The sequence below is a fragment of the Saccharothrix sp. ALI-22-I genome (genome assembly GCF_001984175.1).
GTDB lineage: Bacteria > Actinomycetota > Actinomycetes > Mycobacteriales > Pseudonocardiaceae > Actinosynnema.
Window position 1 is genome coordinate 229927 of record NZ_MTQP01000064.1, and the last position, 57400, is coordinate 287326.

At 70.5% G+C, this 57400-nt stretch carries 53 protein-coding genes, 1 tRNA gene and 1 pseudogene (2 of these 55 running past the window's edge); 24 read left to right on the plus strand and 31 right to left on the minus strand.

From position 1 onward, the window contains the following. Window positions 1-879: the 5' end (the start) of a thioredoxin domain-containing protein gene (locus ALI22I_RS26085; protein WP_077008161.1), read on the minus strand. It extends 1092 nt beyond the left edge of the window; 879 of the gene's 1971 nt are visible here — the first part of the coding sequence; it begins with the start codon at window positions 877-879; its stop codon lies off the left edge, out of view. A 68-nt stretch (window positions 880-947) separates the two neighbouring features. On the opposite strand from ALI22I_RS26085, the pseudogene ALI22I_RS26090 reads away from it, so the two are divergent. Together ALI22I_RS26090 and ALI22I_RS26095 are read left to right on the plus strand one after the other, a co-directional pair. Further along, a pseudogene (locus ALI22I_RS26090) lies at window positions 948-1670 on the plus strand (metallophosphoesterase); the annotation flags it as partial. 20 nt (window positions 1671-1690) lie between these two features. Further along, window positions 1691-5551: a serine protease gene (locus ALI22I_RS26095; protein WP_179118364.1), complete on the plus strand. Its 3861-nt coding sequence runs from the start codon at window positions 1691-1693 to the stop codon at window positions 5549-5551. Here the strand turns inward: ALI22I_RS26095 and ALI22I_RS26100 are convergent. Then, the gene (locus ALI22I_RS26100) at window positions 5548-5817 is read right to left on the minus strand and encodes a hypothetical protein (protein ID WP_443216967.1); all 270 of its coding nucleotides are present in this window, start codon (window positions 5815-5817) and stop codon (window positions 5548-5550) included. The two genes, ALI22I_RS26095 and ALI22I_RS26100, sit on opposite strands and share 4 nt — an antisense overlap. A 14-nt stretch (window positions 5818-5831) precedes the next feature. Beyond that, the gene (gene mca, locus ALI22I_RS26105) at window positions 5832-6713 is read right to left on the minus strand and encodes a mycothiol conjugate amidase Mca (RefSeq protein ID WP_077008164.1); all 882 of its coding nucleotides are present in this window, start codon (window positions 6711-6713) and stop codon (window positions 5832-5834) included. 110 nt (window positions 6714-6823) lie between these two features. Between mca and ALI22I_RS26110 the strand changes: the two genes are divergently transcribed. Both ALI22I_RS26110 and greA read left to right on the plus strand, forming a co-directional pair. Continuing rightward, on the plus strand, window positions 6824-7234 hold the full coding sequence (locus ALI22I_RS26110; protein ID WP_077008165.1) for a DUF4307 domain-containing protein: 411 nt from the start codon (window positions 6824-6826) through the stop codon (window positions 7232-7234). Window positions 7235-7419: 185 nt separating this feature from the next. Continuing rightward, window positions 7420-7914 (plus strand): transcription elongation factor GreA, encoded by a 495-nt coding sequence (gene greA / locus ALI22I_RS26115; RefSeq protein WP_077008166.1) that lies wholly within the window; start codon window positions 7420-7422, stop codon window positions 7912-7914. Between the two features lie 187 nt (window positions 7915-8101). Here greA and ALI22I_RS26120 read toward each other — a convergent pair whose 3' ends face one another. Next, window positions 8102-8596 (minus strand): Lrp/AsnC family transcriptional regulator, encoded by a 495-nt coding sequence (locus ALI22I_RS26120; protein WP_077008167.1) that lies wholly within the window; start codon window positions 8594-8596, stop codon window positions 8102-8104. A gap of 75 nt (window positions 8597-8671) precedes the next feature. On the opposite strand from ALI22I_RS26120, the gene hppD reads away from it, so the two are divergent. The 3 genes from hppD to ALI22I_RS26135 all read left to right on the plus strand — a co-directional run bounded on the left by hppD (window position 8672) and on the right by ALI22I_RS26135 (window position 10535). Then, entirely contained in the window at window positions 8672-9853 is a 1182-nt protein-coding gene (gene hppD / locus ALI22I_RS26125; RefSeq protein ID WP_077008168.1) for a 4-hydroxyphenylpyruvate dioxygenase, read from the plus strand. A 141-nt stretch (window positions 9854-9994) separates the two neighbouring features. Continuing rightward, complete coding sequence (locus ALI22I_RS26130; protein ID WP_077008169.1) at window positions 9995-10225, plus strand: hypothetical protein; 231 nt, start codon at window positions 9995-9997, stop codon at window positions 10223-10225. 37 nt (window positions 10226-10262) lie between these two features. Next, window positions 10263-10535 carry a DUF2277 domain-containing protein gene (locus tag ALI22I_RS26135; protein ID WP_077008170.1) on the plus strand — a complete coding sequence of 91 codons (273 nt, stop codon included), beginning with the start codon at window positions 10263-10265 and terminating at the stop codon, window positions 10533-10535. Between the two features lie 284 nt (window positions 10536-10819). Here ALI22I_RS26135 and ALI22I_RS26140 read toward each other — a convergent pair whose 3' ends face one another. The 3 genes from ALI22I_RS26140 to ALI22I_RS26150 form a co-directional block, all read right to left on the minus strand. Then, complete coding sequence (locus ALI22I_RS26140) at window positions 10820-11971, minus strand: cystathionine gamma-synthase (RefSeq protein ID WP_077008171.1); 1152 nt, start codon at window positions 11969-11971, stop codon at window positions 10820-10822. Window positions 11972-12058: 87 nt separating this feature from the next. After that, window positions 12059-13162, minus strand: coding sequence for an RDD family protein (locus ALI22I_RS26145; RefSeq protein ID WP_077008172.1), 1104 nt, complete (start codon window positions 13160-13162; stop codon window positions 12059-12061). Window positions 13163-13268: 106 nt separating this feature from the next. Further along, a complete protein-coding gene (locus tag ALI22I_RS26150) occupies window positions 13269-14639 on the minus strand; it encodes a cystathionine beta-synthase (protein WP_077008173.1) in 1371 nt (456 codons plus the stop codon). Window positions 14640-14754: 115 nt separating this feature from the next. Between ALI22I_RS26150 and ALI22I_RS26155 the strand changes: the two genes are divergently transcribed. The 3 genes from ALI22I_RS26155 to ALI22I_RS26165 all read left to right on the plus strand — a co-directional run bounded on the left by ALI22I_RS26155 (window position 14755) and on the right by ALI22I_RS26165 (window position 17125). Next, window positions 14755-15573: an SGNH/GDSL hydrolase family protein gene (locus ALI22I_RS26155; RefSeq protein ID WP_077008322.1), complete on the plus strand. Its 819-nt coding sequence runs from the start codon at window positions 14755-14757 to the stop codon at window positions 15571-15573. Between the two features lie 56 nt (window positions 15574-15629). Next, entirely contained in the window at window positions 15630-16850 is a 1221-nt protein-coding gene (locus ALI22I_RS26160) for an acetyl-CoA C-acetyltransferase (protein ID WP_077008174.1), read from the plus strand. Window positions 16851-16912: 62 nt separating this feature from the next. Further along, the gene (locus tag ALI22I_RS26165) at window positions 16913-17125 is read left to right on the plus strand and encodes a hypothetical protein (protein WP_077008175.1); all 213 of its coding nucleotides are present in this window, start codon (window positions 16913-16915) and stop codon (window positions 17123-17125) included. Window positions 17126-17299: 174 nt separating this feature from the next. On the opposite strand, the gene ALI22I_RS26170 is transcribed toward ALI22I_RS26165, so the two are convergent. Beyond that, window positions 17300-18100 carry a Bax inhibitor-1/YccA family protein gene (locus ALI22I_RS26170; protein WP_077008176.1) on the minus strand — a complete coding sequence of 267 codons (801 nt, stop codon included), beginning with the start codon at window positions 18098-18100 and terminating at the stop codon, window positions 17300-17302. Between the two features lie 233 nt (window positions 18101-18333). Between ALI22I_RS26170 and ALI22I_RS26175 the strand changes: the two genes are divergently transcribed. The 11 genes from ALI22I_RS26175 to ALI22I_RS26225 all read left to right on the plus strand — a co-directional run bounded on the left by ALI22I_RS26175 (window position 18334) and on the right by ALI22I_RS26225 (window position 28659). Next, on the plus strand, window positions 18334-19785 hold the full coding sequence (locus tag ALI22I_RS26175) for an MSCRAMM family protein (protein WP_077008177.1): 1452 nt from the start codon (window positions 18334-18336) through the stop codon (window positions 19783-19785). Between the two features lie 7 nt (window positions 19786-19792). Further along, the gene (locus ALI22I_RS26180; protein WP_238598574.1) at window positions 19793-20500 is read left to right on the plus strand and encodes a class F sortase; all 708 of its coding nucleotides are present in this window, start codon (window positions 19793-19795) and stop codon (window positions 20498-20500) included. Between the two features lie 76 nt (window positions 20501-20576). Next, window positions 20577-21731, plus strand: coding sequence for a polysaccharide deacetylase (locus ALI22I_RS26185; RefSeq protein WP_077008178.1), 1155 nt, complete (start codon window positions 20577-20579; stop codon window positions 21729-21731). A gap of 119 nt (window positions 21732-21850) precedes the next feature. After that, window positions 21851-21946: a pyrroloquinoline quinone precursor peptide PqqA gene (gene pqqA, locus ALI22I_RS26190; RefSeq protein ID WP_077008179.1), complete on the plus strand. Its 96-nt coding sequence runs from the start codon at window positions 21851-21853 to the stop codon at window positions 21944-21946. Between the two features lie 80 nt (window positions 21947-22026). After that, on the plus strand, window positions 22027-22716 hold the full coding sequence (pqqC, locus tag ALI22I_RS26195) for a pyrroloquinoline-quinone synthase PqqC (RefSeq protein ID WP_077008180.1): 690 nt from the start codon (window positions 22027-22029) through the stop codon (window positions 22714-22716). Then, window positions 22713-22982: a pyrroloquinoline quinone biosynthesis peptide chaperone PqqD gene (gene pqqD, locus ALI22I_RS26200; protein WP_077008181.1), complete on the plus strand. Its 270-nt coding sequence runs from the start codon at window positions 22713-22715 to the stop codon at window positions 22980-22982. The genes pqqC and pqqD overlap by 4 nt, the downstream gene beginning before the upstream one ends. After that, on the plus strand, window positions 22975-24030 hold the full coding sequence (pqqE, locus tag ALI22I_RS26205) for a pyrroloquinoline quinone biosynthesis protein PqqE (RefSeq protein WP_077008182.1): 1056 nt from the start codon (window positions 22975-22977) through the stop codon (window positions 24028-24030). Before pqqD ends, pqqE begins: the two co-directional genes overlap by 8 nt. Then, window positions 24027-24902: a pyrroloquinoline quinone biosynthesis protein PqqB gene (gene pqqB / locus ALI22I_RS26210; protein WP_077008183.1), complete on the plus strand. Its 876-nt coding sequence runs from the start codon at window positions 24027-24029 to the stop codon at window positions 24900-24902. The genes pqqE and pqqB overlap by 4 nt, the downstream gene beginning before the upstream one ends. Window positions 24903-25090: 188 nt before the next feature. After that, window positions 25091-26371 (plus strand): sensor histidine kinase, encoded by a 1281-nt coding sequence (locus ALI22I_RS26215; RefSeq protein WP_077008184.1) that lies wholly within the window; start codon window positions 25091-25093, stop codon window positions 26369-26371. Then, window positions 26323-26970, plus strand: a complete 648-nt coding sequence (locus tag ALI22I_RS26220) for a LuxR C-terminal-related transcriptional regulator (protein ID WP_077008185.1) — start codon at window positions 26323-26325, stop codon at window positions 26968-26970. Before ALI22I_RS26215 ends, ALI22I_RS26220 begins: the two co-directional genes overlap by 49 nt. 54 nt (window positions 26971-27024) lie before the next feature. Beyond that, the gene (locus ALI22I_RS26225) at window positions 27025-28659 is read left to right on the plus strand and encodes a DUF885 domain-containing protein (protein ID WP_077008186.1); all 1635 of its coding nucleotides are present in this window, start codon (window positions 27025-27027) and stop codon (window positions 28657-28659) included. Window positions 28660-28767: 108 nt separating this feature from the next. Here ALI22I_RS26225 and ALI22I_RS26230 read toward each other — a convergent pair. From ALI22I_RS26230 to ALI22I_RS26275, 11 genes are all read right to left on the minus strand, one after another. Next, window positions 28768-28841 (minus strand) — tRNA-Leu (locus tag ALI22I_RS26230). An 87-nt stretch (window positions 28842-28928) separates the two neighbouring features. Further along, complete coding sequence (locus ALI22I_RS26235; RefSeq protein ID WP_077008187.1) at window positions 28929-29999, minus strand: SagB/ThcOx family dehydrogenase; 1071 nt, start codon at window positions 29997-29999, stop codon at window positions 28929-28931. Beyond that, entirely contained in the window at window positions 29980-31098 is a 1119-nt protein-coding gene (locus ALI22I_RS26240) for an ATP-grasp domain-containing protein (RefSeq protein WP_077008188.1), read from the minus strand. The genes ALI22I_RS26235 and ALI22I_RS26240 overlap by 20 nt, the downstream gene beginning before the upstream one ends. A gap of 3 nt (window positions 31099-31101) precedes the next feature. Further along, window positions 31102-31224, minus strand: a complete 123-nt coding sequence (locus ALI22I_RS54810; RefSeq protein ID WP_267935188.1) for a hypothetical protein — start codon at window positions 31222-31224, stop codon at window positions 31102-31104. Window positions 31225-31418: 194 nt separating this feature from the next. Beyond that, entirely contained in the window at window positions 31419-32744 is a 1326-nt protein-coding gene (locus tag ALI22I_RS26245; RefSeq protein ID WP_077008189.1) for an NAD(P)/FAD-dependent oxidoreductase, read from the minus strand. A 170-nt stretch (window positions 32745-32914) separates the two neighbouring features. Further along, the gene (locus ALI22I_RS51190) at window positions 32915-33421 is read right to left on the minus strand and encodes a hypothetical protein (RefSeq protein ID WP_179118365.1); all 507 of its coding nucleotides are present in this window, start codon (window positions 33419-33421) and stop codon (window positions 32915-32917) included. 226 nt (window positions 33422-33647) lie between these two features. Then, a complete protein-coding gene (locus ALI22I_RS26255; protein ID WP_077008191.1) occupies window positions 33648-35051 on the minus strand; it encodes a DUF58 domain-containing protein in 1404 nt (467 codons plus the stop codon). A gap of 30 nt (window positions 35052-35081) precedes the next feature. After that, window positions 35082-36068: an AAA family ATPase gene (locus ALI22I_RS26260; RefSeq protein ID WP_083752014.1), complete on the minus strand. Its 987-nt coding sequence runs from the start codon at window positions 36066-36068 to the stop codon at window positions 35082-35084. Further along, the gene (locus ALI22I_RS26265) at window positions 36065-36532 is read right to left on the minus strand and encodes a hypothetical protein (RefSeq protein ID WP_077008192.1); all 468 of its coding nucleotides are present in this window, start codon (window positions 36530-36532) and stop codon (window positions 36065-36067) included. The genes ALI22I_RS26260 and ALI22I_RS26265 overlap by 4 nt, the downstream gene beginning before the upstream one ends. After that, on the minus strand, window positions 36529-37191 hold the full coding sequence (locus ALI22I_RS26270; protein WP_083752015.1) for a DUF4129 domain-containing protein: 663 nt from the start codon (window positions 37189-37191) through the stop codon (window positions 36529-36531). The genes ALI22I_RS26265 and ALI22I_RS26270 overlap by 4 nt, the downstream gene beginning before the upstream one ends. A gap of 168 nt (window positions 37192-37359) precedes the next feature. Then, window positions 37360-38076 carry a uracil-DNA glycosylase gene (locus tag ALI22I_RS26275; RefSeq protein ID WP_077008194.1) on the minus strand — a complete coding sequence of 239 codons (717 nt, stop codon included), beginning with the start codon at window positions 38074-38076 and terminating at the stop codon, window positions 37360-37362. 30 nt (window positions 38077-38106) lie between these two features. On the opposite strand from ALI22I_RS26275, the gene ALI22I_RS26280 reads away from it, so the two are divergent. Beyond that, window positions 38107-39594, plus strand: a complete 1488-nt coding sequence (locus ALI22I_RS26280; protein WP_077008195.1) for a S10 family peptidase — start codon at window positions 38107-38109, stop codon at window positions 39592-39594. Between the two features lie 490 nt (window positions 39595-40084). On the opposite strand, the gene ALI22I_RS26285 is transcribed toward ALI22I_RS26280, so the two are convergent. The 10 genes from ALI22I_RS26285 to eno form a co-directional block, all read right to left on the minus strand. Further along, window positions 40085-41089, minus strand: coding sequence for an ABC transporter ATP-binding protein (locus ALI22I_RS26285; protein ID WP_443216964.1), 1005 nt, complete (start codon window positions 41087-41089; stop codon window positions 40085-40087). Then, window positions 41073-42056 (minus strand): ABC transporter ATP-binding protein, encoded by a 984-nt coding sequence (locus ALI22I_RS26290; RefSeq protein ID WP_077008197.1) that lies wholly within the window; start codon window positions 42054-42056, stop codon window positions 41073-41075. The genes ALI22I_RS26285 and ALI22I_RS26290 overlap by 17 nt, the downstream gene beginning before the upstream one ends. A gap of 20 nt (window positions 42057-42076) precedes the next feature. Then, a complete protein-coding gene (locus tag ALI22I_RS26295; protein WP_077008198.1) occupies window positions 42077-42976 on the minus strand; it encodes an ABC transporter permease in 900 nt (299 codons plus the stop codon). Beyond that, window positions 42969-43892 carry an ABC transporter permease gene (locus ALI22I_RS26300; RefSeq protein ID WP_077008199.1) on the minus strand — a complete coding sequence of 308 codons (924 nt, stop codon included), beginning with the start codon at window positions 43890-43892 and terminating at the stop codon, window positions 42969-42971. The genes ALI22I_RS26295 and ALI22I_RS26300 overlap by 8 nt, the downstream gene beginning before the upstream one ends. 65 nt (window positions 43893-43957) lie before the next feature. Further along, window positions 43958-45589, minus strand: coding sequence for a peptide ABC transporter substrate-binding protein (locus tag ALI22I_RS26305; RefSeq protein ID WP_077008200.1), 1632 nt, complete (start codon window positions 45587-45589; stop codon window positions 43958-43960). 160 nt (window positions 45590-45749) lie between these two features. Beyond that, on the minus strand, window positions 45750-46700 hold the full coding sequence (locus ALI22I_RS26310) for a Ppx/GppA phosphatase family protein (RefSeq protein ID WP_077008201.1): 951 nt from the start codon (window positions 46698-46700) through the stop codon (window positions 45750-45752). A gap of 250 nt (window positions 46701-46950) precedes the next feature. Next, window positions 46951-48309, minus strand: a complete 1359-nt coding sequence (locus tag ALI22I_RS26315; RefSeq protein ID WP_077008202.1) for a lytic transglycosylase domain-containing protein — start codon at window positions 48307-48309, stop codon at window positions 46951-46953. 158 nt (window positions 48310-48467) lie between these two features. Then, the gene (locus ALI22I_RS26320) at window positions 48468-48965 is read right to left on the minus strand and encodes a DUF501 domain-containing protein (RefSeq protein WP_077008325.1); all 498 of its coding nucleotides are present in this window, start codon (window positions 48963-48965) and stop codon (window positions 48468-48470) included. Continuing rightward, window positions 48962-49633, minus strand: a complete 672-nt coding sequence (locus ALI22I_RS53925) for an FtsB family cell division protein (protein WP_083752016.1) — start codon at window positions 49631-49633, stop codon at window positions 48962-48964. The genes ALI22I_RS26320 and ALI22I_RS53925 overlap by 4 nt, the downstream gene beginning before the upstream one ends. After that, window positions 49633-50919: a phosphopyruvate hydratase gene (gene eno, locus ALI22I_RS26330; RefSeq protein ID WP_077008203.1), complete on the minus strand. Its 1287-nt coding sequence runs from the start codon at window positions 50917-50919 to the stop codon at window positions 49633-49635. Before eno ends, ALI22I_RS53925 begins: the two co-directional genes overlap by 1 nt. A gap of 109 nt (window positions 50920-51028) precedes the next feature. Here eno and ALI22I_RS26335 point away from each other — a divergent pair, with 109 nt between their 5' ends. Next, window positions 51029-51742, plus strand: coding sequence for an alpha/beta fold hydrolase (locus ALI22I_RS26335; RefSeq protein ID WP_077008204.1), 714 nt, complete (start codon window positions 51029-51031; stop codon window positions 51740-51742). A 68-nt stretch (window positions 51743-51810) separates the two neighbouring features. Further along, window positions 51811-52188, plus strand: a complete 378-nt coding sequence (locus ALI22I_RS26340) for a tetratricopeptide repeat protein (RefSeq protein ID WP_077008205.1) — start codon at window positions 51811-51813, stop codon at window positions 52186-52188. Between the two features lie 333 nt (window positions 52189-52521). Here ALI22I_RS26340 and ALI22I_RS51200 read toward each other — a convergent pair whose 3' ends face one another. Then, entirely contained in the window at window positions 52522-53376 is an 855-nt protein-coding gene (locus tag ALI22I_RS51200) for a lytic transglycosylase domain-containing protein (RefSeq protein ID WP_077008327.1), read from the minus strand. A 1009-nt stretch (window positions 53377-54385) separates the two neighbouring features. Next, window positions 54386-57400, minus strand: the 3' portion of a protein-coding gene (locus tag ALI22I_RS26355; protein ID WP_077008207.1) for a S41 family peptidase. The gene runs 162 nt beyond the window's last position; 3015 of the gene's 3177 nt are visible here — the last part of the coding sequence; the start codon falls outside the window, past its right edge; its stop codon occupies window positions 54386-54388.

Genomic DNA, 57400 nt, shown 5'->3' on the forward strand with positions numbered 1-57400 from the left:
CTCCCGCACCACCGCCCGGTACCGCGGGTTGTCGTCACGGCGGCTCAGGTGCGTGTAGGCGCGCAGCAGCAAGGCGTTGTCGTACAACATCTTCTCGAAGTGCGGCACCACCCACGCCGCGTCCACGCTGTACCGCGCGAACCCGCCCGCCAGCTGGTCGTACAGCCCGCCGTCCGCCATAGCGCTGCACGTCGCCCGCGCCATCGAGAACGCCTCGACCGACCCGGTCCGCTCGTAGTGCCGCAGCAGGAACTCCAGCACCATCGACGGCGGGAACTTCGGCGCGCCACCGAACCCGGCGTTGGTCCGGTCGAAGTGCCCCAGCAACGACACCACCGCACCCGCCAGCACGTCGGCGTCCACAGTGGACTGAGGAAGCGGCTTGAACGCCAGCTGCGACACGATCCCCGCCGCCGACTCGCGCACCTCGTCGCCCTGCTCACGCCAAGCGTGCGTGATGGCCTCCAGCACCTGCCCGAACGACGGCATGCCCGGCCGCGGCGACGGCGGGTAGTACGTGCCCGCGTAGAACGGCTCGCCGTCGGGCGTGAGGAAGCACGTCATCGGCCACCCGCCGTGCCCGCTGAGCGCCTGCGTGACCGCCATGTAGACCGCGTCCACGTCCGGCCGTTCCTCGCGATCGACCTTGATGTTGACGAAGTGCTCGTTCATGTACGCCGCGGTGGCCTCGTCCTCGAACGACTCGTGCGCCATCACGTGACACCAGTGGCACGCCGCGTAACCGATCGACAGCAGGACCGGCACGCCCCGTTCACGGGCCTCCTCGAACGCCTTCGGCGACCACGGCCACCAGTGCACCGGGTTGTCGGCGTGCTGGAGCAGGTACGGGCTGGTCGAGGACGCGAGCCGGTTCGTCATGGCTCCACAGTAATTCCCGGACAATCACCGGACCGGTCGATCAGACTGTGCCAATGGTTCCCCCGAACGAGCCCCTTCCCCACGACCTGCGCCACGAGACGGGCCCGTTCGACGTGATCGGCGACGTGCACGGGTGCCAGGTGGAACTGGTCCACCTGCTCCGCGAACTGGGCTATTCCAGCGAAGGCGTCCACCCGGAGGGCCGCAAGGTGGCGTTCCTGGGCGATTTGGTGGACCGCGGCCCGGACACGCCGGGCGTGCTGCGACTCGCGATGGCCATGGTGGCGGCGGGCAACGCGGTCTCGGTGCGCGGGAACCACGAGGAGAAGCTGGTGCGGGCGTTGAAGGGCCACAACGTCACGATCGGCCACGGACTGGCGCAGTCGTTGGACCAACTGGCCCGCGAGACGGCGGCGTTCCGCGCCGAGGTGCTGGCGTTCTGCGACTCCCTGGTGCCGCACTACGTCCTGGACGGCGGCAAGCTCGTCATCGCCCACGCCGGCCTCCCCGAGCGCTTCCACGGGCGTGAGTCGGCACGGATGCGGTCGTTGGCGTTGTGGGGTGTCAGCACGGGCGAGTACGACTCCCGGGGGTTCCCGGTGCGCCACCCGTGGGCGGAGGACTACCGGGGTGCGGCGATGGTCCTCTATGGACACACGCCGATCGAGGAACCGGAGTGGGTGAACGGAACCCTGTGCCTGGACACGGGCTGCGTGTTCGGCGGCAGGCTCACCGCCCTGCGCTACCCGGAACGCGAGATCGTGTCCGTCCCGGCCCGCCGCGTCTGGTACCGGCAGTAGGCTCACGGACTGTGCGCGCGAGCTACCGGGAGCGCCCGCCCTGGTTAGCGCGGGTGGGTGACGTCGGCGCGGGCGTGCTCATCGCACCGGACCTGGTGCTGACGTGCTCACACGTCGTGCCCCACGATTCGGTGGACGTCACCCTCGTGCACGTGGGTTCCACGGTCGCCGCGTCCGTCGAATTCAGGGATGACGACGGCGACCTGGCCGTTCTGCGCCTGGCCACCCCGGTTTCCGCCGTCTGCGCGCCGCTGCGCGCGCCGACCGCGTTGAGCGACCACACGTACCTGGTGCAGGGCTTCGCGGGCGGCAACCACACCGAGTCGCGCGGCAGGCTCGGCGGACGGGTCGGCCCGGGCTGGGTGCAGCTGGAACACACCTCCGGCCACCGCATCGACCGGGGCTTCTCCGGCGCGCCGGTGTGGGACGACACGCTGCAAGCCGTGGTGGGCATCGTCGTGACCGCTCACAAGGCCGTGGGTGGCGGCAACCTCATCCCGGTCGAGGAGATCGTCCGCTTATGGCCCTCCGCCGCCTTGTACACGGGCTGGCGGGTCGACCTGGACGACGCCTTCGACACCCACTGGCTGCCCCGTGCGCGCGGCGTCGAGCCACACGAGCCCACCGACGTCTGGCACTTCGTCGGCAGGCACCGCGCGTTGACCGAACTGGCCTTCTACCTGCAAGGACCGGCGGACGGGCGGGTGCGGGCGGTGGTCGGGAGTCCCGGCAGCGGCAAGAGCGCCGTGATCGCGCGGACCGTCGTACTGGCCGACCGCGCGGGCCGCCCACTCGTGCCCACGAACAGCCTCCCGCCCGAGGTCGCTCTCCCACCGGTCGGCAGCGTGACCGTCGCCGTCCACGCCCGCGGCAAGACGTTGATGGACGTAGTGCGCGCCATCGCCGATGGCGCCGACGTCGAAGCGGCCGACCAGACCGAGCTGCTGCAACGCTGCGGGCCCATCTCGGTCGTGGTCGACGCGCTGGACGAGGCGGCGGGCGACGCACCGATGGCCATCGCCACCATGCTCAACCGCCTGGCCACGCACTCGGAGCGGCACGTCGTGGTCGGCACGCGAGTAGGCGCACGCGGGTCCTCCTCGAACGCCCTGCTGACCAGGCTCGGCAACCCGGTGGTGCTGGACCTCGACTCCGAGGGCTACCTCGACCACCAGGACGTGATCACCTACGCCGAACACCGGGTGGACGACCCGGCTCGGGCGGCGGCCATCGCGCGGCACGCGGGTGGCAACTTCCTGATCGCCCAGCTGGCGTGTCTGACCGACTCGGAAAGGCTGCCGACCAGCGTCGGCGCGGCCGTGGACGACTACCTGACCGTTCGGTTCGACCGGCCCCGGGTGGTCCGCGACCTGCTCCTACCGCTCGCCTACGCCGAGGGCTCGGGCCTGCCGGAAGGACCGCTGTGGCTGGCTCTGGCGAACACCCTCGGCGCCACCGACTACACGGCGCACGACCTGCGTGAAGTGCTGACGTCGGCGGCCAGTTACCTGGTCGAGCGGAGCGGTGGGACGTTCCGGCTGTTCCACCAGGCGTTGGACGACACGTTCCGCGCCGAACGACCGGGCCTGGACCAGGTGGTCTACGAGACCCTGCGCGGGCAGGTCACCGGGTGGGAGGACGCGCCGGAGTACGTCCGCGCGCACCTGACGCAGCACGCCGTCACGGCGGGCCGGCTGGACGACCTGGTCGAAGACCTCGACTTCATGCTGACCGCGGACCCTGAACGGGTGGTGCCGCACCTCGCGCACGTCACCTCGGAACGGGCCGTCGCGGTCCGCCGCACCTACCGCCGCGCGCTGCACAGCTTCGAGGACGGCGACCGGGCCCACCGCGCCGCGTGTTTCGCGTTGAAGGCGAGGCAGAGCGGCTTCGGTGGTCTGGCCGACGAGGTCACCGGCCCGGTGGCGTGGCACGCGGCGGTTCTGGCACAGCGCCCCGAGGACGGTTACCAGGTGCTCGCCCGCATCCCGCAGCACACGCGGGTGGGTATGTGGTTGGACCGGCGGGGCAACCCGGCGGTCCTCATCAGCGGGGTCGGCAGTGCGGTACTGCTCCGGTACCAGGACTACCGGCTGGTCGAAGTGGACCGGTTGGCCGACGCGAGCGTCCCCTACTTCACGGTGATCGCGCCGGAGATCCTGCCCGACGGGCGGGAGGTGGCGTTGAGCTCGACCTTGGACGGCGCCCTCGCGCGGTGGTCGTTCACCGATCGGCTGCGCCTCACCGGGATGACCTCGCTCGACGAAGTGCAGTACGTATCGGACGTGGACACGACCACCACCCCGGACGGCAGGCTGCTCGCCGGCGTCGCCGACGGCTCCTCGGTGTGGGTGGTCGACTTCACCGACGACGTCCCTGTCGTGCTGCACCGGGTGCGGTTCGAGGGCCTCTCCCCCAGCCGGGCGTGCGCGATCACCGCCGAGGGCGATGTCGTCCACCTGGCTTGCGCCGGCGCCTTCGGGGTGTGGTTCGCGGACGTGACCGCGAACGGCGTCGTCCGGAACGCGGCGGTCCACCTGACCAAGGAGGTCTCCACCATCATCCGCTTCGCCGCCACGGCAAGCGGGCCGGTGTTGCTGGTCGGGTTCACGAACCGGCCGCCGGGTCTGGTGGAGCGGGTCGACGGTGTCCCGTTCCCCGTGGCCGCGGTGGGCACGACGACCACATCGCCCCCCAACACCGCGACGAAGCCGGGCCTCGCCACGGGTGTCCTGGCGGACGGGCGGACGATCGCCGTGACCTTCGGCGTGTTCGGCGGGGGCGAACTGTACGAGGTGGGGGCCGAGGTCGTCCCGCTCGGCGGACCCCTGGCCGTGAGCCGGGCCATCGACGGCTCACTCGCGATCGGTGACGGACCGTCCGGCGTCCCGGTCGTGCTCACGCGCACCAAGGACCGCGTCCAGATGTGGGACGTCGACCGGCCGGCACCCCCGGCCGACGTGCCGCCGGACATCCCGGACAACGCGCACAACCCCAGGTTCCTGCGAGGTGACGGCACCGAGGTCGTCGCGGTGCACTGGCGCAACGACGAGGTGCGGGTCACGACGGTGACCGACCACGTCATGCCGCCCGTCGAGGTCGCGGTCCGGGGTGACATCCGCGCCGTCGCCCACGCCGACAACCGGCCGGTCATCACGCTGCACCGGGCTGCCGGGACGATCGAGGTGTGGGCGCACACGCCGCGCGGGCTCCGCCGGTCACGACCGGCGATCACGCCGGCCAAGCTTCGCCGACCCGGTTCGCACGAGGCCGTGGACGACACGGGGTCGGCGGTGGTCGTGTGGGACAGCGACGACGAGCTGACGTGGTGGACGTGGGACGGCGGCGGGTGGCGCCCCACCACCGACCGCATCGACCGGGACCCTCACCAGTCGCAGCGGCCTCGGCTCTACCGGCTGCGCGACGAACCGCGACTGCTCGTCACCGGCTCGGCCGCGTTCATCGCCCGTCCCGGCGAGCGCTTGGCGAACCTCGGCGGTGACTGCGGCACCGAGGCCGCGATCGGGTACGACGCCGCCGAACCGGTCGCGGCACTGCGCACCGACGACCGGATCAGCCTGCTGTCACTGGCGGCCGACCGCTTCACGGCGTGGTCACGGCCGTGGAGCCACGGGTTCGCCGGGAACGGCTGGTTCCACGTCGACCTCGCGTTCCCGGCCGCCGGTCGGGCGCTCGTCGCCGCGGGGAGCCTCGAAGGCCGGGTGCGCGTCTGGGCGTGCCATCGCGGCGGCACGGCCCGTGAGCTGGCGTCGATCGACCTGGAGACCGGGCTCGAAGGCCTCATCTGGACCAGGGACCACAAGCTGGTCGTGTGGTACGTGGACGGCGTGCTGAAACTGGACTTCGGCTAGTCCTTCTTGCCGTCGTCGTCCCCGGTCGTGGGTTCGGTGGCTGTCGGCTTGTCGAAGGACGCGGGCACCTTCTTCAGGTGTTTGTTCATCGACCTGACCAGGAAGAACACCGCGATGAAGAACAGCACCAGGATCAGCAGGCCCAACGGGGAGGACTTGCCGAAGTCCTCCTGCTGGCCGCCCGGGTCCTTGTCCGGGGACGGCACCGAGGGCTGTTGGGCCAGCACGATCGCCGTGGTCTGCTCCCACGGGATCGGGCCGGACAGCTGGTCTGGCGCAGTCACGCGGTCACCCTCTCCCGGACGCCCGCGAACAGGTCGTCCTCGGGCACGGTGCTGTCGACCAGCGACCGGGCCAACTCGTACTCCTCCGTCGGCCACATCTTGCGCTGCATCTCCAGCGGCACGGCGAACCAGCGGCTCTCGGGGTCGATCTGGGTGGCGTGGGCCTTCAGGGCCTCGTCGCGCACCTCGAAGTAGTCGGCGCACTCGACGCGGGTGGTGACGCGCTCGATGACGTCCGGCTTGTCGGTGCTCCAGCCCGCCAGCCACTCGGCGTACGGGGACTCCTGGCCCTCGGCGATCAGGGCTTCGTGGAAGGCCATCAGCTTCGCGCGGGAGAAGCCGTGCGAGTAGTACAGCTTCAGCGGCTGCCACGGCTCGCCCAGCTCGGGGTAGCGCTCCGGGTCGCCCGCCGCGTCGAACGCGGCGACGGAGACCTCGTGGCAGCGGATGTGGTCGGGGTGCGGGTAGCCGCCGTTCTCGTCGTAGGTGACGATCACGTGCGGGCGGAACTCGCGGATCACCTCGACCAGCGGCGGCGTGGACTCCTCCAGCGGGACGAGGGCGAAGCAGCCCTCCGGCAGCGGCGGCAGCGGGTCGCCCTCGGGCAGGCCCGAGTCGACGAAACCGAGCCAGCGGTGCTGCACGCCCAGGATCTCGGCGGCGCGGGCCATCTCGGCGCGCCGGATCTCGGCCATGTTGTCGAGCACCTCGGGGCGGTCCATGGCGGGGTTCAGGATGCTGCCCGCCTCGCCGCCCGTGCAGGTCACGACCATCACTTCGTGGCCCTCGGCCACGTAACGGGCCATCGTCGCGGCACCCTTGCTCGACTCGTCGTCGGGGTGCGCGTGCACCGCCATCAGGCGCAGCTTCTCAACCATGACGGTGGTGCTCCTCCTTGGCCCTGCCGAATGAGGCGTCTCCAGCCCCTGCGACACTCAACGCGGTAGTCGGTGGTCATTGTTCCCCACGGGCAGGAGGGCGTTGGCAAGTGGCACTGCCCGAGGGTCGGTACGGCAAACCCCGCAGGCCGCTGCCCCGGTGGGCCCGCTGGTCACTCCCCGTGATCGCGGTGCTGATCGGCAGTGTCATCGCGTGGGTCGGCTACCGCAACCTCGGCACCCAGCCCGTCGAGGCCAAGCAGACCGCGTTCGAGGTGCTGGACGACAGCTCCGTCGAAATCACGTTCGAAGTGGTCAGGCAGACACCGGAACAGGCTGTCGTGTGCATCGTGCGCGCGCGTTCCCAGGACGGCGACGAGGCGGGTCGGCGTGAGGTCCTGGTCGAGCCCGGCGCCGACACGGTGCGCGCCACGACGGTGCTGAAGACGTCCAAACCTCCGGTCACCGGAGAGGTCTTCGGCTGCTCCTACCAGGTTCCGGCTTACCTGTCCACGAGGTAGCGGCCAAGCGGGTGATCTGCAGGTTTAGTGGCGGATCCGGGAACAAAACACCGTCGCTGAGCGTTGTACGCGTGTTACTCTGGCCTCTCAGCACGGCCCCGACGCGGGCCGTGTTTTTCCGTTCCGGGCTGGTGTGCCCGGGAACTGCCAGCCCACGCCGTGGGCCGGAGCAAGACAAGGAGTTGGTGACCGTGAGCGACACTGAGGTGACCTGGCTGACCCAGGAGGCCTACGACCGGCTCAAGGGAGAGCTGGACGAGATGATCGAGAATCGCCCGGTCATTGCTGCGGAGATCAACGCGCGTCGCGAAGAGGGTGACCTCCGCGAGAACGGCGGGTACCACGCGGCCCGCGAGGAGCAGGGCAAGCAGGAGGCCCGCATCCGCCAGCTGCAGGAACTGCTGAGGGTCGCCAAGGTCGGCGAGGCACCCACGGTCACGGGCGTCGCGGCGCCCGGCATGGTGCTCACCGTTCGTTACGACGGTGACGACGAGACCGAAGAGTTCCTGCTGGCGACCCGTGAGGAGGGCGCGCACGGCGCGCTGGAGGTCTACTCCCCCTCGTCCCCGCTGGGCAAGGCGTTGCTCGGCGCCAAGGAGGGCGAGACACGCCAGTACGAACTGCCCAACGGCAACACGATGAAGGTCACCCTCATCAAGGCCGTGCCGTACGCCGGCTGACCCCAAGACATCAGCAGGGCGGCCACCAAACGGGTGGCCGCCCTTCTGCTGTCCCCCACCCCACCCCCGCGAGAGTCGAACACTCAGGCCGCGCGTGTCCAACGTTCAGAACACGCGTGTCCAACGTTCAGAACGCGTATGTCCAACGTTCAGGACCCCCGAATTCAACGCTCAGAACACGCGTGCGTCAGACGATGTGCTCCAGCAGCGGGCGCACGCGTGGCGGGACGGGGGTCGAGAGCGCGATCGACGTGGACAGGCGCTGCACGCCCGGCACGTCCACGATCGAGTCGATCACCCGCTGCAAGTCGGCGTTCGACCGGGCCACCACCCGCACGAACAGGTCACCCGGTCCGGTGGTCGCATGGACCTCGCACACCTCGTTGATGGCGGCCAACCCGTCGGACACCTCGTGCCGTCGTCCCTGCGCGATCTCCAGCACGGCGAACGCGGTCAACCCGTAGCCCATCGCGGCCAGGTCGAGCGCCGGCGGGAAGCCGGTCAGCACACCGCGCGCCACCAGCCGGTCCAGCCGGGCCTGCACCGTGCCGCGCGCCACGCCGAGCCGCCGTGAGCACTCCAGCACGCCCAGCCGGGGCTCGTCGGTGAGCAGCAACAACAGCCGTGCGTCCAAGGCGTCCACAGGCTGGTCAGAGTGTTCAGTTTGTGGATCTGAGGGCATGTACCACTGTACAAAATGATCAGCGAAAGAAGCGACTGTTGCTCACCCTGACCAGGCGTGCACATCCTGTGAGGTATGACGCAGCAGCTTGACGACGTGAGCTACGACCAGCTCCGCCAACTCGTGGGCCTGGTCGACTACGACGGGACGCGCGACCCGTTCCCCGTCCGCTCGATGGACGCCGTGGTCTTCGTGGTCGGCAACGCGACCCAGACCGCGTGGTTCTACCAAGTCGCGTTCGGGATGCGGCTCGTCGCGTACTCCGGGCCGGAGACCGGGCAGCGGGACCACAAGTCCTTCGTGCTCAAGTCCGGCTCGGCGCGGTTCGTGATCAACGGCGGCGTCCGGCCGGACAGCCCGCTGCTCGACCACCACCGCAAGCACGGCGACGGCGTGGTGGACCTCGCGCTGGAGGTCGTCGACGTGGACCGGTGCGTCGAGCACGCACGTGCCCAGGGCGCGACCGTCCTCGAAGAGCCGCACGACCTGAGCGACGAGCACGGCACCGTCCGGATCGCCGCCATCGCGACCTACGGCGAGACCCGCCACACCCTGGTCGACCGGTCCCGCTACACCGGCCCCTACCTGCCCGGATACGTGGTCAGGGAGAGCACGGTGGTGCGGCCCGAAGGCGCGCCGAAGCGGTTGTTCCAGGCGGTCGACCACTGCGTGGGCAACGTCGAGCTCGGCCGGATGGACCACTGGGTCGAGTTCTACAACCGGGTCATGGGCTTCGTGAACATGGCCGAGTTCATCGGCGACGACATCGCCACCGACTACTCGGCCCTGATGAGCAAGGTCGTCTCCAACGGCAACCACCGGGTGAAGTTCCCGCTCAACGAGCCCGCCGTGGCCAAGCGCAAGTCGCAGATCGACGAGTACCTGGAGTTCTACGAGGGCGCCGGCGTACAGCACATCGCTCTGGCGACCAACGACATCGTGACCACGTTGACCGCGATGCGTGCGGCCGGGGTCGAGTTCCTGGAGACGCCCGATTCGTACTACGACGACCCGGAACTGCGGGCGCGCATCGGCGAGGTGCGCGTGCCGATCGAGGTGCTGAAGGAGCACCGCATCCTGGTCGACCGGGACGAGGACGGCTACCTGCTCCAGATCTTCACCAAGCCGATCGGGGACCGGCCGACGGTGTTCTACGAGCTGATCGAGCGGCACGGGTCGCTCGGCTTCGGCAAGGGCAACTTCAAGGCCCTGTTCGAGGCGATCGAGCGTGAGCAGGAACGTCGGGGCAACCTCTGACGTTGTGTCTGCGGCGGGCCGGTTCGGGTACCCCCTGGGCCGGCCTTTCCTGTCGGAACGCTGACGATGGCCTACCGGGTGCGCCGAGACCGGTACTCTCGGTGTGGGGACATCTCACACAGCATTCACCTGGAGGGTGGCATGGCGCTCGCGGCACGGGTCACCGCGGTGCTCCCGCTCGTCGGAGCGGTGGCCACGGCCGTGGCGTTGACCGGCGCGGCCTTCTTCACCGTGGCCCACGCGGGGTGCGCGGAGACCGGCCGGTTCGTGGAGCGCGACGGCGTGGTCGAGTTCGTCGGCGGTTGCGTGGACGGGCAGGAGCTGCCCGCCGTGCCGCGGGTGGAGAACGCGCGGTACGACGTCAAGCCCTGAGGTTCTGTCCGGCCGACGTTCGCGCCATAGTGGAACCATGTGTCGCAACATCAGGGTGCTCCACAACTTCGAACCGCCCGCCACCGAGGACGAGGTCCGTGCGGCGGCCGTGCAGTACGTGCGCAAGGTGAGCGGCTCGGCCCACCCGTCGGCGGCGAACCAGGAGGCGTTCGACGCCGCCGTCGAGGCGGTCGCCGAGGCCACCCGCGTCCTCCTCGATGCCCTGGTCACCAAGGCCCCACCCCGTGACCGCGAGGTAGAAGCCGCCAAGGCCAAGGAACGCTCCGCCGCCCGCTACGGCCCCCGCTAACCCCGAGAGTCGAACCCCCAGCCCCCGCGTGTCCAACGCTCAGGACCCCCGAATTCAACGCTCAGGTACCGGGAGTCGACCGGTCGAGCAGCACGAAACCCCGCGCTCGGACCGGCTGAGCGCGGGGTTCGGGTGTTCTGAACGTAGAACTCGGGGGTCCTGAACGTAGGACTCTCGCGACCTGAACGTTCGACTCTCGCGTTCTGAATGTTCAACTCACGTGTTCTGAGCGTTGGACACGCGCGTTCGCAACGTTGGACACGCGGGGGGGGGTGGGGTGGGGGTTAGGTTAGGGCGGTTAGGAGGTCGGTGATCAGGTCGTCGGGGGACTCGATGCCGACTGAGATGCGGATCAGGTCGGCGGGGACCTGGAGGAGTGAGCCGGCGGTGCTGGCGTGGGTCATGCGGCCGGGGTGTTCGATCAGGGATTCGACGCCGCCCAGGGACTCGGCGAGGGTGAAGAGCTCGGTGCGGGAGCAGACGCGGAGGGCCGCTTCCTCGCCGCCTTCCACGGTGAACGAGATCATGCCGCCGAAGCGGCGCATCTGCTTCGCGGCGATCTCGTGGCCGGGGTGGTCGGGGAGGCCGGGGTAGAGGACCCGGGTGACCTTCGGGTGCCGGAGCAGGGCTTCGGCGATCTTCTCGGCGTTGTCCGAGTGCTTCTCCATGCGCACTTCGAGCGTCTTGATGCCGCGCAACGTCAACCACGCGTCGAACGGCCCCGGCACCGCGCCCGCGCCGTTCTGGAGGAAGCCGAACTGCGCGTCCAGGTCGTCGTCCGACGTGATCAAAGCCCCGCCGACGACGTCCGAGTGCCCGCCCACGTACTTGGTGGTCGAGTGCAGCACCACGTCCGCACCCAGCTCCAACGGGTTCTGCAGGTACGGCGAGGCGAACGTGTTGTCCACCACCAGCCGCGCCCCCGCCGAGTGCGCGACCTGCGCGAGCACGGCGATGTCGGCGATGTTGAGCAACGGGTTGGTGGGCGTCTCCACCCAGATCACCTTGGTGTTCGGACGCACGGCCGCACGCACCGCGTCGACGTCGGACAGCGCCACCGGCGTGTGCTCGACGCCCCACTGGCCGAGCACCTTGTCGATCAGCCGGAACGTGCCGCCGTACGCGTCGTTCGGGATGACGACGTGATCACCAGGGCGGCACATCGCACGCAGAGCGGCGTCGGTCGCGCCCATGCCGGAGGCGAACGCGCGCCCGTGCCGTCCGCCTTCGAGCGCCGCCAGGCACTCCTCCAGCGCGGCACGGGTGGGGTTGCCGGTGCGGGAGTACTCGAACCCGCCGCGCAGCCCGCCGACGCCGTCCTGGGCGTAGGTGGAGGTGGCGTGGATCGGCACGATGACCGAGCCCGTCGTCGGGTCGGGGTCCTGCCCGGCGTGGATAGCCCTGGTCGCGAAACCGTAGTGGCCGGTGTCCGTCATGGCTCTAGGGTACGGCGATCGAAAAAGCAAGCGCCCGTCGGCTGGATGGCCGACGGGCGCTCGGGTGAAACTCGACGGGTAACCCCGTCACCACTGCTGGGGCGGCTGCTGGCCGTACGGGTTGGGCTGCTGCGGCTGGCCGTACGGGTTCGACGCCGGCGGCTGACCGTAGGGGTTCGGCTGCTGCTGGCCGTACCCGCCACCACCACCGGGGTAACCACCGGGGGCCTGGGCCGCCGGGGCGTTCACCACGACGGTGCCCATGATCTTGTCCGCCCACGTCTGCTTCTTCGCTTCCCACAGCGGCGCGAACCAGCCCGCGTAGCAGGCGATCGAGTCGACGAAGTGGCACAGGTGGCGGACGAAGGCGTTGCCGAAGCCGATCGGCTGCCCCGTCTCCTCCTTGATGAGCTTGACCTTGGCGATCTTCTTGCCCATCGACTGGCCGGTGGTGCCCGCCAGGTACCAGGAGTTGTAGATGATGAAACCGAGGTAGGCCACGTACCCGACCCCGTACATGATCAGCATGATCGTCGGGTCACCGGAGAGCCCGCCGATGGTCAGCAGGATGGCGAGCACGAGACCGGGCGCGACGTAGTCGATCAGCGCGCCGACCGCGCGGCTGCCCCACTCCGCGTACCCGCCGGCGGGCGGCGGAGGCCCGTACGCGGGCTGGCCGTAGCCGGGCTGCGCGCCCCACGCCTGCTGCTGCGGCTGCCCGTACGGGTTCGCCTGAGGCTGGGCCGGCGGCTGGCCATAGGGGTTGGACGGCGGCTGCTGGCCGTACGGGTTCGGCTGAGGCTGGCCCTGCGGCTGACCGTACGGGTTGGACGGCGGCTGCTGACCGTACGGCTGCTGGCCGTACTGGGCGGGCGGCTGCTGACCGTAGCCAGGCTGCTGGGCCGGGAACGATCCCGAGCCCGGCTGCTGCACCGGCTGGCCGTAGGGGTTGGACGGGGGCTGCTGCTGGGTCGCGCCCGGGGACACGACCTGGGTCGCGTCCGGGTTCGAGCCGGGCTGCTGGCCGGAGGGCACGACCTGGGTCGCCTCCGGCGGCGGGAAAGCAGGGGGCTGACCGCCGCTCGGCACGACCTGGGTCGCGTCGGCGTTCGGGGGCTGGGCACCCTGCCCCTGCTCCTGCTGGTGTTGACCGCCGAACTGCTGGTTCTCTGGCGGCTGCGGAGCGTTCATCGGAGTTTCCAACCCCCTTGGCACGGGCCGTAGGCGTATGAGTCGGTGGCCAACGCTAGCGGATGCCGCCGCGCCGGCCACCGGCAACCGGTCAACCCGTCCCAGATCAGCGACCGGCGAGGAAACCCAGGATGTCCTGCCGGGTGACGACGCCGGCGGGCTTTCCGTCCTCCAGGACCAGTGCACCGTCCGCTGAGGACAGTGCGTGCATGGCCGAACTGATCGACTCGCCCGCGCCGATCGTGGGCAGCTTCAACGACATGTGCCGGTCCAGCCGGTCGGTCAGCTGCGCCTTGCCGGTGAACAGCGCGTCGAGCAGGTCCCGCTCGTTGACCGCGCCGGCGACCTCGGCGGCCATCACCGGCGGCTCGGCGTTGACGACCGGCATCTGGGACACGCCGTACTCGCGCATGATCGCGACCGCCTCGGCGACCGTCTCATTGGGATGGCCGTGCACGAGGTCGGGCATCGTGCCGTCCTTGCGCCGCAACACGTCCCCGACCGTCGCGCCGGACATGTCCGGCGACAGGAAGCCGTACTGCGCCATCCACTTGTCGTTGAACACGCTGGACAGGTAGCCGCGTCCGCCGTCGGGCAGCAGCACCACGATCACGTCGTCCGGGCCCGCGTGCTCGGCCACCCGCAGCGCCGCCGCGACGGCCATGCCGCACGACCCGCCGACGAGCAGACCCTCCTCGCGGGCCAGTCGCCGGGTGATCTCGAACGAGTCGGAGTCGCTCACCGCCACGATCTCGTCGCACACGGTCCGGTCGTAGGCGTCCGGCCAGAAGTCCTCGCCGACGCCCTCGACCAGGTACGGCCGGCCGGTGCCGCCGGAGTAGACCGAGCCCTCCGGGTCCGCGCCGATGACCTTCACCCGGCCCTCGGAGACCTCCTTGAGGTACTTCCCGGTGCCCGAGATGGTGCCGCCGGTGCCGACGCCCGCGACGAAGTGGGTGATCCGGCCCTCGGTCTGCCGCCACACCTCGGGACCGGTGCCGTGGTAGTGGCTGGCCGGGTTCTCCGGGTTGGCGTACTGGTTGGGCTTCCACGCGCCGGGGATCTCGGCGACCAGGCGGTCGGAGACGTTGTAGTACGAGTCGGGGTGTTCCGGCGCGACCGCGGTCGGGCACACCACGACCTCGGCCCCGTAGGCCTTGAGCACGTTGCGCTTGTCCACGCTGACCTTGTCCGGGCAGACGAAGACGCACTTGTAGCCCTTCCGCTGGGCCACCAGCGCCAGGCCGACGCCGGTGTTGCCCGACGTGGGCTCGACGATCGTGCCGCCGGGCTTGAGCTCGCCGCTGCGCTCGGCCGCCTCCACCATGCGCAGGGCGATGCGGTCCTTCACGCTGCCGCCGGGGTTGAGGTATTCGACCTTGGCCAGGATGAGCGGCTGGAGCCCTTCGGCCACCGTGTTCAACTTCACCAGCGGCGTGTTGCCGACCAGGTCGACAACGCTCTCGACGTACTCCACGACGGCGCCTTCCACTTCTTGAGATGACCCGCTGAGCCTATATGGGTGTCGCGGCGGTCGGCGGGTGGACGATTCGGTCGGTGGACGATGAACACCGGGAGAAGGGGTGGTCTCGATGCGGGGGTTCCGGCTCCTCGCGGTGGTCGCGGGCGCGTTGGGCGGGTTGACCGGGGTCGCGTACGGGCTGTTCACCGAGCAGTCCAGGCGGGCGCGGGTGGTGATCGGGGTGCCGGACGCGCCGCCGTTGCGGGCGGACGGGGTGTACGGCGTGCACAGCGCTCGTCCGGCCGGGCGGCGGCTGAGCGACGTGGACGGGGCGGGGGCGCAGGTCCGGTTCGCGGTACTCGGCGATTCGATGGCGGCCGGGCTGGGGGTGGACGACCCGGCCGAGTTACCGGGTGTCGTGCTGGCGACGGGGTTGGCCGACGAGATCGGGTCGCCGGTGCGGCTGGAGACGTACGCGATCTCCGGGTCCACGACCCGCGACCTGTCGGCTCAGGTGGACCGGGTGGTGGCCGACCCGCCGGACCTGGCGCTGGTGATCATCGGCGCGAACGACGTGACCACGCGGCTGTCGATCCCGGTGTCGGCGGCGTTGCTGGGCGCGGAGGTGCGGCGGCTGCGTGCGGCGGGGGTCGGGGTGGTGGTGGGGACGTGCCCGGACCTGGGGACGGTGCGGCCGATCGGTGAGCCGCTGCGGTCGGTGGCGCGTGGCTGGTCACGGCGGTTGGCGCGGGCCCAGCGGGTCGAGGTGGAACGGGCGGGTGGCGTGGCGGTGGCGTTGGGGGATCTGCTGGCGGCGGAGTTCCACGCACGGGCGGACTACTTCAGCCGTGACCGGTTCCACCCGAGCGCGGCGGGGTACGAGGCGGCGACGTCGATCCTGTTGGCACCGTTGTGCGGCGTCCTTCGTCACGAGTGGTGGCCGCACTGAACGGGCGTTAACTAGGCTGCACGTCACACGTTGCGGCGAAACAAAGGAGTTCCGTAATGCCTGAGGCCGTCATCGTTTCCGCTGCCCGGTCGCCCATCGGGCGCGCGGGCAAGGGCTCGCTCAAGGACATGCGCGCCGACGACCTGACCGTGCAGGTCCTCAAGGCCGCGCTGGCGAAGGTTCCGCAGCTCGACCCGAACGACATCGACGACCTCATGCTGGGCTGCGGCCTGCCCGGCGGCGAGCAGGGTTTCAACCTGGGCCGCGTGGTGTCCGTGCTGGCGGGGTACGACAACCTGCCCGGCACCACGGTCACGCGTTACTGCGCGTCCAGCGTGCAGACGACCCGGATGGCGCTGCACGCCATCAAGGCGGGCGAGGGTGACGTGTTCATCAGCGCCGGCGTGGAGACGGTGTCGAGCTTCGCGCGCGGGTCGTCCGACTCGTGGCCGGGCACGCACAACCCGGTGTTCGCCGACGCCGAGGCCCGCACGGTCGCGGTCGCGCAGTCCGGCGCGTCGGAGTGGGTGGACCCGCGCGTCAACGGGCAGTTGCCGGACGTCTACATCGCCATGGGCCAGACGGCGGAGAACCTGGCGCTGACCAAGGGCGTGTCGCGCGAGGAGATGGACCAGTTCGGCGTGCGGTCGCAGAACCTCGCCGAGAAGGCCATCGCCAACGGCTTCTGGGCGCGCGAGATCACCCCGATCACGCTGCCGGACGGCACGGTCGTGTCGACCGACGACGGCCCGCGACCCGGCGTGACGATCGAGGGCGTGTCGGGGCTCAAGCCGGTGTTCCGGCCGGACGGGCGGGTCACCGCGGGCAACTGCTGCCCGTTGAACGACGGCGCGGCGGCGTTGGTGATCATGAGTGACGTGAAGGCGCGGGAGCTGGGCATCACGCCGTTGGCGCGGATCGTGTCGACCGGCGTGTCCGGGTTGTCGCCGGAGATCATGGGGCTCGGGCCGGTGGAGGCGTCGCGGCGGGCGTTGGCACTGGCCGGGATGTCGGTGTCGGACATCGACCTGGTGGAGATCAACGAGGCGTTCGCGGCGCAGGTCATCCCGTCGTACCAGGACCTGGGGATCGATCTCGACCGGCTGAACGTCAACGGTGGCGCGATCGCGGTCGGTCACCCGTTCGGGATGACCGGTGCGCGGATCACCACGACGCTGATCAACTCGCTGCAGTTCCACGACAAGCAGTTCGGGCTGGAGACGATGTGCGTCGGCGGTGGCCAGGGCATGGCCATGGTGATCGAACGGCTCAGCTGAACCGCTGAACCGCGTCACGTTTACTGTTACCAGGCGTCCTACCGTTGAGTAGGGAGGTCGGGGTGACGATGCCTTACGTGTGGTGGCACAGCGGGTACGACCGGCTGTGTCACGCATTTCCCGTGCGGCAGGCCTCGGAGGTGTACTTCGAGGCGGCCTGCGCCCACTCGGTGCCGCCGGATCTCGTGGTCCGGACACCGGGTGGGGCGCTGTGCGTGCCGTGCCTGGTCGAGGTGGGTTCAGCCATGGACGACGACCACGGCTGGCGCGACTGACGCACGTTCTGAGCGTTCAACTCGGGTGTCCTGAACGTTGGACACGCGCGTTCTGGAGGTTGGACACGCGTGTTCTGGGGGTTGGACACGCGCGGGACGCGCGGGGGTGTGGGGTGGGACGCCGAAGGGCGTCCTGGCCGGAGCCGGGACGCCCTTCGGGTGTGCTGGGTGGCGCTAGTCGTTCTGGAAGTAGGACAGCAGGCGCAGGATCTCCAGGTACAGCCAGACGAGAGTGGTCATCAGGCCGAACGCGGCCAGCCAGGCGTACTTGGCGGGCAGCGCGCTGCGGATCATCTCGTTGGCGGCCTCGAAGTCCAGCAGGAAGCTGAACGCCGCGATACCGATCACGACCAGGCTGAAGATGATCGCCAGGGTCCCGCCGTCACGCAGGCCCATGTTCACGCCGAACATACCCATGACCAGGTTGCCCAGCATGAGCACGACCACGCCCACGGTGGCGCCGATGATCCACTTGGTCAGGCGCGGCGTGACCCGGATCGCACCCGTCTTGTAGACCACGAGCATCGCGCCGAACACGCCGAACGTGCCGAGGATCGCCTGCCACGCGATACCGGAGTAGAGCATTTCGAACACGCCGGTGATGGCGCCGAGGAACACACCCTCGGCCGCCGAGTAGGCCAGCACCAGCGGAGCGCTCGGCATGCGCTTGAAGATGATGATCAGGGCCAGGACCAGACCGATGAGCATGCCCGGGATCGCCAGCGCGAACGGCTGGACCTGACCGGTGAGCACCAGCCACGCCGAGATGAAGCCGGTGACGATGGCCAGACCGAGCGTCGCGGCGGTCTTGGTGACCACGTCGTCGATCGTGATGGGACGCTCGCCGGTGGTCGGCGGCGCGCCCTGGTAGCCGCCGTACTGCTGCGCCTCGTAGGGCTGGCCGAAGCCTGCGTAGTTACCGCTACCGCCGCCGGTCGGCAGGTTGCGGAACGCGGGGTTGCTGGTGGTACGCACCTCGTCCTCCTGTGGCGTGCTGACGCCGTCACGGGTTCAACGACCACACGAGTCGATCGGTTCCCCGTCGGGTAAAAGTGACTTTACTCGGGTTGTCGATCTCGAATCCACACCCCGCACTGCGGAGCGTAGTCGGCACTCCACCCCCCTGGAGGATTGTCGACATGATCTCGGACCCGTAAGGCTCACCCCGGCAGCTCCTACCCGACGCGCCGAGGGGTTTTGAGGACATCATGGCTTGGAGACGACTTGCCGGCGCGGTGCTCGCGGCCGGTCTGGCCCTGCTCGCGCTGCCCGCCACGGCCGGGGCCCAGCCGGGGCACGGCACCCCACCGGAGCACATCGGGTACGAGACGATCGCGCAGGGGTACAAGGGCAAGCCCGCGGGCGAAGGCGACTGGCTCGGCTCCTACCTCTGGCGCGGCCAGCAGGTGTGGTGCGTGCAGTACTCGCTGCTCGCGCCGGACAGCAACGTGGAGTACCGGGACGGGGACGAACTGCTCTCCAAGGGCGGCTCGAAGCTGCCCGACGACTTCGCGGCCAACATCTCGTACCTCCTGTTGAGGTACGCCACCACCCAGTCGCCTGACGAGTCGGCGGCGCTGGCGCACCTGCTCCACTCCTGGACGGCGTACGAGGACACGACCAACCCGGACCCGGCCCGCCACATCACCCTCGACCCGAACAACGGCTACAAGAACATCGCCTACAACGTCGGCTTCCACTACGACGCGCTCAAAGCGAAGAGTGAAGCGGCGGCGCAGGCGGTGGACCGGATGAAGGCCGAGGCGGAGGCCAACCGCGGGCCGTGGGCGGCCAAGGTGAGCGCGCCGGCGAAGGACCAGATCATCGGCACCCCCGACACGTGGGTGGTGGACATCACCAAGACCGACGGCGGTCAGGTGGCCGGTGTCCCGGTGACGGTGGAGCTGACCGACGCGACGCTGGAGACCGGGGCGCCCGCCGGCGAGCTGACCACGCCGAACGACGGCAAGGCGCTCGCGGTGAAGGTGGTGCCGACCGGGCCGAACCCGTCGTTCACGGTGAAGCTGGACAGCCCGGCCGACCGGCCGAAGGTGCTCGTCCCGGCGGACGCCGACATGCAGCGGATCGTCACCACGGGCGGCGAGAAGAAGCTGGCCGCGAACGCGACGACGACGGCGAAGACGGCGCCGGGTGTGGTGAAGGTCGCCAAGACCGACGCGGAGACCGGCAAGGCGATCGCGGGCGTGGCGCTGCGGGTGACCGCGGCCGACGGCTCGACGCCCGCGAAGCGGCAGGACGACACCGCGTTGACCGGGCCCGAGGGTCAACCGATCGTGCTCCAGACCGCCGCCGACGGCACCGCGGTCGTGCCCGACCTGCGCACGCCGCAGGAGATCTGCGTGATCGAGGTCGCACCGGTCAAGGGCTACGAGGAGTACTTCGACCCGAACGCGCCGCCCAAGGTGTGCGGGACCGTCGAGCCGGGGCAGACGTTGGCGCTGGCGTTGACCAACAAGCCGGACAAGCCGATCGTGCCGATCACGATCCCGGCGGGTTCGGAAGGGGCCGGGGTGGTGGCGAAGGCGTCGTTCACCACCGAGGTCTCGACCGGGGCGGTGGTCGGGTTCGGCGGTGTGGTGCTGATCGGCGCGGCCCTGTTCGGGCTGCTGGGCAAGCGGCGGGCGGCCGCCCGCCGATGAGGTGCGAGTGAAGGCGCTGTTGACGGGTGCGGCGGTGGCGGCTCTGATCGCCTCCGCCGCGCTCGTGTCCACCCAGTCGTCGGACGTCGTGCTGGCGGGCCGGCCGACGCCCGGTGACGCCGTGGTGCCGCACCCGTTGGGCGACAGCGCCCGCTCCGGGCGGGGCGTGGACCTGGCCGGGATGCCGGTCGGCGCGAACGCCCCCGCGTCACCGCCACCGGCGACCACCGCCGCCACCACCACTCCACCGCCGCCACCACCGGCGCCGCCGCAGCAGCAGCCGGGGACGGTTCGGTTGCCCGAAGGCGGGTTGGCGACGCTGGTGCGCGAGGAGGTCACCGCCGACGGCGTGCTGCCGGTCCCGGAGGGTGTCGGCGAGGCGACGTGGTGGGGCGTGGACCTGGGTGCGGCCGAGGGCGCGACGGTGCTGGCCGGGCACGTGAACTGGAAGGGCATGACCGGGCCGTTCGACGAGCTGTGGCGGTCGGCGGTCGGGCAGGACGTGACCGTGGTCGACACGGCGGGCAAGACGTTCCGGTTCCGGGTCAGCCGGGTGGAGGCGGTCCGCAAGGACGCCCTGCCGTCGCGCGCGGTCGAGCTGTTCGGACCGCGCGGCGGGCACCGGCTGGTGCTGGTGACGTGTGGCGGGCGGTGGGTCGGCGGCGACACCGGCTACGAGGAGAACCAGGTCGTGATCGCCACGCCGGTCGCATGACCGATTACGTTCCGCACCTTCGGTGCCGAACGTAATCAACAGGCAACCTTTGGTCACGCCGCGTCGTCCTGTTGATGTGAAGCGATGGGGTTGGCTCGGCACGGCCGTGGCGCTGGCACTCACCCTGGTGGTGTTGGCCGTGTTGGGAGTCCGCGAACCCGCACCCGGCCACGACGTGGGCGAGCTGGCGGCGCCGCTGCCGATGGCGCCGCGCACGACGAGCAGCAGCGCCTCGCCGCCGCCGACCGTGCCCGCCGCGACCTCACCGCCGGCGTGGATGCGGCGGATGCAGCCGGGCGAGAAGCCGCCGCAGTTCGTGCTGTTCTCGTTCGACGGCGCGGCGTCCAAGCCGCACTGGGACCGGATCATGCCGCTGGCCAAGGCGGCGAACGCGCACGTCACCGGGCTGTTGTCGGGTGTGTACCTGGTGCCGGACCAGGACGCGGCCACCTACACCGGGCCGGGGCACGACCAGGGCGACTCGTCCATCGGGTTCGGCGGCAGCCGGGCGGACGTGGCGCTGCGGATCGAGTACCTGAACGCGGCCATCGACGCCGGGCACGAGATCGGCACCCACTACAACGGGCACTTCTGCGTCGGTGACGAGCCGAACGTCGGCATGTGGACCACCGAGCAGTGGAACAGCGAGATCGACCAGTTCTTCGGGATCGTGGACAAGGCCAGGCAGCAGGGGTTCAAGCTGGACCCGGCGGCCGTGCGCGGCGGGCGGACGCCGTGCCTGGAGGGCAAGTGGGACCAGGCGTTCCCGGCGATGCGCGGGCGTGGCCTGGTCTACGACACCAGTCACGTGAGCCTCGGCGTGGTGTGGCCGTCGGTGCAGGACGGGGTGTGGGAGTTCCCCATGCCGGAGGTGCGCGTGCCCGCGCTGGGCAAGCAGGTCGTGATGATGGACTTCAACCTCTGGTACGCGCTCAACGGCGCGAAGGAGCAGCCCGAGAAGGCCCCCGAGTTCACCCGGATCGTGCTGGACACGTACCGCTCGGTGTACCAGGCCGCGCTCAACGGCAACCGGGCCCCGGTGGTGATCGGCAACCACTTCAACGAGTGGGCCGGTGGCGCGTTCAGCAACGCGGTGGAGGGGTTCCTGGGCGAGGTGTGCGTGCGGGCGGAGACGGTGTGCGCCACGTACACCGAGGTCATCCAGTGGATGCAGTTGCAGGATCCGGTGGTGCTGGAACAGTTGCGGCGGATACCCGCCGCCCGCAACTGAAGCCGGCGGCGACCAAACGAGATGGGAAAGGTTCTTTCCTATCTAGCGCGATGGCCGCCCGAAGCTCTACGGTGGGTTACCGCCGCCCCACGGAACGCATCCCATCCGAGGAGTAGCGCATGACCACCGAGCCCGAGAAGCGCACCTGGGTCAAGCCCGATTTCCGGGACGTCGACACCCCGATGGAAGTCACCGCTTACGCAGCTCGCAGCTAGCCATCCGCCGCGCCCCTCCGTGCCGGCCAGTCGGGCCCGGAGGGGCGTGGCGCCTGCGGACCGGGAGGTGCCCGCCCGTCGTGCTCACCGCTGAGCCGTTGGACCCGGACGAGTTCACCGCGCGCCTGCGCGCCCTGTCACCCCGCTACTGGGACCGCCACCCGTTCCACCTCCGGCTGCACGAGGGCCGGCTGACCAAGCACGAACTCCAGCTGTGGGCGGCGAACCGCTGGTACTACCAGCGGGCGATACCGCAGAAGGACGCCGCGATCCTGGCCAACTGCCCGGACGTCGAGGTCCGCCGCGTGTGGCGCGAGCGGATCGTGTGGCACGACGGCAGCGGGCCGGGCGAGGGCGGTGCGGAGAACTGGCTCCGGCTGGCCGAGGCGGTCGGGCTGACCCGCGAGGAGGTGCTGGACGAGCGGCACGTGCTGCCGGGCACGCGGTTCGCCGTGGACGCCTACGTGACGTTCGCCCGCACCCGGCCGTGGGTGGAGGCGGTGGCGTCCGGGCTCACCGAGATGTTCTCGCGCGGCCTGATGGCGCGCCGGCTGGTGGACATGCGCGAGCACTACCCGTGGATCGCCGAAGAGGGCTTCACCTACTTCACCACCAGGCTCCAGGTGATCGCCGACGAAGGGAAGTCCACTTTGGACATCGTGGTGCGCAACTGCCGCACGCGCGAGCAGCAGGAGGCGGCGGTCGCCGCGCTGGCCTTCAAGTGCGACGTGCTGCGCGCGGTTCTGGACGCCGTGGACTACTACTCATGACCGCGCTCAGTGCGGTGCCGCGGCTCAGGCGCGGCGTGAAGACCGCCTACGACGAGACCCGGGACAGCCACGTGGTGCTGTTCCCGGAAGGCGTGCTGGTGCTCAACGAGACCGCGGCGGCGGTGGTCGGGCTGTGCGACGGGCGGACGTCCGTCGAGGGCATCGCGCACCGGCTGGCCGAGGACTTCGACGGGGTGCGGGCGGACGACGTGGCCGAACTGGTCACCCGGCTGGTGGCGCGCCGGGTGGTGGACGTCGATGGCTGACGCGCCGTTCGGCCTGCTCGCCGAGCTGACCCACCGGTGCCCGCTCAGGTGCGGGTACTGCTCCAACCCGGTGGAACTGGCCGGTCGCGCGGACGAGTTGGACACCGGGCAGTGGCGGGCGGTGTTCGACCAGGCCCGCGCGTTGGGCGTGTTGCAGGTCCACCTGTCCGGCGGTGAGCCGTTGGCGCGCAAGGACCTGCCCGCTCTGGTGGGCCACGCGTCCGGGCTCGGCTGCTACGTGAACCTGGTGACCAGCGGGCTGGGGCTGACCGCGGACCGGCTGGCGGAGCTGGAGGGTGTCGACCACGTGCAGTTGTCGGTGCAGGACGCCGACGCGGCGGGGGCGAACCTGATCGCGGGGGTGAAGGCGTTCGAGCACAAGCTCAAGGCCGCCGACGTGATCCGGGACGCCGGGCTGCCGCTGACCGTGAACGTGGTGCTGCACCGGCTCAACCTGGACCACGTCGGCGAGATCATCGCGTTGGCTGCGCGGATGGGCGCGGACCGGTTGGAGTTGGCGAACACCCAGTACTACGGCTGGGCGTTGCGCAACCGTGCCGCGTTGCTGCCGACGCGGGAGCAGTTGGCGCGGGCGGGTGAGGTGGTGGCCGCCGCGAAGGCGCGGTCGTCGATGGAGATCGTGTACGTGATCGCCGACTACCACGAGGCGCACCCGAAGCCGTGCATGCACGGGTGGGGCGCGCGGCAGCTGACCGTGGCGCCGAACGGGGACGTGCTGCCGTGTCCCGCGGCGGGAGTGATCGAGGGGTTGGGGATCGAGAACGTGAAGGACCGGGCGTTGGCGGACATCTGGCACTCGTCGCCCGCGTTCAACGCCTTTCGTGGCTTCGACTGGATGAAGGAGCCGTGCCGCACGTGCGCGCGCCGTGAGCTGGACTTCGGTGGGTGCCGGTGCCAGGCGTTCCAGCTGACCGGGGACGCGTCGGCGACCGATCCGGTGTGCTCGCTGTCGCCGCACCGGGGTGCGGTGGACTTGATCCTGGCCGGTGCACCTGCCGCCGTGGAGCACCGGGCGGTGGTGCGGTGAAGGCCGTCGTGCTGGGGACGGCGGCCGGTGGTGGGGTGCCGCAGTGGAACTGCGCGTGCGGGCCGTGTGCGGCGGTGCGGGCGGGTGAGCTGCCCGCGCGGACGCAGGACGCGTTGGCGGTGAGCGGGGACGGTGTGGGGTGGTGGCTGGTCAACACGTCACCGGACATCGGCGTGCAGCTCGCCTCGACTTTCGCGCTCGCACCGGGTCCCGGACCGCGGGACACGCCGGTCCGCGGTGTGCTGTTCACCGACGCCGAGCTGGACCACACGTTGGGCTTGGCGGTGCTGCGGGGTGCGGCGGGGTTGCGGGTGCACGCGCCGGCTCCCGTGCTGCACGCGTTGGCGCCCACGCGTGACGTGCTGGCGACGTACGGCGAGTGGTCGTGGCGGCAGGTGGAGCCGGAGCAGACGATCACGCTCGACGGCGGGCTGGAGGTCACCGCGTTCCCGGTGAGCGGCAAGCGCCCCCGTTACGCCGCGGACTCTTCGTTGGCCGGCCACTGGGTCGTGGCATACCGGTTCGCCGACCCCGCCACCGGCGGCGTGCTCCTGTACGCACCGTGCCTGGCCTCCTGGCCGCCCGGCTTCGACACCCTCGTCGCCGAGGCCGACGTAGTCCTCCTGGACGGCACCTTCTACGCGCCGTCCGAGATGGGCGCCGCCACCGGCAACCCCAGCGGCCAAGCCGCGATGGGCCACCTACCGATGACCCACAGTCTCCCGGAACTCCGCCGCCACCCCACCACCCGCCGCATCTACACCCACCTCAACAACACCAACCCCGCCCTGAACCCGACCTCCCCCGAACACACCGAGATCACCGAAGCCGGCGCCGAACTAGTCCCCGACGGCACCCTCCTCACCCTCTGACCCCCACCCGAACGTTCAACTCGCCTGTTCCGAACGTAGGACACGCCCAACGCGAACGTTGGACACGCGCGTGTCCAACGCTCAGAACGCGCGTGTCCAACGTTCGGAACGCGCGAGTTGAGCGTTCGGAACGGGTTGGGGGGTTAGCCCCACCGACCTGGGTGGGTCTGGTCGAGAGAATCGGCGGTATGACGGATCAGGACCTGGTGCGCGGTGCGCGGGAGCGGTTGACGGAGGTCGGGTTGGGGGTGGCGCGGACGCCGTTGAGCCTGTTGGGGTTGCCGTTGATCCCGCTGCAGCTCTACGCGTACCCGCTGATCCTGGTGACGATCGGCGTGCCGCTGCTGCTGCTGTTCACCGCACTGGGCCGCCGCTACACCGGCTACTTCCGCCGTTGGGCGGCGGGCGTGCTGGAGGTGGAGATCCCGTCGCCGTACCGGCTGCCCGCCAACCGCGGCCCGATGACCAGGGTCCGCACGGTGGCCACCGACCCGGCGACGTGGCGGGATCTGGCGTTCCTGCCGGTCAACGCGATCACCGGGGTGGTCTGCGGCGTGGTGCCGCTGGCGCTGTGGTTCAACGGCGTGTTCGGGTTCGTGGTGCCGCTGCTGTGGCTCAACAACGCGGAGAAGGTCGAGTACAACCTGGTCGACATCGACACGCCGGGCAACTTCGCACTCGCGCCGTTGATGGGCGTCGCCTACCTGCTGGTGGCCTGGTGGGCCACGCCGCGGATGACCCGGCTGCACGCCAGGGTCGTCAAGTGGCTACTCGCGCCGAGCGCCACCGCCGCGCTGACGGACCGGGTGCGGGTGCTGGCCGACTCACGGGCCGACACGGTCGACGCCCAAGCCGCCGAACTGCGCCGGATCGAACGGGACCTGCACGACGGCGCGCAGGCCCGGCTGGTCGCGTTGGGCATGAACCTCGGCATGGCCGAGGAGCTGCTGGCCCAAGACCCGCAGGCGGCACAGGAGCTGCTGGCCGAGGCACGCCAGTCGTCCACCCAGGCGTTGGCCGAACTGCGGAACCTGGTGCGCGGCATCCACCCGCCGGTGCTGGCGGACCGAGGCCTGGACGGCGCGCTGCGCGCGTTGGCGCTGGCGCACCCGCTACCGGTGGAGGTGGACCTGGAGCTGGCCGGGCGACCTCAGGCGCCGGTCGAGTCGGCCGCCTACTTCGCGGTGGCCGAGACGCTGACGAACGTGGCCAAGCACAGCGGCGCGACCGGCGCGTGGGTACGGGTGCGGCACGAGAACGACAGGCTCTCGCTGATGATCGGCGACGACGGGCACGGTGGCGCGGTGGCGTCCGAAGGTGGCGGGTTGCGCGGAATCGAGCGCCGGCTGGCCGCGTTCGACGGCACACTCGTGATCGCGAGCCCGGTGGGCGGGCCGACCATCGTGACCATGGAGCTGCCGTGCGAGTTGTCCTCGGTGAAGACCTCGTCCTCCTCCGGGACGGCCTGATCCGGCTGCTCCAGGCCTACGACTTCGACGTGGTGGAGGCGGTCGACTCCGGTCCCGCCCTGCTCAAGGCCCTCGTCGACCACCGCCCGGACGTGGCGGTGGTCGACGTGCGCCTGCCGCCGACGTTCACCGACGAAGGGCTGCGGGCCGCCATCGAGGCCCGCAAGCGGGTGCCCGGTCTGCCGATCCTGGTGTTGTCGCAGTACGTGGAGCAGCTGTACGCGCGGGAACTGCTGTCCGACCGGGGCGGCGCGGTCGGCTACCTGCTGAAAGACCGGGTCTCCGACATCAAGCAGTTCGTCGGCGCCATTCGCCGGGTCGCGTCCGGTGGCACCGCGATGGACCCCGAGGTCATCACCCAACTCCTCGCGCGCGGCGCGCGGGACCAGCCGCTGACCACGTTGACGCCGCGTGAGCGGGAAGTGCTCTCGCTGATGGCGGAGGGCCGTTCGAACGGCGCGATCGCCGGGCGGCTGTTCGTCACGGAGAAAGCCGTCGGCAAACACATCGCGAACATCTTCGGCAAGTTGGGCCTGCCGTTGTCCGAGGACGACAACCGGCGGGTGCTCGCCGTGCTCGCCTATTTGGATCGCGTGTAGTCGTTTGTCCGGCTACGTACCATCGTGCTTTCGCGGAGGCCTGGGGGTACGCGCATGGGTACGACGGCGGAGTTGGCCGACGAACTGCTCGACCTGATGAGCTCGCAGGCGCCGTTGGGCGCGACGGTGTTCGGCCTGCCCGGTTATGACCACCTGCTCGCCGATCACCGAGCGGAGTCCGAGGAATCGGCGCGGGCGCACGCGGTGGACATCGCCGACCGGGCGCGCGCTCTGCCCGCGGACGACGACCGGGTGACCCGTAGGGTGATCATCCAGCAGGCCGAGGCGATCGTGGACCAGATCGACGCGCGCGGCGTCGAGTACACGATCACCGACTCGTTCTTCGCGCCGGCGGGCGAGGTGCTGTTCGTCATGCCGATGATCGTGCTGTCCGGGCCGGAGTCCGAGCGGGCGTACCTGGACCGGCTCGCCGCGATCCCCGACTTCCTGCGCCGGGTCGCCGAACGGCAGCTCGCGGGCGCGGCCTCGGGCCGCACGCCGGTGCGGCACCTGGTCCAGGCGGCCGTGGCGCACATCGACCGGTACCTGGCGGCGGCGGAGGACACGCTGGCCCGTCCCGCGGGCGGCGAGGAGTTCACCGCCGCACGGGAGCGGCTGCTGGCCGACGTGGTGCGGCCGGCGTTCGTCGCCTACCGGGACGTGATCGCGGGCATCGAGGGCCGGTCGGCCGACCAGCCGGGCCTGAGTTGGCTGCCGGACGGCGACGCGATGTACGCGGCGCTGGTGCGCGCCCGGACGACGACCGACCGCACGCCCGAGGAGCTGCACCGGACCGGCCTGGACCTGATCGCCGGGCTGGCCCGCGAGTACGCCGAGCTGGGCGAGCGGGTGTTCGGCACGTCCGACGTGGCGACGATCTTCGAACGGATGCGCACCGACCGGGCGATGCGCTGGAACAGCGGGGATGAGCTGATCACCGCCGCGCGCGAGGCCGTGACCAGGGCGGAGGAGGCCGCGCCGCGCTGGTTCGGCCGGCTGTCGGAGCAGCGCTGCCAGGTGGAGCCGGTGCCCGCGGCCGACGCGCCGGGCTCGCCGATCGGGTACTACTCGCCGCCGTCGCTGGACGGGCTGCGGCCCGGCACCTACTACGCGAACACCCACCGGGTGCGGGAGCGGTTCCGGTACCAGGCGGAGGCGACCGCGTTCCACGAGGCCGTGCCGGGACACCACTTCCAGATCTCGCTGGCCCAGCGGCTGACCGACCTGCCGCTGCTGCGCCGGATCGCCCAGGTGACCGCGTACCTGGAGGGCTGGGGTCTCTACACCGAGCGGCTGGCCGACGAGATGGGCCTGTACTCGGGCGACGTGGCGCGGCTCGGGATGCTGGCGTTGGACTCGATGCGCGCCGGGCGGCTCGTGGTGGACACCGGGCTGCACGCGCACGGGTGGAGCCGCGCGCGGGCGGTCGAGTACCTGCGCGCGAACACGCCGCTGGCGTTGGTGGAGATCGAGAGCGAGGTCGACCGGTACATCGCCACGCCCGGACAGGCGCTGGCGTACATGGTGGGCCGGCTGGAGATCCAGCGGATCCGGGCGGCGGCCGAGGAGGCGTTGGGCGACCGCTTCGACATCCGCGCGTTCCACGACGTGGTGTTGGGCGGCGGGCCGCTGCCGTTGGCCGTGCTGGCCGACGTCGTCGCGGAATGGGTGCGCACGCACAACCCGTGAGCCACGCGAGACGCCCGATCGGGCGCGGCACTGCGTAACGGGTGACGGGCACGGTGCACGCGTTCGTGATCACCCAGCAGATGGGTGAAGCCAATGCGGCACCGAACGTGCCCCCGACGGGATTCGAACCCGTACTGTGACTCTTTTAAGGAGCCTGCCTCTACCGGTTGGGCTACGGGGGCAGCGGGGAGCCTAAGCCGTTACCTAGCGTTCGTGGGGCCGGTTCAGAAGAAGTCCCCCGCACGGCTCAATGCGATCCGCTATTGCGCTCATTCGGGTAATGGACCCAGCGCGCTCAGCCCGAGTACAACTTCGTGATAAGCGTCACAGCCGAGTGCTCGTTCGACCAGCTCATCCCGCAATGCTGCGGTGAAGCCGATACCAAAACCCATTGCTGTAGCTACCAAATAAGCCGTTTGGGAGAGATGCCCTACATCCATTTGCACAACACGGTAGGCACGTGACGTGTCGTAACGCCATCTAGTCCGTTCGAGTACTCCTGTGTACGCGAGGACCAACGGCGCCTGCCCGACCCAGTCCTGGTCACCGGCCGCCGCGGCCATCTCGTCCGGCCCCCACGCCACCCCGATGGGCTCCAGCGCGTGCGCGAGCCCGTCGTAGTGGTACCAACCCGGCTCCAACGCCTCGACGCCCCGAACGTGCGCGTACACCTCGACCGGGTGCCGCCCGCCGCCGGACGGGCTGGTCTTGAACACCGTCCCCGACCGCCCGATCCGCGACCGCACCGGCGACGGCCCCGCCAACACCCCCAGCAGTTCGGACACCCGCGTCAACGACAGGGCCGACGCACCGAACTCACGGGTGGTGCGGCGGGCCAGCAGCACGTCGAGCAGGCCCGCCGAGGCCCATTTCGGCGAGCCCTCCAGCGGGGGCAGCAGCACCGCGGTGCGGCCGAGGCTGCGGAACGGCGCGGGCGGCGGTGCGGCGGCGAGCTTGGCGTCGAGCACCGCGTCGTGCTCCTCGGAGCCCTGGAACGACGCGTCGGCGAGCGTGCGGCTGGCGAAGTGGAAGTGCCGGGCGGACGGGCCCCACGCCCTCCAGCCGGCCAGCAGGCGGCGTTCCTCGTCGTGCCGGGGCGAGCCCTCGACGATCAGCACACCGGCTTCGATCAGCTCGTCCAGCACCTTGCGCAGCGCCACCCGGTCGGCCTCGCCGAGCGGCGCGAGCAGCGCCTCGACATCGGTGAACTCGGTGAACTTGCGGCACAGCAGCTCGGCGGTCTCGCTGATGGCGAACTGCCGGTGGTGGAGGTAGTCGTCCCAGACCACGGCGCCGTCCTGGTAGAACAGCGTCGCGTGCTCAGCGACCTTTGCCCGCACCCATGAGCTCCTTGAAGCGCGCCGCCACCCACTCGTGCACGGCCTCCGACACCCGCGCGTCCCCCGCCCGGTGCTCGAACCACCGCCAGTCGCAGTTGACGTTGACCTCCAGGAACACGTGGTCACCGCCCGAGACCAGCAGGTCGAACGCGGCCACCTGGAGCCGCCAGTGCCGGGCCAGCGCGAGCAGCCGGTCGCTGAGCCCACTCGGCACGTCGACGGGCGTGACGCGGACCGCCTCGGGGTCCACCCACAGCTGCGCCGGGTCCAGCTTGTCCACCTGGAAGGCCATGCACCGCTCGCCCACCACGAACACGCGCAGCTCGGTGTCCGACGGCACGTACTCCTGCACGATCACCGGCGCGGACTCGGGCACGTCACCGGACCGGCTGGTCTCCAGCGGGCGCGGGAACAGGCCGTGCTGCATGCCGGGGCGCGGTTCCAGCAGGTGCCGGCCGGAGGTCTTGACGATGCACTGCCCGCCGCCGGGCCGGGTGCGGCCGGGTCGGGTGGTGACCGTGGTGCGCGGCACGCGCAGGCCGAACGCGGAGGCGTCCGCGAGCTGCGTGAGCCGGTTGAGGTGGGAGGTGTTGCGGCTGGGGTTGACGTGCGCCCAGTCTCCCCGGCTGGACAGCCAGTCGGCGACCGCGCCCCACTGGTCCACGGCGTACGCGCCGGCCAGCGTGCCGGGCTCGACGGGCAGCGAGGACAGCTCGAAGTGCCTGCGCCACACCAGCACCGGGCGCAGCAGCCAGCGGTCGAGCTCCAGCAGCGGCTGGTCGGTGTAGACGGTGAGCGGCAGGTCCACGGAGCGGTCGGCGTCGATGCGGGCCATCCGGATACCGCGTTCGGCCAGCGCGATGGAGAGCTCGTTCATCTCCATGTCGGCGGCGCGGGCGAGGACCAGCACGCAGGGCACCGGGCTGCCGTCGCCCTCGTCGACCATGCCGAGGCGGTGCACCTGCTCCTGGAAGTCCAGGCACTTGGGTTGCGACCGGAACAGGTAGTCCTGGCCTTGGAGCAACAGCGGGGTGGGTTTCGCCGGTCTGGCGGCCTCGGGTGGGGGGACGACTTCGCTCCCCCACCCGGAGACGGTCATGACTCAGTCGTCTTTCTTGCTGCAAAAACGCTTTTCGGCGGTGGCGTACTCCGCGGAGTACTCCGCCAGTGCGCGATCCTCGATCTCACCGCGGCGAAGCTGTGCGGCCAGCTCCTCAAGAGACATCGCGGTCACCTCTCTCCCCACTGATGCATCACACATTCAGGCGATACACCAGCTGTATTCTCGGGTTCACGTTACGCAATGTCAAGGCAACAGGGTGCGCATTAGCCCATCTGGGGGCTCAAGTGAGAAGGCTGCGCCAGACGGCCCTCTGACCGTCGCCACCGAACGGCGCAACGGGCAGAGGGCCGTTGCGCTCAGCTCTTGGTGGCGCGGTCGAACTCGGCCTTCGGCTCGTGGATCTGGCCCAGGGCGACGACCTCGCGGCCGGAGAACAGCGCCTGCGTCCAGTCCACGAAAACGCGGAACTTGCGGTTCACGGTGGGCATGAACATGACGTGGTAGCTGCGGTGCATGAACCAGGCGACGACGCCCTTGAAGCGCAGGCCGAACACGTCCGCCACGCCCTTGTACAGGCCCAGGCCCGCGACCGAGCCCAGGTACTTGTGGAAGTAGTCCTTGGGCTGCTTGCCGCGCAGGCTGGCCACGATGTTCTTGGTCAGCAGCTTCGACTGGCGGATGGCGTGCTGCGCGTTGGGCACGCAGGTCGCCGTCGGGTCCTCCTCGGTGCGCGAGAGGTCCGGCACGGCCGAGCAGTCACCCGCCGCCCACACCCCGGGCAGGCCGACGACCTGCATGGCCGCCGTGCAGCGCACCCGGCCGCGCTCGTCGAGCGGCAGGTCGGTGTTGCGCAGCATCGGGTTGGCCTTCATGCCCGCGGTCCAGATGATGGTGTCCGAGTCGAACTCGGTGCCGTCGTCGAGGACGACGTGGCCGCCCTCCATGCTCTTGACGCGGGTGTCGAGGTAGCACTTGATGCCGCGCTTCTCCAGCTGCTCGACGGTGTAGACACCGAGCCGCGCGCTCACCTCGGGCATGATCCGGCCGGTCGCCTCGACCAGGACCCAGTGCATGTCCTCCTGCTTGAGGCCTTCGTAGTAGCGCAGCGCGTAGCGGGCCATGTCCTCCAGCTCCGCCAGCGTCTCGATGCCCGCGAAGCCGCCGCCGATGACGACGAAGCTCAGCAGCCGCTTGCGCAGCTCGGCGTCCTTGGTGCTGGCGGCCTGGTCGAGCCGCGACAGCACGTGGTTGCGCAGGTAGATCGCCTCACCGATGGTCTTCATGCCGATGCCGACCTCGGGCAGGCCGGGGATCGGCAGGGTGCGCGAGATGGCGCCCAGCGCGGAGACCAGCACGTCGTACTCGAACTCCTCGACGTGACCGTCGGCCAGCTCGACCGTGACGGCCTTGCGCGAGTGCTCGATCCGGGTGGCGCGGCCGGTGACGACGTGGCAGTGCTTGAGGACCTTGCGCAGCGGCACCACGACGTGGCGGGGCTCGATGGAGCCGGCCGCCGCCTCGGGGAGGAACGGCTGGTAGGTCATGTGCGGCTGGGGGTCGATCACCGTGACGGACGCCTCGCCGGAACGCAGCTTCTTCTGCAATCCCAGCGCGGTGTACATGCCGACGTACCCACCGCCGACGATTACGATCCGTGTGGGTTGCGACTTCACAGCAGCCATACACCTATGGTCGCACCGCGTAGGGCATTCCTGCGCATCGACGAGGCCCGTTGTGACCACAGTCGCCGGGTGATGACGGACACGCCGCCGCTGACCAGCACATCGGCGTGAACGTGCTGAGAGGAACGATCCAGACGGTCAGCCGAGGCTGAGTCCGGAGAGGTGGTTCCTCAGCTCTTGCGGCGCATCAGCAGGACCACTCCGACGACCAGTCCGAGCGCGCACGCGAGCCCGATGACCTCGACCACCTCGCCCGTTCGGCCGCCCGGCAACAGTATGACGACGGCGGCGAGCGCGAGTACGGAGAGTTGAACGGCGGCGAACCTCTTCGCGGGTGCCTTTAGTGCTTCCAGGTGAATGCGCGACCAGATCGGGACGATCGCCGCGTAGGCGGACAGAACGTGCAACAGGTGCAGGAGCACCACCAGCGCGAGCACGCCCGCCCACGACGTCTCGCCGTCCACGAACACCATCGCCACCGCCGGGTAGGCGATGATCAACGCGACCGCGGCCGACGCCGGAATCACCACCGCGGCCGCCGCCAGCACCCCGTACAGCACGATCGCCAACCACTCGACCCCGTTGGCCACCAACACCCCGGCAACCCCCGCCGCCACACCCCCGACCGCCGCCCGCAACACCCACCCCGGCAGCCCCGCCCCCAACTCCGTCCTCACCCGGTTCCACCCCCACCCACATCCCGAGCGTTGAACTCACCGGTCCCGGACGTTCGACTCTCGCGACCCGAGCGTTCGACTCTCGCGCGTGTCCAACGTTCAGAACGCGCGTGTCCAACGTTCGGAACACCCGAGTTGAACGCTCGGAACGCGAGAGTCGAACGTCCAGGGCGCGAGAGTCGAACGTTCGCGACCCCTGAGTTCAACGTTCGGGTCGGCGTTCGGGTCATCGGTGCAGCCTCCTGCCGGTGCGGGCCTCGCGCAGCACGCCGGCGATCGGCGCGCCCCACCGCAGCACCGCCACACCGTGCTGCCGCATCGCCTGCAGCCGCACGTCGTGCTCCATCCGGATCACCTTCAACGCGCTCACGCCCCACGGCGTCTCCGGGTCGGCCCGCAACGGCTCCGGCAGCACGTCCACCGCCAGCACGAGGTTCCCCCGCCGCGCCGCGTGCACGGCCAGCTCCACCACCTCGGCGTCCAGGAACGGCGACAGCACCACCACCAGCGCGCCGTGCGGCACCTGTTCGGGCCGCAGCACGGGCCGCTGCGCCCACCCCGCCGACCGCGCGCACACCACGAGCTGGTTGCGCAGCCGCAGCAACTGCCGCCGCCCCACCCCGGGACGCGCGCCGAGCCGCGGCCGACCGAGGTCCACCAGGCTCACCCGGTCGCCCTGCCGCAGGTACCCGGCCGCCAACGACGCCGCCGCCCGCACCGCCAGGTCGAGGCTGCCTCCTGGGCGGGCCGTCGTCCCGCGTGACGCCAACGACCACTCCCCGAGCGACCTGCCGAGCGGGCCGGCCGTCGTCACGCGCGCCGGCGCCGACCATTCCCCCAGCTCCGCGCCGACGTCCTGCCGCGTGTCCAACGCCAGCACCACGTCCGCGTCCGCCTCCGCGTGGTGCTCGCGGACGTGCAGGTTCGTGCCCTCGGCGGTGCCCGCCATCGCACTGCTGCGCAACGACACCCGCCAGTCGATCCGCCGCAGCCGGTCGCCCGGCTGGAACGCCCGGATGTCGCGCAGCTCCACCGAGTCACCCGGCCGCCGAGCCCGGTGCGCGCCGACCAGACCCACGGCCCGCGCGGGCAGCAGACCCGCGGGCAACGCCTCCACCGGCGGCAGGATCACCCGACCGCGCTCGGCGGCGGTGATCGGACCGTGCACGAACAACGCGTCCGGCCCGGCCACCAGGTGATCCGGCCGCAGGTCCACGCCCTCGCCCCACGCGTCACGGCGCAGCACGACCTCGATCTCCCGAGCCGACGCGGGCACCAGGTGCACCGGGCCGACACCGCCGTCGCCGACACCGGGCAGCCGGATCGCCATCACCTCGGCGCCCAGTCCCGGATCGACCTCCACGACCGACTTGGCCGCGCCGATCTCACCGGTGCGCGGCAGCCCGCGCACCCGCACGGTCGGCGTGCCGAGGACGGGCGTGACCAGGGCGAGGAGCGTGGAGATCAGCAGCGGCGCGCCGAACAGGACCAGCGCCACCTCGTGCGCCAGCCCGCCGGCCACCACCATCCCGACGCCCAGCGCCAGACCGCGCACCAGCGCGTCGGTGGGGTGCCAGTGCGCGCCGCGTCCGCTGGTGAGCGCCTCGCGCAGTCGTTGCGCGCGGTTCATGACGGGCACCTGTTCATGACGGGCCCCGGTTCACGAGCGGGTGCTCGCCGGGCCGGCCACGCGGCCCAGCAGCTCGGTCACGACCTCCACGCCGGTGACGCCGGACGTCCACGTCTCCGGGCGCAGCGTGATCCGGTGCGCGAGTGCCGCGACGGCGCACTCCTTCACGTCCTCCGGCAGCACGAAGTCCCGCCCGTCCAGCACCGCCAACGCCCGTGCCACCAGCACCAACGCCTGTGCGCCACGCGGCGACGCCCCGACCTCCACGGCGGTGTGCGCACGACTCGCGGACGCCAGGTCCACGCAGTACCGCAGCACGTCGTCGTCCACCGACACCTGCTCCACGCCGTGCTGGAGCTGCCGGAGCCGGGCGGCGTCCAGCACGGGCTCGACCTCGGTCTCCTCGCGCTGCCGGGAAAGCCGGCGCCGCAGCACCTCGACCTCCTCGGCCGGCGGCGGGTAGCCGATGTCCAGCCGCAGCAGGAACCGGTCCAGCTGCGCCTCCGGCAACGGGTAGGTGCCCTCGTACTCCACCGGGTTCGCGGTCGCCAGCACGTGGAACGGGCGCGGCAGCGGGAACGTGCGGCCCTCGACCGTGACCTGCCGTTCCTGCATGGCCTCCAGCAGCGCGGACTGCGTCTTCGGCGGGGTCCGGTTGATCTCGTCGGCCAGCAGCAGGCCGGTGAACAGCGGGCCTTCGCGGAAGGTGAACTCGCGGTCGCCGGGGTTGTAGAGGAACGAGCCGGTGACGTCGGCGGGCAGCAGGTCGGGCGTGCACTGCAGGCGCTTGAAGTCCAGTTTCAACGCCTGCGCCAGCGACCGCGCCATCAGCGTCTTGCCCAGGCCCGGCACGTCCTCCAGCAGCACGTGCCCGCCCGCCAGGACCGCCGCCAACGCCAGCCGCAGCGACCGTTCCCGACCCACGACGACGGTGCCGACGGCGGCGAGCACCGCCTTGGCCTCGGCCGCGATCGCCTCGACGCCCGTCTTGTCCTGATCGGGGTCCGGTGAGGTCACAGGTTCTCCAAGAGATCGGCGAGCTTCGACGGCTCGGGCAGCGGGGCCTTGGGGTCGGTGAGCAGGCGGTGCAGGTCGGCGCCGAGCACCTCGCGTGCCCTGGGGTCGTGGATGTCGTAGATGCCGTGCACCTGCCGCAACCGGGCTTCCGCCAGCCGCCGCAGCCGGGGCTGGACGCGGTTGGCGAACCGGTCCTGGTCGACGGCGGCCTCGGCGAACCGGCTCGCGAGGGAACTGGCCTGCGCGGACGTGGCGGTGGAGACGTTCGCGGGCTGCGGCGACCAGACGACGTCCGTCGCGCGCGGCAGACGTGAGACGAGCAGGGCCAACGCACCGATGGGCAACGCGATCAGCACCGCCCACAGCCACGGCGCGCCGACGCGGTTCAGGACGAACGCGGCACCGGCCGCGACCACGACCGCCAGCAGCACCGCGCGCATCATGCTGCCGATCAGCGGGCTCATCCGAGGTCCCGCACGATGTGCTCCAACGCCTCGGTGGCCGTGCGCGCGTCCGCCGACGTCACCTCGGCCGTGCCGAACCGGGCCCGCTGGTAGACGCGCTTGAGCGTGCCGGCCGCGTTCTCGTCGACCCGGTAGCGGCGCAGCAGGTCACCGGTGAACTCGGTCGGCGTCTGGTGGCCCTGGCGCGGCACCCCGCTGTCCTCGGCGGCCCGTTCGAGGCTGAGCCAGGCCGCGATCACCGCGTCACCGGGCGGCCCGTTCCCGTAGTCGCGCAACTCTTGAAGCGCTTGCGTCGCACGCCGGACGAGGATCTCCGACGGTTCCGCGTCGCCTTCCGGCAGATCCGGCGCGTCGACCGCGGCGCCCACACCCCGCCGCCGCCGTCTGCGCCGCAGCCCGCTGATCGACACGAGCAACGCGATCACCCCGATCACCGCCACCGCGACCAGCACGAGCAGGAACACGAGCAACGACCCGGCCGCCGTGGAACCTTCGACGTCGGTGTCCAGGACCTCGACCGACCTGGTAGCCGGGGCGGTCGTCTCGTCACCGCCGCTCGGCCGCTCGCTGTACCGAACCGGCGACGTCCCACGCGCGGCGAGAGCGACGAGCACAAGCGCAGACCCCACCGCGAGGACGAGCGCGAGCCGGGGCTTCATGCCCCAAGAATGCCTGCCGCCCCGTCACGGCGTGTGCGGTTTTCGGAGAACAGGACCGACCGGAGCAGGCCGCCCGACCAGTTCGAGCGGTTCCGGACTGGCTGTTCCACCTTCCACGGCGTTCCGCGCCACGTGGAACACACACCCTTGCGGAACAGCGGTTCTCGACTACCGCACGCCATCCGTCGCCAGGCCCGCCGCCTCGGCCGCCGCGCGCAGGACGTCCTGGAGCATGGGTTGGGTGAGCTTGCCGGTGAACGTGTTCTGCTGGCTCACGTGGTACGCGCCGAACAGGTGCAGTGGGGGGCCGTCGTCCTGCGCCGGCAGCGTGACGTGCGCGCCGTGACCGAAAACGGGACGTGGGCGGGGTACCTGCCAGCACGCGGCCAGCACCGGTAGCACGGCCTGCCAGCCGAACGCGCCCAGCACGAGCACCGCGCGCAACGTCGGCCGCAGCAGTTCCAGTTCCCGGATCAGCCACGGGCGGCAGTTGTCGCGTTCCTCCGGGGTCGGCTTGTTCTCCGGCGGCGCGCACTTCACCGGGGCGGTGATGCGGGTGCCGATCAGCTGGAGGCCGTCGTCGACGTGGGTCGCGGTCGGCTGGTTCGCCAGGCCGACCGCGTGCATCGCCGCGTACAGGAAGTCACCGGAGCGGTCGCCGGTGAACATGCGGCCGGTGCGGTTGGCGCCGTGCGCGGCGGGGGCCAGGCCGATGATCGCGAGGGAGGCGTCGGCCGGCCCGAAACCCGGCACCGGACGTCCCCAGTACTCCTGGTCCCGGAACGCCGCCCGCTTGACCCGCGCCACCTCCTCGCGCCACGCCACCAGCCGCGGGCATGCCCGGCAACTGGTAACCCGTTCGTCAAGAGCGGAAAGCGGGAGCACTGGCGGTGACTCCGATCGTAGAGTTCGACCATGACCGACAAGGACAACGGCGACGAGAAGGCCGTCAAGGACGATCTCGGCGACGAGAAGGACCTCCCGGCCGACGACCTCGTCACCACCCAGCACAGCATCACCGTCAAGCGGCGCAAGCTGAACTACACCACGACCACCGGTCGGGTGGTACTGCGCCAGGAGGTGCTGACCGAGGGCAAGTTCGACGGGCACCTGCCGAAGGCGGAGGTCTTCGTCACCGCGTACACACTGGACGGGGCCGACCCGGCGAAGCGGCCGGTGACGTTCGCGTTCAACGGCGGGCCCGGCTCGTCCAGCGTGTGGCTGCACCTCGGGCTCCTCGGACCGCGCCGGGTGTTGTCCGGTGACGTCGGCGCCCTCACGCCGCCGCCGTACGACCTGGTGGACAACGCCGAGACGTTGCTCGCGCACAGCGACCTGGTGTTCATCGACCCCGTGTCCACCGGGTACTCGCGGGCGGTGAAGGGCGAGAAGCCCGGCGAGTACCACGGGTTCCAGGGCGACCTGGAGTCGGTCGGCGAGGTCATCCGGCTGTGGACGTCGCGCAACGGGCGGTGGATGTCGCCGAAGTTCCTGGCCGGCGAGTCGTACGGGACGACGCGGGCGGCCGGGTTGGCCGAGTACCTGCAGAACCGGTACGGCATGTACCTCAACGGGCTGATGCTCATCTCGTCGGTGCTGGACTTCGCGACGTTGGACTTCAGCGAAGGCAACGACCTGCCGCACACGTTGTTCATGCCGACGTACGCGGCGATCGCGCACTACCACGGGCTGCACGGGTCGCGGCCGCTGGAGGACGTGCTGGCCGAGGCGGAGGAGTTCGCGTCGCGGGACTACCCGTGGGCGCTGGCACGCGGCAACCGTCTGTCCACAGAGGAGCGTGCGGACGCGGTGGCGAGGTTGGCGCGGCTCACGGGTCTGAGCGAGGACTACGTGGACCGGGTGAACCTGCGGATCGAGCACGTGCGGTTCTTCACCGAGTTGCTGCGGTCGGAGCGCAAGGTGGTCGGGCGGTTGGACTCGCGGTTCTCCGGGCCGGACGCGGACTACGGTCGGGAGCACTTCAGCGAGGACCCGTCGTACTCGGCGATCCTCGGCCCGTACACGGCGGCGTTGAACCACTACGTGCGGGCGGAGTTGGAGTACGAGAACGACCTGCCGTACGAGATCCTGACGGTGAACGTCAGGCCTTGGTCGTACAAGGAGTTCGAGGGGGTGCACGTGACGGTGGCGAACAAGCTGTCGGCCGCCATGCGCGCCAACCCGCACCTCCGCGTGCACATCGCATACGGGTATCTGGACGGTGCGACGCCTTACTACGCGGCCGAGCACGTCGTGGCGCACTTGCAGATCCCGGAGGAGTCGCACGCGAACATCGAGGCCGCGTATTACCCGGCGGGACATATGATGTACGTGCACGAGCCGTCACGGGTGCAGCAGTCGAAGGACTTGGCCGAGTTCGTCCAATCCGCCTCGAACCGCTAGACCCGGGGGCACGTCCGGGATGTGAGTGGACTTCACCAAGATCACCCGGACGTGCGAACCAGGCGTCAGCGGGGATCGATGTCATCGCCGAATGCGTTGCCGGAAATATGGAGGCGGCACACACGGCGGACCCGTAGGCGAACACCACCGTCACCCGCCCGCCGCGGACCGAAGGAAGGGCCCGCGGCGGGCCAGGGCGACCACCCCGCGGTCACGACCACTCCACGTCGCCCGACGGACCGGGGCGGGTTCCGCGAACTCGATCACCTACACGACCGACGGTATGGCCTCGATCGAGCAGGGCGGCGCTGCGCCGTTGCTGTGGTCGAAGACCCTGGAGCTTCCGGCGGGGGAGGCGATCCAGGTGCTCAGGACGGTCGGGTCGTCAAGGAGAGCAAGAGCAGCGGGCGGTTCGCGGTGGTCGCGGTCAACGAGGTCATCGGCATTCCGAAGTAGCCGGCAGTCGCCCGGGGTCAGGGCACGTCAGGGGTCAGGGCACTACGGAGCGTTCCTCGGCGAAGTGGCACGCGCTGGGGTGGCCGCCGACGCGTGTCACCAGCGCCGGTTCCTCTGTCGCGCACACGTCCTGTGCCTTCCAGCACCTCGTGCGGAATCGGCATCCGGAGGGCGGGTTCACGGGGGACGGCACGTCGCCGCTCAACCGGATCACGTCACGCCGGCCCCGCAGGCCCGGATCGGCTACCGGAACCGCAGACAGCAGGGCCTGTGTGTACGGGTGCGTGGGGTGTCGATAAATCTGTTCCGCGGTCCCGATCTCCACGATCTTCCCCAGGTACATCACCGCCACCCGGTCCGACAGGTGCCGCACCACCGACAGGTCGTGCGCGATGAAGATGTACGAAAGACCGAACTCCGCCTGCAGCTCCCCCAACAGGTTCATCACCTGCGCCTGGATCGACACGTCCAGCGCCGACACCGGCTCGTCGCACACGATCACCTTCGGCCGCAACGCCAACGCCCGCGCGATCCCGATCCGCTGCCGCTGCCCACCGGAGAACTGGTGCGGGTACCGGTTGATGTGCTCCGGATTCAACCCCACGACGTCCAACAGCTCCCGCACCCGCCCAGCCCGTGATGACCGTGGCGCGACCTCCGGGTGGATCTCGAACGGCTCGCCGACGATGTCCCCCACGGTCATCCGCGGGTTCAGCGACGTGTACGGGTCCTGCAACACGATCTGCATGTCCCGCCGCCACCGCCGCAACGCGGCCCCACGCAGGTCGAACATCGGCGCCCCCTCGAACAACGCCGCCCCCGACGTCGGCGGCTCAAGGCGCATCAGCACCTGGGCCAACGTCGACTTGCCGCACCCCGACTCCCCCACCACCCCCAACGTCTCCCCCGCCCCCAACGTGAACGACACCCCGTCCACCGCCCGCACCTGCCCGACGGTCCGCCGGAACGCCACCCCCCGCGTCACCGGGAAGTGCTTCACCAGGTCCCGCACCTCCAGCAGTTCAGCCACCGAAACCACCGACGACCTCCTCTGCGAAGTGGCACGCGCTGGTCCGCCCGAACCCCAGCCGCACGGCCCCCGGGACATCGGAAACGCACACGTCCTCGGCCCGCGGGCAGCGGGGGTGGAACGGGCACCCCGACGGAATCCGCAGCAGGCTCGGCGGCAGCCCGCGGATCGTCTCCAACGCCGTGCCCTTCGAGTCCAACCGGGGCAGCGACCGCATCAACGCCGCCGTGTACGGGTGGCCCGGCGAGCGGAACAACGACACCGTGTCCGCCTGCTCCACGATCCGCCCCGCGTACATCACCACGATCCGGTCGGCCACCTCCGCGACGACCCCCAGATCGTGCGTGATCAGGACCAACCCCATCTGCCGCTCACGCTGGATCTCCGCCAGCAGGTCCATGATCTGCGCCTGCACGGTCACGTCCAGCGCCGTCGTCGGCTCGTCCGCGATCAGCACCTCCGGGTCCAGCGCCAACGACATCGCGATCATCGCCCGCTGCCGCATCCCACCGGAGAACTGGTGCGGGTACTCCCGGACCCGTTGCCGCGCGGCCGGAATCCGCACCAGGTCGAGCAGTTCGATCGCCCGTGCCCGCGCCTCGGCCCGGCTCATCCCCCGCCGCACCCGCAGCTGTTCCTCGATCTGGAACCCCACCGTGAACACCGGGTTCAACGCCGACAGCGCGTCCTGGAAGATCATCGCCACGCCTTCGGCGCGCACCGAGCGACGACGTTCCGCCGAAGCCGACAGCAACTCCTCGCCGTGGAACCGCACCGATCCCCGCGTCACGAACGCCGGCGGCGTGTCGAGAATCCCCATGATCGCGTGCGCGGTCACGCTCTTCCCGGACCCGGACTCACCCAGCACGGCCAACGTCTCACCGGCCGACACGCGGTAGCTCACGCCGTTCAGCACGCGCGCCACCCCGTCCCGCGTCCGGAACTCCACGTGCAGGTCCTCGACCTCCAGCAGCACGCCAACGCCTCCTCAGCCGATCAGCGGAGCTTCGGGTCGAGGGCTTCGCGCACCGCGTCACCCAGCATCACGAACGCCAGCACGGTCGCGGTCAGGAACCCCGCCGGGAACAGCAACGCGTGCGGCGCGACCCGCAGGTAGTCCTTGGCACTGTTGATCATCACGCCCCACGACACGACCGGCTGCCGCAACCCGATACCCAGGTACGACAGGGTCGCCTCGGCCCCGATGAACGCGCCCAGCGCGATCGTCGAGTACACCAGCACGGGCGCGACGCAGTTGGGCAGCATGTGCTTGCCGATGATCCGCGCCGACGACGCGCCCAACGCCCGCGCCGCCTTCACGTAGTCCTGCTGCTTGGCCGCGATCGCGGTGGACCGCATGATCCGCATCGCCACCGGCCACGACAGCACCGAGATCGACAGCACCACCTGCGCCACGATCCGCACCGGTCCCGCGTCACCACTGGCGTTCAGCGTGGTGAGGATGACGATCGCGCCCAACACGAACGGCACGCCGACGAACACGTCCGCGATCCGCGACACCACGGCGTCCAACCACCCGCCGTAGAAGCCGGCCAACATCCCCACCGACGCCCCGACGAGCACGACACCCAACGTCGCCAGCACACCGACGACGATCGACGCCCGCGCGCCGTAGACAACGCGTGTGTAGATGTCGTAGCCCTGGTTGTCGTACCCGAACCAGGCCTCGGACGACGGCGCGCCACGTGACCGCGACAGCTGCGCCAGATTCGGGTCACCGGAGGTGAACAGGCCGGGGAACACCGCCATCAGCACCACGAGCAGGATCAACGACACCGAAACCCAGAACAACGGCCGCCGCCGCAACGAGTGCCAGGCGTCCCCGAACAGCCCGCGCGGCCGTTCCACCACCAGTGAAGCGATCTGATCAGTCATAGCGGATCCTCGGGTCCAAGACCGCGTACAGCAGGTCCACCAGCAACGTCATCAGCAGGTACACCAGCACCAGCACGGTCACCACGCCGGTCACCATCGCGCCGTCCTTGGTCAGGATCGACCGGAACACCAGCCCGCCGACGCCGGGCACGTTGAAAATCCCCTCGGTGACGATCGCGCCGCCCAGGAACGCGCCCAAGTCCGTGCCCAGGAACGTGATCACCGGGATCAGCGAGTTCCGCAGCAGGTGCACGCCCACCACCCGCCGTGTCGGCAAGCCCTTCGCCAACGCCGTGCGCACGTAGTCCGCCCGCCGGTTCTCCGCGATGCTCGCCCGCGAAAGCCTTGCCACATAAGCCATCGACAGACTCGCGAGCACGAACCCGGGCACGATCAGGTTGCCGAACGACGGCGTGGTGACCGTCGGCGCGATCCACCCCAGTTGCAGCCCGAACACCAGCTGCACCACGTACCCGGTGACGAACACCGGGATCGAGATCAGGAACAGCGTCGAGACCAGCACCAGGCTGTCCAGGAACCCGCGGTTGCGCAGCCCCGACACGACACCGGCGGTGATGCCGATGACCGCCTCGATCAGCAGCGCCACCAACGCCAGCTTCAACGTCACCGGGAACGCGGTCACGATCCGGTCCACGACCTGCACGCCCGACGACGTGACGCCGAAATCGCCCTGGACCAGGTTCACCAGGTACTTCCAGTACTGCAGCAGCAGCGGGTCGTCCAGGTTGAACCGGTCCCGCATCATCGCCACGTACGCGTCCGGGCAGTCGCGTTCACCGCACTTTCCCTCGAACGGGTCACCCGGCACCGCCCACACCAGCGCGTAGATCAGGAACGTGGTCCCGACGAACACCGGCACCATCTGCAACAGCCTGCGCAGCACGTAGCGCCCCAACGAGCACTCCCCTCGGCCGGGGCCGGCCCGGGGCGGAACCCGGACCGGCCCTGGTGGACCTGGTGCTAAGCCACTTCCACCGAGTTGAGGTCCAACGTGCGGAACGGGTCGAGCTTGGCCACCTTCAGCCGATCGGACTTGCCGGCGATGGTGTTCTGCGTCCACAACGGGATGGACGGCAGGTCGTCGGCCAGCATCCGCTCGGCTTCCAGGTACAGCTTGATCGCGGCCTCTTCACTGGGCGCCTTGTCGGCCTCGGCGAGCTTCGCGTCGAACGCCGGGTTGGAGTACAGCCCGTCGTTGGAGGACGCGCCCGTGCGGAACAGCGGCGTGAGCCAGTTCTCGATCGACGGGTAGTCGGCGATCCAGCCCGCCCGGTACATGCCGGTCATCTCGTGCCCGTTCACCTTCTGCCGGAACTCGCCGAAACTCGTCGACGGCACGAACCGCGCCTCGACGCCGAGGGTGTTCTTGATGCTGTTGACCACCGCCTCGGCCCATTCCTGGTGCCCGCCGTCGGTGTTGGACAGCAGCACGATCTCCCCGGTGTAGCCGGACTTGGCGAACGCCGCCTTGGCCTTGTCCGGGTTGAACGTGCAGTACTCGCCGCACTGCCCGGCCTGGTAGCCCTTCATCAGCGGGTGCACCCAGCCGTCGGCGGGTTTGCGGCTGCCCTCGAAGATCCGCTGGGTGATCTCCTCGCGGTTGATCGACATGGAGATCGCGCGGCGCAGGTCGACGTTGTCGTAGGGCTTGAGGTAGAACGGGAACGCGATGGTCTGGTTGTTCAGCGTCTCGCGCTGCACCACCCGTTCACCCAGGTCGGTCTCGTACTGCCGGCCGGCCAACGCGTTGGGCGGCAGTTCCTCCATGAAGTCCAGGTTGTTCGACACGAGGTCGGCGTAGGCCGATTCGCGGCTCTGGTAGACCTTCAGCGTCAGGTCCTTGAACTTCGGTTTGTCGTTGCCCTTGTAGTCGTCGTAGCGGGTCAGCTTGATGTCGGTGCCGACGGCGCGGGAGACGTACTTGAACGGGCCGTTGCCGATCGGGGTCTCCTCGAAGGCCTTGCGGTCTTTGAAGAACGCTTCCGGCAGCGGCGCGAACACCTCGTAGCCGATGGTCACCGGGAACACCGCGAACGGCTCGGACAGCGTGATGGTGAACGTGTGGTCGTCCACGACTTCCAGGCCGGACAGGGTTTCGGCGGTCGGCGCGGGTGCTTCCTGCGGGCCGTCCGCGCCGTCGGGGTCGTCCGGGTGGACGGCGTCGAAGCCTTCGATCTGGGAGAAGAAGCTGGCGCCCTGGGTGGCGTTCGGCCCGTACGCGGTCCAGTTCCACGCGTCCACGAAGCTCTTCGCGGTGACCGGGCTGCCGTCGTGGAACTGCCAGCCCTGCTTGACCTTGACGGTGAAGACCTTGGAGTCGGTGGTGTCTATGGACTCGGCCATCGCGTTGACCGGTTGCGCGTCCTCCGCGCGGTATTCGACCAGGCCGGTGAACAGCGGGTCGAGGACGCGGCTGCCGCCGACCTCGGTGGTGTTGCCCGGGACGAGCGGGTTCTCCGGCTCGGTGTTGAAGATCGTGATGCCGGCCTCGGTGTTCGAGCCGATCGGGGCGTCTGCCGTGCCGCAGGCGGTCGCGACCAAGGCGGCCGCTACGACTGCCGGCACTGCGCGGACTAATCGTGCACGTGACATGGGTCCTCCCAGCTGTTCGGGGTTAACCGAGCAGAGTCGACCGCTTCCACAGCGTCAGGGAGACGCTATTGGTGCGGTGACGGGGGCCACATGGTCGAGGCGTTACAACCTAGTCACGATCAATCCCAGTTGACAGGACAGGACCGCGTTCCAGCCCTGTTCACGCGATGGCGAACGCGATGCCGTCGAGGATGTCGTGCTCGCTGGCGACGAGTTCGGTCACGCCCTGTGACTCCAGGTGGTCGGCCAGCGTGCGGACGATCAACGCGCCGCCGCAGATCACGTCCACGCGACCGGGGTGCATCGGGCCCAGTGCCGCGCGCTCGTCGCGACTCATCGTGAGCAGCTTCGCGGTGGTCTCGCGGATCTGGTCGATGCTCAGGCGGGCTAGGTGGATCTCCTCCGGGTCGTACCGCGGGAGTTCCTTGGCGAGGGCGACGAGCGTCGTGACGGTGCCGGCCACGCCGATCCACGTCTTCGTCTTGGCGGTGGGGACCGCGTCGAACGCCTCGGCCAGGACACCCCTGGTCACCCGAACCGCGTCCTCGACCTCGGCTTCGGTCGGCGGGTCGCTGTGCAGGCAACGTTCGGTGAGCCGCACGCAGCCGATGTCGACGGACCGTGCGGCCTCCACGTCACCGCGCACACCGTTCCAGCTGCCCAGAACCAGCTCGGTGGACCCGCCACCGATATCGGCGACGAGGAACGGGCCCGCGTCGGCCTCCAGATCGGACACCGCGCCGGTGAAGGAGAGCCGGGCTTCTTCGTCGCCGGTGATGACCTCGGCTTCGACACCGAGGACTTCGCGGGTCATGTCGAAGAAGGCGGCCTTGTTGGCAGCATCCCGGGTAGCGGAGGTCGCCACCATGCGGACACGCTCGGTTCCCTTACGCCGCAACACGTTCGTGTAGTCCACAAGCGCGGCACGGGTCCGGGCGATGGCGTCAGGGTGCAACTCACCCGTCGCGTCCACTCCCTGTCCGAGCCGGACAACCCGCATCTCACGGTGCACATCACGCAACCACCGCTCGCCACCGTCCGAAGTAGTCACGTCGGCGACCAGCAGCCGGATCGAGTTGGTCCCGCAATCGATCGCGGCCACGCGTGCCATGCCCGTTTTCCTTCCCTGCCGGTGGGTGCTGCAACCAGCAGACTAGTCGCCGAACCACCAACCCCACGCCCGCCGCCGCCCCCTGAACCGCGCCGCAGTGATGTCCGGGCATGCTTCGCAGAGGTCCCCGCCAAGGGGAACCCTTGTATTTATCCTGCCAGAGAGGTCCGACAATTTCCGGCGGTCGGGGAGGTCGGCAGAGCGGACAGTCGGCAGGGCAGGAGATCGGTGGAGCGGGCGGCGCCGCGGGTCAGGTGGCCCGCATGGTCGAGGTGATCGACGGCGGCTCGCCGGAGGAGGCCGAACCGCTGGAGCTCCCGCTGAAGCTGCTGCCCGACGTGCTCCCGCTGGAGCTGCCGCCCGACGTGCTGCCGGGCACGGTGGTCTGAGCCGGAGTGGTCTGCGCCGGAGTGGTCGCGGCCGATGAGCCGGCCTCGGTCGTCGTGCTCGTCGTGCTCGTGGTGGTGGTCGGGGTCGGGCAGCCCGGCGGGATCACGGGCGTCGTGGTCGGCGTCGTCGTGGGCGTGCTGGTCGTCGTCTCCGTGGGCGGAGTGGGGCACACCGGCGTGGTCGTCGGAGTGGTCGTCGGCACGGTCGTCGGCGTCAGGGTCACCGACACCGTCACGCCGGGACGGGTCGTGGTGGTCGTCGTCGGCGGGACGGTGGTGGTCGTCGTGCCGGAAGACGGCGGTGTCGTGGTGCCGGGCGGCGTGGTGGTGTTCTGCGGGGTGCCGGTGCTCGGGCTCTGGCCGAAATCGTCGTCCGAGCCGATCAGGTCGGGCAGCGGGGTCACGCCGTTCGCGTACACGTCCGCCCAGTACAACACCGTCCGCACGTACTCGTCCGAGTGGTTGTAGCGGAACACCGAACTCGCGCGCTGCACCGGATCGCTCACGTTCGCCCCGTACGCGCACAGGTAGTTGCCCGCGCCGATGGTGGCGTCGTAGATGTTGTTCGGGTTCTTCTCGCCGTCCTCGTTGCCGTCGGCCGCGTAACCGGCCCACGTGGTCGGGATGAACTGCATCGGGCCGACCGCCCGGTCCCACGTGGTGTCGCGGTCGAACCTGCCGTCGTCCGAGTCGGGGATAGCGGCGATGCCGGGAGCGCCGTTGAGCACCGGGCCCAGGATCGGGTCGACCGTGGTGCCGTCCTCGGTCACCCGGCCACCGCGCGCGTGGCCGGACTCGATGCGGCCGATACTCGCCAGCAACGGCCAGTCCAGGTTGCACCCGGGCGTCGTCACGGCCAGCCGGTCCGCCGCGCGCATGTACGCGTCGAGCACCACGCCGGGGATGCCGTGCTGGCCCTCGCGCAGGAACCCGCCCTCCAACGGGGGCAGGTCGTCCTCGAACTCGGACGGGTCGTCGGCGTCGGCCAGCAGCCCCGCGCTCAGCTCGTCGGTCTCGGGCAGCCGTCCGGTCGCGCCGAGCTTCCCGCTGTCGTTGAGGGCGAGCGTGCCCAGGACGTCACCGGGACCGGGCGGGATGACCTCGATCCCAGGCCCGCTGGAGGCGCTGCCCCAGTCGATCGGGGTCACGCCGTGCAGCAGCGCCGGGACGAGCATCGCGGCCGTGGCGGTGGCGGCGAAGCCCCATTGCCGTGGCGTCATCGTGCCCGGACGGACCTCGGCCCTCTTCCGTACCCGACGCTTCGACTTCGGCACGCCCCGAACTCCCCATCGCCTCGTCACCCGGCCCTGACCCAGCCTGCCTGATCCGAACGGCGGTGTCACGGGAGTGTGCCGCCTTTATGTCCGTAGAACTGCCCCTACGGTCGGTTATTCACCGTTGACGCGCATTCCCCGCTAGGCCACCACTGCGCGAGCAGATCCAGTGCCTCGTCACCGAACGGGTTCACTCCCCTGCCGACGGCCAGCGAGTGCGCCACGTGGACGTGCAGGCACTTGACCCGGGTGGGCATGCCGCCCGCGGTGACGGTCGTGCCGAGCGGTTCGATCGCGTCCCGTTCAGCCAAGTACGACTCGTGGGCGTGGCGGTAGCGTTCCGCCAACTGTTCGTCCACGGCCAACCGGTCGGTCATCTCCTTCATCAGCCCGGCCCCTTCGAGCCTGCTGACGTAGGAGTTCAACCGCGAGCAGGTCAGGTAGTACAGGGTCGGGAACGGCGTGCCGTCCTCCAACCGGGGACTGGTCTGCACGACCGCCGGGTGCCCGCTGGGGCACCGCGCGGCCACCTCCCGCATGCCACGCGGCGCGCGGCCCAACTGCGCCGTGACCGCCGCCCGGTCCTCGTCGCTCACCGTCATCGTGCCGCCACCGAATCCCACAGCTGCTCGTACCACGCCTTGTCCTCGGCCGGTTTGGTCGCCGGTCGCTGTTCTTCCAGTTCGCGCTCCGCGTCACCGGGGAGCTGCACGATGTAGGGCGTCTCACCGGGCCGCACGTAGTGCAGCCGGCGTCGTGCCTCGGCCTCCACGTGCGCCGGGTCGGCCAGTTCCTGCTTGCGCTGCTCCAGCTGGCCGACCTCGGCCCGCAGCGTCTCCTGCGAGGCGTTGACCTCGCGCAGCTCCTCGCGTTGCGCCAGGTACGTCCGCAGCGGCACGGCGATGCTCAACGCCAGCGCGCACACCACCATCGCCAGCAGCGCGGCCCGCCGCGTGCCGGTCATGCCGAACGCGCCGCCGGTGCCCGCGCCGGCCCTGGTCCGGGCCTTGGACTGCGGCTTGCGCGTCGCCGGCCGGGTGCGGGGCGGCGCTTCGGCCCTGCTCGCCGTCGTCTTCCGCGCCGCAGGCTTGCGGGACTCCGCTTTGCGCGGTTCCGGCTTGCGGTGCTCGCCTCGGCGCGGCGCGGACTTGCTCGGTTCGATCTTGCGCGGTTCGCCCTTGCGGGGCTCGCCGTCACGGGCCTGCGCCCGCGCAGGACGGGACCTCGGCGTGGCGTCACGGCCACGCCGAGGGTCCCGTTCCCGTGCCATCAGCCCTCCGGCGTGAACCGCGGGAAGGCCAGGTCACCGGCGTAACGCGCGGCGTCGCCCAGGGCCTCCTCGATGCGCAGGAGCTGGTTGTACTTCGCGGTGCGCTCACCGCGGGCGGGCGCACCGGTCTTGATCTGACCCGCGCCGACGGCCACCGCGAGGTCGGCGATCGTGGTGTCCTCGGTCTCGCCGGAGCGGTGGGACATCATCGACTTGTAGCCGTAGGACGTGGCCAGCGCGACCGCGTCCAGCGTCTCGGACAGCGTGCCGATCTGGTTGACCTTCACCAGCAGCGCGTTGGCCGCGCGGCGGGAGATGCCCTCCTCCAGCCGCTCCGGGTTGGTCACGAACAGGTCGTCGCCGACGATCTGCACGCGCTCGCCCAGCTCGGCGGTCATCTGCACCCAGCCGTCCCAGTCGTCCTCGGACAGCGGGTCCTCGATCGACACCATCGGGTAGGCGTTGACCAGCTCGGTGTAGTAGCCGGTCATCTGCTCGGCGCTGCGCTTGGTCTTCTCGAACGTGTAGGCGCCGTCGGAGTAGAACTCCGTGGCGGCCACGTCCAGGGCCAGCGCGATGTCACGACCCGGCGTGAAACCGGCCTTCTCGATCGCGACCAGGATCAGGTCCAGCGCGTCGCGGTTGCTCGACAGGGACGGCGCGAAACCGCCCTCGTCACCCAAGCCGGTGCCCAGGCCCTTCGACTTCAGCACGGACTTCAGCGCGTGGTACGTCTCAGCACCCCAGCGCAGGGCCTCGCGGAAGCTGTCCGCGCCGATCGGCGCGATCATGAACTCCTGGATGTCCACGTCCGTGTCGGCGTGCGCGCCACCGTTGAGGATGTTGAGCATCGGCACCGGCAGGACGTGCGCGTTCGGGCCGCCGATGTACCGGAACAGCTCCAGGCCGCTGGACGCCGCCGCCGCCTTCGCCACCGCGAGCGACACGCCCAGGATGGCGTTCGCGCCCAGGCGGGACTTGTCCGGGGTGCCGTCCAGGTCGACCAGCTTCTGGTCCACGATGCGCTGCTCGACGGCCTCGATGCCCACCAGCTCGGGACCGATCTCGTCGAGCACCGCCGTGACCGCGCGCTCGACGCCCTTGCCCCCGTAACGCTTGGCGTCGCCGTCCCTCAGCTCGACCGCCTCGTGCTCACCGGTCGACGCGCCGGACGGAACCGCGGCACGCTCCAGCGTGCCGTCGTCCAACGCCACCTCTACCTCGACGGTCGGGTTGCCTCGCGAGTCCAGGATCTCGCGGGCGCCGACCTGCTCGATGACCGCCACGTGCGCTCCCTCGTCAGACCATCTGTGTATCGGTGCCGAGCCTAGTTGGTGCAAGGTGTGGGACGGCTCCGGCTCACTTGTTGGGGTGCCGCTCGGAAGGGGTTCACGCTTGGTTCACGTGGTGCGGGGTGGGGACGGGCCGCTGCTGGTGCTGCTGCACGGGCTGGGTGCGACCGGGTCGGTGTGGCGTGGAGCTGCGGATTCGTGGCCCGGATCGTGGTTGGCGGTGGATCTCCCGGGGCACGGGCGGTCGCCGGAGCTGGACCGGTACTCGTTCGGGTCGTTGGCGGCGTCGGTGGCGTCCGTGGTGCCTTCGGGGCCGGTGGCCGTGTTGGGGCACTCGTTGGGCGGCGTGGTGGCGTTGGCGCTGGCCAGCGGGTGGTTCGGGGTGGACGTGCGGGCCGCGGGCGGGTTGGGGATCAAGCTCCGGTGGACGGCGGACGAGCTGGAGCGCGCGGCTTTGACGGCGGCGCGGCCCGCTCGGGTGTTCGAGACGCGCGCGGAGGCTTCGACGTGGGCGTCTCGGCTGGCCGGTGTGCCGTTGGAGGACGGCGTGGCCGAGGTGGACGGCGGCTGGCGGGCGGCGTTGGACCCGGCGGCGTTCGGGGTGGGCGCGCCGGACGTGGACGGGCTGTTGGCGGTGGCGAAGGCGCCCGTCGTGCTGGCCGCCGGCGAGTTGGACGGCATGTGCCCGCCGGAGCACCTGCGGTCGGCGCAGCCGGGTGGAATAGTCCTGCCTGGCGTGGGTCACAACGCCCATGTGGAGCAACCCGCGTCGATCAAGCCCGTGCTCGACCGGCTGCACCACGCGCTCGTGGAGTGACACGCCGGTCCCGTCATCCGGTCGGCTGTCGTACTGCGACCGGATGCGCGGGTAGCGTTGATCGAACCATGACGGACAGCACCTTCGAGGCGTTCCGCCGAGCCGAGGCGCTGCTCGCGGAACGCCGACCGCTGGAGGCGCTGCGCGAGCTGCGAGTCGTGCTCGAAGCAGCGCCGAACCGGGCGAGCGTGCAGCTGCTCGCGGGGCGGGCCTACCTGGGCTCGGCCCAGTTCGTGCGCGCCGAGGCGGCGTTCCGGAAGGTGCTGGAGATCGATCCGAGCGACCACTACGCGCGGTTCGCGCTGGGTCGGACGTTGCAGCGGCAGAGCCGGCTGACCGAGGCGTTGACGCAGCTGCGGATGGCTGCGGCGATGAACCCGTCACCGGAGTACCAGGAGGCGTTGGGCGAAGTCAGCGCCCGCCTCGCCGTCGAACGCGACCGCTGAACGCCACACGCCCGAACCGCAGCCGGGCCGGGCCGCCGCACGCCCGAGCCGCCGAGCCGCCTAGCCGCCTAGCCGCCTAGCCGCCATGAGCGAAGTGCTTCGCAGGCGTCCCCGCCAGGGGACCCCTGTCTTTATCCTGCCGGAGGGCTACGACAAATTCAGGCGCTCGGGCCGCGCTTGTGGACAACTCGGTGGCCTGTGGACAACTCCGTACCGGCACCGTCTGTATCAGCATGTCCGAAGCGGCACGTTCGTATCGGCACGTCGGAAGCGGGCTTCTGGACCGTTCGCCGGCCTGACCGTGCAAGCGGCACAGGGCGGCCTGCCTGTGGGTCAGCTGCCGAGGCTGGCGCGGGCGTAGGCGTCGGCTCCGCTGAAGACGTTCTGGCCGTACTCGGTCGATTTGTTGTACTCCAGGATCGCGGTCCACCAGCCTTCGCCGGTGGCCAGGTCACGACCGCCCGAGCACAGGTAACGCGCGGCGGCCAGGGCGGCGTCGTCGATGTTCTGCGGGTCGGGGGTCTGGCCGTCGCCGTTGGCGCGGACGGCGTAGCGGGCCCAGGTGGTCGGGATGAACTGCATCGGGCCCACGGCGCGGTCCCACGTGGTGTCGCCGTCGAGGGTGCCGCCGTCGCTGTCGGGGATCGCCTTCAGGCCCGGTGAGCCGTCCAGGGGGATGCCGATGATCGGGCGTGACGGGCGGCCGTCCTCGCCGAGGCGCAGGCCGCCGATGGTGCCGTGGTGCGACTCGACGCGACCGATGCCCGCCAACGTCGCCCACGACACCCGGCACGCCGGGTCCTGCGAGCGCATCAACAGGTCGGCGATGGCGTAGGCGCGCAGCGCCCGGACCGGGATGTCGGTCTTCTCGGACAGCGCCACGGCCCACGCGGTCAGCGGTTCGGCGGTGCCGGTGACGGCGGGTGAGGCCTGGGGTTGGCCGGCGGCCGGCAGTTCGCCCGCCGTGCCCGGTGCGGCGGCGCCCGGCTGGACGTCCTGGAAGGGGATCGGGAACGGCGGGTCGGCGGCGGTCCTCGGGCCGGGTCGGTTGAACGTGCCCAGCGCCCAGGCACCGCCCGCCACGAAGGCCAGCAGGAGGAGCACCAAGGCAAGGCGTCCGGCGAGGTTGCCGGCACGGCCGCGGGTTGGAGGGCGCGGTTCGGTCTTCGACGGCGGAGGAGCGACCACCAACCCAGGCTACGTGTTTCGACCCCGGCAAGGCGGACGTCACACAGGCAATACGTCCCCGATGACCGTTATCGCTGGTTGAGCGCTGTTTGCGCCCTGGACGGACAGTGAAGCCTGCCTGAGTTCGACGGGCCTTGGTAGTCGACACCCCTCGTGAGGACGACGCCGTGCTGCCCAGCAACGGGCTCATCGGGCTGCGCGAAGGGCTGGGATCAGCCCTGGTCGTCAGCATCCTGGTGAGGCGTTGGACCTGGCCGCGTCCGCGTTGACGCTGACCAGTTGGGGTTGGGGTGGTCAGTTGAGTTCGGGGGTGGGACGGGGCGGTTGTGGGGTGAGGGTGGGTTCGGTGGTGGGTGGGCTGGTGCCGGGGGTGGGGGCGCTGGTGGCGTCGGGTTTGGTTGGTTCGAGGGTTGGTTGGGTGGTTGTGGTGGGGGGTTCGGTGGTGGTGGTTGGCGTTGGTTGGGAGGGCGACGGGGTCGACGGTGGCGTGTGGGGCTTGGAGGTGGGCGAGGGTGGGGGCACGCCGGGGATGCCCGGTAGGCCGGGGATGGCGGGGATACCGGGGACGGGCGGTGGCATGGGGAGTTGAGGGGGGATGCCGTCGGGTAGCAGCGGTTTGCCGGGTGACGGGGTTTTGCCCTTGTGGATTTCCCGGCGATCCGGTGATGGGGCCGGGCCGTCCGGTTGGGACGGTTGGTCGACCTGGGGCACGGGGACGGGCGGGGCGCTGGTGCGGACGCTCACCAGCGTCTGGCGGCCCGTCACCTGCACCTGACCCGACTCCGACGGCGGTGGCGGCTCGGGTTGACCGAAGGTCAACACCAGCCCCGCCACACCGCCCACCGCCACCAACGGCAACCCGATGACGGCCGAAACACATCCGCGCCCACTGCGCGGCAATTCGCGATGACTCACCGAACCCCCGACCCGATCTTGCGTGCTAACTCATTGATCGGGTTCGGGCCACCAGCCGCAACTGCAGCGGTGTCACACGCTCGGGTGGTTTCGATCAAGTAAGGGGCGGGAGCTGCGGCGGAACGGCCGCCGGACGCGACGCCAACGCCTCCAGAGCCAGCCGCACGGCGGTGTCCAACTGCGGGTCCCGACCGGCCACCCGGTCCTGCGGCGTGATCACCACCTCGACGTCCGGGTCCACGCCGTGGTTCTCCACGCCCCACCCCGGCCCGGCGAACCACGTCGCATAACGGGGCTGCGTCACCAAAGTCCCGTCGACCAGGTGGTACTGCATGTCGATGCCGATCACCCCGCCCCACGTCCGGGTGCCGACGACCGGCCCGATGCCCATCTCCTTGATCGCCACGTTCACGATGTCCCCGTCGGACCCGGCGAACTCGTCCGCGATCGCCACCACCGGCCCGCGCGGCGCGTCACCGGGGTAGCTGTCGGCCGTGGTGTACCCGCGGGCCACCGACCAGCCGATGATCTTGCGCCCCAGCTTCTCCACCACCAGCTCGGACGTGTGCCCGCCGCCGTTCTCCCGCACGTCCAGCACGACCGCCTCACGCCCCAGCTCGACCCGCAGGTCGCGGTGCAGCTGCGCCCAGCCGGCGCCCATCATGTCCGGCACGTGCAGGTACCCCACCCGCCCCTCGGACAGCGAGTGCACGCGCGCCCGCCGATCGGCCACCCACGCGTGGTACCGCAAGGGCTCGTCGTCCTCCAACGGCACCACCACGACCCGTCGCGGCTCACCGCCGCCGCGCGGCCGCACGGTCAGCTCCACCGGCTTGCCCGCCGTGCCGACCAGCAGCGGCGCGGGCCCGGTCGACGGGTCCACCTGCCGCCCGTCGACCGCCACGATCGCGTCACCGGCCCGCACCGCGACCCCCGGAGCCGCCAACGGCGACCGCGCCGCCGGGTCCGACGTCTCCCCCGGGATCACCCGCACGACCCGCCACGCGCCCGCCTCGTCCCGTTCGAGGTCCGCGCCGAGCAACCCCACCGCACGCCCGCTCGACCCACCGGACGGGATCACGTAGGCGTGGGACGTCCCCAGCTCGCCCTGCACCTCCCACAGCAGGTCGACCAGGTCGTTGTAGCTGCCCAGCCGGTCCACCAGCGGCCGGTACCGCTCCAGCACGCCCGCCCAGTCCACGCCGCCCATGTCGGTGCGCCAGAAGTGGTCGCGCATCAGCCGCCCGGCCTCGGCGTAGGCCTGCCGCCACTCGGCGGCACGGTCCACCACCACCCGGATGCGGGACAGGTCCACGTCCACCGAGTCGTTGTCGTCCGAGTCGACCTTCCGGTCGGTCGGCACCACGTGCAGGTCACCGCCGTCCTGCACGACCATCCGCTGCCCGTCACCGGTCACGTCGAACGCGTCCAGCCCGTCCACCAGCGTCTCGGTGCGGGACTTGGCCAGGTCGAACCGCTCCAGCACGGCCCGCGGCGGACGGGCGGACGGCCCGGCGAGGTTGTCGCCCAGCACCCCGCGCAACGGCGACCGCAGCCACAGCAGGCCACCCTTGGCGGCGGTCAGCCCGGCGTAGCGGGCGGCGGCGACCGGCACCGTCACCACCCGGTCGGCCAACCCCTCCAGGTCCACGACCGTGATCGGGTTCTCCTCGTCCTTGTGGTCCTTGTCCTTGTCGGACGAGTCGTCGCCGACCGGCCGGCCCAGGCGCAGCGGGTCGAACGGCGACGGGGTGGTCGCGGCCAGCGGCAGCAGGTAGGGCCGGCAGCCGGTCGGGAACGACAGGTCGAACACGTGCGCGTCGTACACCGGGTCGAAGCTGCGGATCGACAGGAACGCCAGGTAGCGGCCGTCCTCGGTGAACGTCGGCGAGAAGTCGGAGAACCGCAGCGGCGTCACGTCCACCACGGACAGGTCGGTGGTGTTGGTCATCCGGATGTGCTGCAGCGGGCGCGGGCCGGGGTGCGACCAGGCCAGCCAGTTCGAGTCCGGCGAGAACGCCAGGTCGCTGACGTGCGGGTTCGCGCCCTTCAGGACTTCACGCACCTCGCCGGACTCGACGTCGACCAGCAGCAGCCGCCCGTCGTGCGTGGCGACGGCGAGACGGCGGGCGTCCGGCGAGACGGCCAGTTCCAGCACCCGCCCGAGCTTGCCGACCGCGACCCGGCGCGGCTCGTTGCCCGGTTCGACGCCGCCGACCGGGGAGAACTCCAGGCCCTCCTCGCCGTCCGCGTCGGTCACCCACACGACGTTGTCGCCGACCACGCGCGGCAGCCGGGCCCGGACGCCGGGCTGCTCGGCCAACGCGCGCACCGGACCGTCCCGGTGGGTCACCCAGTGCACGGTGCCGCGCACCTCGACCACGCTCGCGCGGCCGGTCTTGTCCGCGTGGAAGTCGTCCGGGCGGGACGAGACGGGCCGGGGCCTGCGGGCGGTGCGCGGGCCGCCCAGCGCGATCTCCAGCCGACGCGGCTCGGCGCCGTCGAGGTTGTCGAGAATCCACAGCTCGCCCGCGTGCTGCCAGACGATCCGCTCACCGTCGCTCGACGCGACCCGCGCGTAGAACTCCTGCTCGGTGTGCCGCCGCAGGTCCGACCCGTCCGCGAGGACCGAGTACACACTGCCGACGTCGTCGTGGTCGGACAGGAACGCGATCCGGTCCCCGATCCACACCGGCGAGGTCAACGAGGACGTCAGCTCGGGCAGGATGCGGACGAACTCGCCGTCACCGGTGGCGTCCACCCACAACTTCCCCGCCGCACCACCCCGGTAGCGCTTCCACCAGGCCGGGTCGCGGCCGTAGACGGAGGTGACGACCACCTGGCCGGACGGCCCGAACGACACGTCGTCCACCCAGCCGAAGGGCAGCCGGCGCGGCGGGCCGCCGTCGGTGGGCAGGGCGTGCGCCCACTGCCGGTTGGACGTCGCCTGACCGGTGGACGTGACCGCGACGACCTCGCCGTCGGCCGTCCAGCCGCGCACGCCGGTCGAGTAGTCGCCCCAGTAGGTGAGCCGGGTGGCCTCACCGCCCTCCACCGGTGCCAGGTGGATCTCGGGCGCGCCGTCACGACGACTGGTCCAGGCCAGCCG

Excerpts from the sequence above, each read along its gene's own strand:
- pqqD (WP_077008181.1), top strand. The coding sequence starts at position 22,713 with ATGACCGCGCTCAGTGCGGTGCCGCGGCTCAGGCGCGGCGTGAAGACC.
- ALI22I_RS26155 (WP_077008322.1), top strand. The coding sequence starts at position 14,755 with ATGCGGGGGTTCCGGCTCCTCGCGGTGGTCGCGGGCGCGTTGGGCGGG.
- ALI22I_RS26215 (WP_077008184.1), top strand. The coding sequence starts at position 25,091 with ATGACGGATCAGGACCTGGTGCGCGGTGCGCGGGAGCGGTTGACGGAG.
- ALI22I_RS26175 (WP_077008177.1), top strand. The coding sequence starts at position 18,334 with ATGGCTTGGAGACGACTTGCCGGCGCGGTGCTCGCGGCCGGTCTGGCC.
- ALI22I_RS26130 (WP_077008169.1), top strand. The coding sequence starts at position 9,995 with ATGGCGCTCGCGGCACGGGTCACCGCGGTGCTCCCGCTCGTCGGAGCG.
- ALI22I_RS26305 (WP_077008200.1), bottom strand. The coding sequence starts at position 45,589 with ATGTCACGTGCACGATTAGTCCGCGCAGTGCCGGCAGTCGTAGCGGCC.
- ALI22I_RS26310 (WP_077008201.1), bottom strand. The coding sequence starts at position 46,700 with ATGGCACGCGTGGCCGCGATCGATTGCGGGACCAACTCGATCCGGCTG.
- ALI22I_RS26140 (WP_077008171.1), bottom strand. The coding sequence starts at position 11,971 with ATGACGGACACCGGCCACTACGGTTTCGCGACCAGGGCTATCCACGCC.
- ALI22I_RS26145 (WP_077008172.1), bottom strand. The coding sequence starts at position 13,162 with ATGAACGCTCCGCAGCCGCCAGAGAACCAGCAGTTCGGCGGTCAACAC.
- ALI22I_RS26315 (WP_077008202.1), bottom strand. The coding sequence starts at position 48,309 with ATGACGCCACGGCAATGGGGCTTCGCCGCCACCGCCACGGCCGCGATG.
- ALI22I_RS26265 (WP_077008192.1), bottom strand. The coding sequence starts at position 36,532 with ATGAGCCCGCTGATCGGCAGCATGATGCGCGCGGTGCTGCTGGCGGTC.
- ALI22I_RS26225 (WP_077008186.1), top strand. The coding sequence starts at position 27,025 with ATGGGTACGACGGCGGAGTTGGCCGACGAACTGCTCGACCTGATGAGC.
- ALI22I_RS26295 (WP_077008198.1), bottom strand. The coding sequence starts at position 42,976 with ATGACTGATCAGATCGCTTCACTGGTGGTGGAACGGCCGCGCGGGCTG.
- ALI22I_RS26320 (WP_077008325.1), bottom strand. The coding sequence starts at position 48,965 with ATGACGGTGAGCGACGAGGACCGGGCGGCGGTCACGGCGCAGTTGGGC.
- ALI22I_RS53925 (WP_083752016.1), bottom strand. The coding sequence starts at position 49,633 with ATGGCACGGGAACGGGACCCTCGGCGTGGCCGTGACGCCACGCCGAGG.
- pqqA (WP_077008179.1), top strand. The coding sequence starts at position 21,851 with ATGACCACCGAGCCCGAGAAGCGCACCTGGGTCAAGCCCGATTTCCGG.
- ALI22I_RS26135 (WP_077008170.1), top strand. The coding sequence starts at position 10,263 with ATGTGTCGCAACATCAGGGTGCTCCACAACTTCGAACCGCCCGCCACC.
- ALI22I_RS26255 (WP_077008191.1), bottom strand. The coding sequence starts at position 35,051 with ATGAACCGCGCGCAACGACTGCGCGAGGCGCTCACCAGCGGACGCGGC.
- ALI22I_RS26340 (WP_077008205.1), top strand. The coding sequence starts at position 51,811 with ATGACGGACAGCACCTTCGAGGCGTTCCGCCGAGCCGAGGCGCTGCTC.
- mca (WP_077008164.1), bottom strand. The coding sequence starts at position 6,713 with ATGGTTGAGAAGCTGCGCCTGATGGCGGTGCACGCGCACCCCGACGAC.
- pqqE (WP_077008182.1), top strand. The coding sequence starts at position 22,975 with ATGGCTGACGCGCCGTTCGGCCTGCTCGCCGAGCTGACCCACCGGTGC.
- hppD (WP_077008168.1), top strand. The coding sequence starts at position 8,672 with ATGACGCAGCAGCTTGACGACGTGAGCTACGACCAGCTCCGCCAACTC.
- ALI22I_RS26245 (WP_077008189.1), bottom strand. The coding sequence starts at position 32,744 with ATGGCTGCTGTGAAGTCGCAACCCACACGGATCGTAATCGTCGGCGGT.
- ALI22I_RS54810 (WP_267935188.1), bottom strand. The coding sequence starts at position 31,224 with ATGTCTCTTGAGGAGCTGGCCGCACAGCTTCGCCGCGGTGAGATCGAG.
- ALI22I_RS26160 (WP_077008174.1), top strand. The coding sequence starts at position 15,630 with ATGCCTGAGGCCGTCATCGTTTCCGCTGCCCGGTCGCCCATCGGGCGC.
- ALI22I_RS26120 (WP_077008167.1), bottom strand. The coding sequence starts at position 8,596 with ATGCCCTCAGATCCACAAACTGAACACTCTGACCAGCCTGTGGACGCC.
- ALI22I_RS26270 (WP_083752015.1), bottom strand. The coding sequence starts at position 37,191 with ATGAAGCCCCGGCTCGCGCTCGTCCTCGCGGTGGGGTCTGCGCTTGTG.
- ALI22I_RS26280 (WP_077008195.1), top strand. The coding sequence starts at position 38,107 with ATGACCGACAAGGACAACGGCGACGAGAAGGCCGTCAAGGACGATCTC.
- ALI22I_RS26240 (WP_077008188.1), bottom strand. The coding sequence starts at position 31,098 with ATGACCGTCTCCGGGTGGGGGAGCGAAGTCGTCCCCCCACCCGAGGCC.